At 47.2% G+C, this 57671-nt stretch carries 56 protein-coding genes (2 of these 56 only partly in view); 15 read left to right on the forward strand and 41 right to left on the reverse strand.

Annotated features, from left to right (window positions below):
- From ASG16_RS07005 to ASG16_RS07060, 12 genes are all read right to left on the reverse strand, one after another.
- Window positions 1-750 carry the 5' portion of a helix-turn-helix domain-containing protein gene (locus ASG16_RS07005; protein WP_056495422.1) on the reverse strand. Its footprint begins 564 nt before the window's first position, so only the first 750 of its 1314 coding nucleotides appear in the window; its start codon is at window positions 748-750; the stop codon falls past the left edge of the window.
- A gap of 20 nt (window positions 751-770) precedes the next feature.
- Entirely contained in the window at window positions 771-1775 is a 1005-nt protein-coding gene (locus ASG16_RS07010) for a dipeptidase (protein WP_056495419.1), read from the reverse strand.
- A 17-nt stretch (window positions 1776-1792) separates the two neighbouring features.
- The gene (locus tag ASG16_RS07015; RefSeq protein WP_056495416.1) at window positions 1793-2899 is read right to left on the reverse strand and encodes an aminopeptidase; all 1107 of its coding nucleotides are present in this window, start codon (window positions 2897-2899) and stop codon (window positions 1793-1795) included.
- A gap of 21 nt (window positions 2900-2920) precedes the next feature.
- Complete coding sequence (locus tag ASG16_RS07020) at window positions 2921-3883, reverse strand: ABC transporter ATP-binding protein (RefSeq protein ID WP_056495413.1); 963 nt, start codon at window positions 3881-3883, stop codon at window positions 2921-2923.
- Window positions 3880-4869, reverse strand: coding sequence for an ABC transporter ATP-binding protein (locus ASG16_RS07025; protein ID WP_056495411.1), 990 nt, complete (start codon window positions 4867-4869; stop codon window positions 3880-3882). The genes ASG16_RS07020 and ASG16_RS07025 overlap by 4 nt, the downstream gene beginning before the upstream one ends.
- A 37-nt stretch (window positions 4870-4906) precedes the next feature.
- Window positions 4907-5761, reverse strand: a complete 855-nt coding sequence (locus ASG16_RS07030; protein WP_056495408.1) for an ABC transporter permease — start codon at window positions 5759-5761, stop codon at window positions 4907-4909.
- A 1-nt stretch (window position 5762) separates the two neighbouring features.
- Window positions 5763-6698, reverse strand: a complete 936-nt coding sequence (gene nikB, locus ASG16_RS07035) for a nickel ABC transporter permease (protein ID WP_056495692.1) — start codon at window positions 6696-6698, stop codon at window positions 5763-5765.
- Between the two features lie 232 nt (window positions 6699-6930).
- The gene (locus tag ASG16_RS07040) at window positions 6931-8817 is read right to left on the reverse strand and encodes an alpha/beta fold hydrolase (RefSeq protein ID WP_056495405.1); all 1887 of its coding nucleotides are present in this window, start codon (window positions 8815-8817) and stop codon (window positions 6931-6933) included.
- A gap of 59 nt (window positions 8818-8876) precedes the next feature.
- Complete coding sequence (locus ASG16_RS07045; RefSeq protein ID WP_056495403.1) at window positions 8877-9449, reverse strand: TetR/AcrR family transcriptional regulator; 573 nt, start codon at window positions 9447-9449, stop codon at window positions 8877-8879.
- Window positions 9450-9711: 262 nt separating this feature from the next.
- Entirely contained in the window at window positions 9712-10557 is an 846-nt protein-coding gene (locus ASG16_RS07050; protein WP_056495399.1) for a DUF2785 domain-containing protein, read from the reverse strand.
- Window positions 10554-11288 carry an alpha/beta fold hydrolase gene (locus ASG16_RS07055; RefSeq protein WP_082517305.1) on the reverse strand — a complete coding sequence of 245 codons (735 nt, stop codon included), beginning with the start codon at window positions 11286-11288 and terminating at the stop codon, window positions 10554-10556. Before ASG16_RS07055 ends, ASG16_RS07050 begins: the two co-directional genes overlap by 4 nt.
- Window positions 11269-12447 (reverse strand): DUF4272 domain-containing protein, encoded by a 1179-nt coding sequence (locus tag ASG16_RS07060; protein ID WP_056495396.1) that lies wholly within the window; start codon window positions 12445-12447, stop codon window positions 11269-11271. The genes ASG16_RS07055 and ASG16_RS07060 overlap by 20 nt, the downstream gene beginning before the upstream one ends.
- Before the next feature lie 145 nt (window positions 12448-12592).
- On the opposite strand from ASG16_RS07060, the gene ASG16_RS07065 reads away from it, so the two are divergent.
- Together ASG16_RS07065 and ASG16_RS07070 are read left to right on the forward strand one after the other, a co-directional pair.
- Entirely contained in the window at window positions 12593-13681 is a 1089-nt protein-coding gene (locus ASG16_RS07065; protein ID WP_056495393.1) for a suppressor of fused domain protein, read from the forward strand.
- 34 nt (window positions 13682-13715) lie between these two features.
- The gene (locus ASG16_RS07070; protein WP_056495390.1) at window positions 13716-14252 is read left to right on the forward strand and encodes a hypothetical protein; all 537 of its coding nucleotides are present in this window, start codon (window positions 13716-13718) and stop codon (window positions 14250-14252) included.
- A 129-nt stretch (window positions 14253-14381) separates the two neighbouring features.
- Here the strand turns inward: ASG16_RS07070 and ASG16_RS07075 are convergent, their stop codons facing one another.
- The 4 genes from ASG16_RS07075 to ASG16_RS07090 all read right to left on the reverse strand — a co-directional run bounded on the left by ASG16_RS07075 (window position 14382) and on the right by ASG16_RS07090 (window position 16216).
- A complete protein-coding gene (locus ASG16_RS07075) occupies window positions 14382-14672 on the reverse strand; it encodes a hypothetical protein (RefSeq protein ID WP_056495387.1) in 291 nt (96 codons plus the stop codon).
- Window positions 14669-14971 carry a DUF2089 family protein gene (locus ASG16_RS07080; RefSeq protein ID WP_056495384.1) on the reverse strand — a complete coding sequence of 101 codons (303 nt, stop codon included), beginning with the start codon at window positions 14969-14971 and terminating at the stop codon, window positions 14669-14671. Before ASG16_RS07080 ends, ASG16_RS07075 begins: the two co-directional genes overlap by 4 nt.
- A gap of 131 nt (window positions 14972-15102) precedes the next feature.
- Window positions 15103-15579: a DUF1579 family protein gene (locus ASG16_RS07085; RefSeq protein WP_056495381.1), complete on the reverse strand. Its 477-nt coding sequence runs from the start codon at window positions 15577-15579 to the stop codon at window positions 15103-15105.
- Between the two features lie 256 nt (window positions 15580-15835).
- Window positions 15836-16216: a winged helix-turn-helix transcriptional regulator gene (locus ASG16_RS07090; protein ID WP_056495379.1), complete on the reverse strand. Its 381-nt coding sequence runs from the start codon at window positions 16214-16216 to the stop codon at window positions 15836-15838.
- A gap of 141 nt (window positions 16217-16357) precedes the next feature.
- On the opposite strand from ASG16_RS07090, the gene ASG16_RS07095 reads away from it, so the two are divergent.
- Together ASG16_RS07095 and ASG16_RS07100 are read left to right on the forward strand one after the other, a co-directional pair.
- On the forward strand, window positions 16358-17020 hold the full coding sequence (locus ASG16_RS07095; RefSeq protein WP_056495376.1) for an NAD(P)H-dependent oxidoreductase: 663 nt from the start codon (window positions 16358-16360) through the stop codon (window positions 17018-17020).
- 194 nt (window positions 17021-17214) lie between these two features.
- The gene (locus ASG16_RS07100) at window positions 17215-17643 is read left to right on the forward strand and encodes a hypothetical protein (protein ID WP_056495373.1); all 429 of its coding nucleotides are present in this window, start codon (window positions 17215-17217) and stop codon (window positions 17641-17643) included.
- A gap of 98 nt (window positions 17644-17741) precedes the next feature.
- Here the strand turns inward: ASG16_RS07100 and ASG16_RS07105 are convergent, their stop codons facing one another.
- Window positions 17742-18938, reverse strand: coding sequence for a hypothetical protein (locus ASG16_RS07105; RefSeq protein ID WP_056495370.1), 1197 nt, complete (start codon window positions 18936-18938; stop codon window positions 17742-17744).
- Window positions 18939-19114: 176 nt separating this feature from the next.
- Here ASG16_RS07105 and ASG16_RS07110 point away from each other — a divergent pair, with 176 nt between their 5' ends.
- Both ASG16_RS07110 and ASG16_RS07115 read left to right on the forward strand, forming a co-directional pair.
- Window positions 19115-20428, forward strand: a complete 1314-nt coding sequence (locus ASG16_RS07110; protein WP_056495367.1) for an MBL fold metallo-hydrolase — start codon at window positions 19115-19117, stop codon at window positions 20426-20428.
- A 200-nt stretch (window positions 20429-20628) separates the two neighbouring features.
- Complete coding sequence (locus ASG16_RS07115) at window positions 20629-21276, forward strand: hypothetical protein (protein WP_056495364.1); 648 nt, start codon at window positions 20629-20631, stop codon at window positions 21274-21276.
- A gap of 55 nt (window positions 21277-21331) precedes the next feature.
- Here the strand turns inward: ASG16_RS07115 and ASG16_RS07120 are convergent, their stop codons facing one another.
- Entirely contained in the window at window positions 21332-22099 is a 768-nt protein-coding gene (locus ASG16_RS07120; RefSeq protein WP_056495361.1) for a tetratricopeptide repeat protein, read from the reverse strand.
- A gap of 176 nt (window positions 22100-22275) precedes the next feature.
- Between ASG16_RS07120 and ASG16_RS07125 the strand changes: the two genes are divergently transcribed.
- The gene (locus ASG16_RS07125; RefSeq protein WP_056495358.1) at window positions 22276-23133 is read left to right on the forward strand and encodes an SDR family NAD(P)-dependent oxidoreductase; all 858 of its coding nucleotides are present in this window, start codon (window positions 22276-22278) and stop codon (window positions 23131-23133) included.
- Between the two features lie 39 nt (window positions 23134-23172).
- Here the strand turns inward: ASG16_RS07125 and ASG16_RS07130 are convergent, their stop codons facing one another.
- A complete protein-coding gene (locus tag ASG16_RS07130) occupies window positions 23173-23682 on the reverse strand; it encodes a DUF2165 family protein (RefSeq protein WP_056495356.1) in 510 nt (169 codons plus the stop codon).
- A 267-nt stretch (window positions 23683-23949) separates the two neighbouring features.
- Here ASG16_RS07130 and pdxR point away from each other — a divergent pair, with 267 nt between their 5' ends.
- Window positions 23950-25413: a MocR-like pyridoxine biosynthesis transcription factor PdxR gene (pdxR, locus tag ASG16_RS07135; protein ID WP_056495353.1), complete on the forward strand. Its 1464-nt coding sequence runs from the start codon at window positions 23950-23952 to the stop codon at window positions 25411-25413.
- A gap of 308 nt (window positions 25414-25721) precedes the next feature.
- Here the strand turns inward: pdxR and ASG16_RS07145 are convergent, their stop codons facing one another.
- The 7 genes from ASG16_RS07145 to cyoA all read right to left on the reverse strand — a co-directional run bounded on the left by ASG16_RS07145 (window position 25722) and on the right by cyoA (window position 31734).
- Entirely contained in the window at window positions 25722-26678 is a 957-nt protein-coding gene (locus tag ASG16_RS07145; protein ID WP_056495347.1) for a carbon-nitrogen hydrolase family protein, read from the reverse strand.
- Window positions 26679-26749: 71 nt separating this feature from the next.
- Window positions 26750-27322 carry an SCO family protein gene (locus tag ASG16_RS07150; RefSeq protein ID WP_056495344.1) on the reverse strand — a complete coding sequence of 191 codons (573 nt, stop codon included), beginning with the start codon at window positions 27320-27322 and terminating at the stop codon, window positions 26750-26752.
- Window positions 27323-27337: 15 nt separating this feature from the next.
- Complete coding sequence (locus tag ASG16_RS07155) at window positions 27338-27664, reverse strand: c-type cytochrome (protein ID WP_056495341.1); 327 nt, start codon at window positions 27662-27664, stop codon at window positions 27338-27340.
- Window positions 27665-27889: 225 nt separating this feature from the next.
- The gene (gene cyoD / locus ASG16_RS07165; RefSeq protein WP_007723955.1) at window positions 27890-28222 is read right to left on the reverse strand and encodes a cytochrome o ubiquinol oxidase subunit IV; all 333 of its coding nucleotides are present in this window, start codon (window positions 28220-28222) and stop codon (window positions 27890-27892) included.
- Window positions 28223-28819 carry a cytochrome o ubiquinol oxidase subunit III gene (gene cyoC, locus ASG16_RS07170; protein ID WP_056495338.1) on the reverse strand — a complete coding sequence of 199 codons (597 nt, stop codon included), beginning with the start codon at window positions 28817-28819 and terminating at the stop codon, window positions 28223-28225.
- On the reverse strand, window positions 28819-30792 hold the full coding sequence (locus ASG16_RS07175; protein ID WP_056495335.1) for a cbb3-type cytochrome c oxidase subunit I: 1974 nt from the start codon (window positions 30790-30792) through the stop codon (window positions 28819-28821). Before ASG16_RS07175 ends, cyoC begins: the two co-directional genes overlap by 1 nt.
- A gap of 36 nt (window positions 30793-30828) precedes the next feature.
- The gene (gene cyoA / locus ASG16_RS07180) at window positions 30829-31734 is read right to left on the reverse strand and encodes a ubiquinol oxidase subunit II (protein ID WP_056495332.1); all 906 of its coding nucleotides are present in this window, start codon (window positions 31732-31734) and stop codon (window positions 30829-30831) included.
- A 356-nt stretch (window positions 31735-32090) separates the two neighbouring features.
- Here cyoA and ASG16_RS07185 point away from each other — a divergent pair, with 356 nt between their 5' ends.
- The 3 genes from ASG16_RS07185 to ASG16_RS07195 are packed head-to-tail and all read left to right on the forward strand — an operon-like array spanning window position 32091 to window position 35743.
- Window positions 32091-33515 carry a spore germination protein gene (locus tag ASG16_RS07185; RefSeq protein WP_241970711.1) on the forward strand — a complete coding sequence of 475 codons (1425 nt, stop codon included), beginning with the start codon at window positions 32091-32093 and terminating at the stop codon, window positions 33513-33515.
- Window positions 33516-33517: 2 nt separating this feature from the next.
- On the forward strand, window positions 33518-34645 hold the full coding sequence (locus ASG16_RS07190; protein WP_056495327.1) for a Ger(x)C family spore germination protein: 1128 nt from the start codon (window positions 33518-33520) through the stop codon (window positions 34643-34645).
- 3 nt (window positions 34646-34648) lie between these two features.
- Window positions 34649-35743 carry a GerAB/ArcD/ProY family transporter gene (locus tag ASG16_RS07195; RefSeq protein ID WP_241970712.1) on the forward strand — a complete coding sequence of 365 codons (1095 nt, stop codon included), beginning with the start codon at window positions 34649-34651 and terminating at the stop codon, window positions 35741-35743.
- A gap of 48 nt (window positions 35744-35791) precedes the next feature.
- On the opposite strand, the gene ASG16_RS07200 is transcribed toward ASG16_RS07195, so the two are convergent.
- Window positions 35792-37249, reverse strand: a complete 1458-nt coding sequence (locus ASG16_RS07200) for an aminotransferase class I/II-fold pyridoxal phosphate-dependent enzyme (RefSeq protein WP_056495687.1) — start codon at window positions 37247-37249, stop codon at window positions 35792-35794.
- 229 nt (window positions 37250-37478) lie between these two features.
- Between ASG16_RS07200 and hisC the strand changes: the two genes are divergently transcribed.
- Both hisC and ASG16_RS07210 read left to right on the forward strand, forming a co-directional pair.
- Window positions 37479-38594 carry a histidinol-phosphate transaminase gene (gene hisC, locus ASG16_RS07205; protein ID WP_056495322.1) on the forward strand — a complete coding sequence of 372 codons (1116 nt, stop codon included), beginning with the start codon at window positions 37479-37481 and terminating at the stop codon, window positions 38592-38594.
- A 190-nt stretch (window positions 38595-38784) separates the two neighbouring features.
- Window positions 38785-40080, forward strand: a complete 1296-nt coding sequence (locus ASG16_RS07210; RefSeq protein ID WP_056495319.1) for an MFS transporter — start codon at window positions 38785-38787, stop codon at window positions 40078-40080.
- Between the two features lie 75 nt (window positions 40081-40155).
- On the opposite strand, the gene ASG16_RS07215 is transcribed toward ASG16_RS07210, so the two are convergent.
- Window positions 40156-40338, reverse strand: a complete 183-nt coding sequence (locus ASG16_RS07215) for a hypothetical protein (protein ID WP_007723975.1) — start codon at window positions 40336-40338, stop codon at window positions 40156-40158.
- Window positions 40339-40350: 12 nt separating this feature from the next.
- On the reverse strand, window positions 40351-41181 hold the full coding sequence (locus tag ASG16_RS07220; RefSeq protein WP_015893411.1) for a hypothetical protein: 831 nt from the start codon (window positions 41179-41181) through the stop codon (window positions 40351-40353).
- 504 nt (window positions 41182-41685) lie between these two features.
- On the opposite strand from ASG16_RS07220, the gene ASG16_RS07230 reads away from it, so the two are divergent.
- A complete protein-coding gene (locus ASG16_RS07230) occupies window positions 41686-42609 on the forward strand; it encodes a hypothetical protein (RefSeq protein ID WP_056495316.1) in 924 nt (307 codons plus the stop codon).
- A gap of 42 nt (window positions 42610-42651) precedes the next feature.
- On the opposite strand, the gene ASG16_RS07235 is transcribed toward ASG16_RS07230, so the two are convergent.
- Entirely contained in the window at window positions 42652-43737 is a 1086-nt protein-coding gene (locus ASG16_RS07235) for a DUF5050 domain-containing protein (protein ID WP_056495314.1), read from the reverse strand.
- Window positions 43738-43942: 205 nt separating this feature from the next.
- Between ASG16_RS07235 and ASG16_RS30835 the strand changes: the two genes are divergently transcribed.
- Entirely contained in the window at window positions 43943-44803 is an 861-nt protein-coding gene (locus ASG16_RS30835; protein WP_056495311.1) for an alpha-helical endospore appendage domain-containing protein, read from the forward strand.
- A 42-nt stretch (window positions 44804-44845) separates the two neighbouring features.
- On the opposite strand, the gene ASG16_RS07245 is transcribed toward ASG16_RS30835, so the two are convergent.
- The 11 genes from ASG16_RS07245 to ASG16_RS07295 form a co-directional block, all read right to left on the reverse strand.
- The gene (locus ASG16_RS07245) at window positions 44846-45820 is read right to left on the reverse strand and encodes an ABC transporter ATP-binding protein (protein WP_047069647.1); all 975 of its coding nucleotides are present in this window, start codon (window positions 45818-45820) and stop codon (window positions 44846-44848) included.
- A complete protein-coding gene (locus ASG16_RS07250; protein ID WP_056495307.1) occupies window positions 45817-46863 on the reverse strand; it encodes an ABC transporter ATP-binding protein in 1047 nt (348 codons plus the stop codon). The genes ASG16_RS07245 and ASG16_RS07250 overlap by 4 nt, the downstream gene beginning before the upstream one ends.
- The gene (locus ASG16_RS07255; RefSeq protein WP_056495304.1) at window positions 46839-47819 is read right to left on the reverse strand and encodes an ABC transporter permease; all 981 of its coding nucleotides are present in this window, start codon (window positions 47817-47819) and stop codon (window positions 46839-46841) included. The genes ASG16_RS07250 and ASG16_RS07255 overlap by 25 nt, the downstream gene beginning before the upstream one ends.
- The gene (locus ASG16_RS07260; protein ID WP_056495301.1) at window positions 47816-48787 is read right to left on the reverse strand and encodes an ABC transporter permease; all 972 of its coding nucleotides are present in this window, start codon (window positions 48785-48787) and stop codon (window positions 47816-47818) included. The genes ASG16_RS07255 and ASG16_RS07260 overlap by 4 nt, the downstream gene beginning before the upstream one ends.
- Window positions 48788-48873: 86 nt before the next feature.
- The gene (locus tag ASG16_RS07265) at window positions 48874-50613 is read right to left on the reverse strand and encodes a peptide-binding protein (RefSeq protein ID WP_056495298.1); all 1740 of its coding nucleotides are present in this window, start codon (window positions 50611-50613) and stop codon (window positions 48874-48876) included.
- Between the two features lie 206 nt (window positions 50614-50819).
- A complete protein-coding gene (gene ltaE, locus ASG16_RS07270; RefSeq protein ID WP_056495295.1) occupies window positions 50820-51875 on the reverse strand; it encodes a low-specificity L-threonine aldolase in 1056 nt (351 codons plus the stop codon).
- The gene (locus tag ASG16_RS07275) at window positions 51872-53128 is read right to left on the reverse strand and encodes an ATP-grasp domain-containing protein (protein ID WP_056495292.1); all 1257 of its coding nucleotides are present in this window, start codon (window positions 53126-53128) and stop codon (window positions 51872-51874) included. Before ASG16_RS07275 ends, ltaE begins: the two co-directional genes overlap by 4 nt.
- Entirely contained in the window at window positions 53103-54155 is a 1053-nt protein-coding gene (locus ASG16_RS07280) for a PLP-dependent cysteine synthase family protein (RefSeq protein WP_056495289.1), read from the reverse strand. The genes ASG16_RS07275 and ASG16_RS07280 overlap by 26 nt, the downstream gene beginning before the upstream one ends.
- Window positions 54145-55671 (reverse strand): argininosuccinate lyase, encoded by a 1527-nt coding sequence (locus ASG16_RS07285; protein WP_056495286.1) that lies wholly within the window; start codon window positions 55669-55671, stop codon window positions 54145-54147. The genes ASG16_RS07280 and ASG16_RS07285 overlap by 11 nt, the downstream gene beginning before the upstream one ends.
- A 51-nt stretch (window positions 55672-55722) precedes the next feature.
- A complete protein-coding gene (locus ASG16_RS07290) occupies window positions 55723-56994 on the reverse strand; it encodes an MFS transporter (RefSeq protein ID WP_056495282.1) in 1272 nt (423 codons plus the stop codon).
- A gap of 91 nt (window positions 56995-57085) precedes the next feature.
- A protein-coding gene (locus ASG16_RS07295; protein ID WP_056495279.1) for a GHMP family kinase ATP-binding protein crosses the window boundary here: on the reverse strand, window positions 57086-57671 show its 3' portion. It continues 314 nt past the right edge of the window; the window shows 586 of its 900 coding nt (coding positions 315-900); the start codon falls outside the window, past its right edge; the stop codon is at window positions 57086-57088.

The following is a 57671-nucleotide window of genomic DNA, read 5'->3' on the forward strand; positions in this document are numbered from 1 at the left end:
AGTCTCTTTGACGAGCTCCAGCAGCTCTTGCAGCAAAATAATCGTCGCATCCTGCCATTGTGTCTCTACTGGCGGACCATCATTTTGCTGGATCGCTACAATTCCCACAGCGATCTGCGAGTTTTTGCTAATTTTCAATTGACCATAAGCAACGGCTTGATTGACAGCATCGCGAATATTCTTATCGGGACTGACAAGCGATACGGAAGGAATGTTCATCTCACGCAATCGTCTGTATACATAGTCAACGCCAGTCAGAGCAAAATGGCTCTTTTTCTGTTCCCAGCGCTCCTTGTGGAACTGGATAATCTCCTCTACGTCAAATCTCGTCCCGCCTTCTTCAATAATCTCACTGTAGTCTTTTACATACCAAGGCGTAGAAGTAATGCCCAATTCTTCAGCCACCTTCTCAATATACGCCGCTTTTGGCAAATCTATCGAGATGCGGTCCAGTCCTCCCGGTACGTTCAGCAAGGTATGAAACAAAGAGAGGGAAATGGTATATTCATCGATCGGGATGTACACAGCAGGCAGCTTCTTTTGCTCTACCTTTTCCTTGGCAAAAAAATAAGGAAGTGGGCCAGCAAAAAGCAGCACGTCGCAGTCATGGATTTGATCAAGCAACGCAGCGCTCTCTTTGGGGTTTTGGTATGTATACGAAGTCAGTTGAATGTAATCGATGGATTGGGTATGTTTCAAGATCCTTGGCAAAAATTCTTCCGAAGAGATTACTGCTATCGTAATGGTCAATGTTCCACTCCCTCATCTCTCTATGATTTCCACACGTCCTTGAACACGCGGATGAAGTTTTTGCCCAAAATACGCTCAATCGCTTCATCCTTGTACCCTCTTTTGGCAAGGGCACGCACAAGCTCTGGAACCTTGGTATGTCCTTTTACGACATCAAAATCTTTGCGTCCTGCTTGGATAAACACATTGGGAGAATCATATTTCATGAATGGCTCGATGATGTCCAGACCCAGTCCGACGTGTTCAACTCCAACCAGCTTCACGATGTGATCGACGTGGTTGATCAAGTGCTCGATATCAGCCTGGTCGTCTGTGTCCGCTACGAACAGATTGACGCCATTGATGCCGATTACGCCGTTGGTGAATGCGATCGCCCTGATTTGTTCATCCGTCAGATTGCGCATGGAGCCCGCTAATGTCCGACAGTTGGAATGGGACGCGATGATGGGCTTACGTGCTACCTCGATTAAATCCCAGAAGCCTTCGTCATTCAGATGGCTGACATCAATGATGATGCCCATTGCTTCTGCCTCTTCGACGACGCGGATGCCGAACTCGGTGAGCCCGCCCTTGCGCCCTTCCCGTACTGGACTAAAATGACTGCCATCTCCAACGAAGTTCCGCCTGCTCCACACGAGACCCAAAAGGCGCACGCCCAGCTCATAAAAAACACGGAGCATACTCAGATCATTATATAACGGTTCCGCACCTTCCAGAGAGAGCACAAAACCAATTTTCCCCATTCGCTTCGCAGTCTCGATGTCGCTCACACTTTTGCAAACCATGATTTTATCAGGTGATTCATCTACCTCTGCGTGCAACGCGCTGATTTGTTGCAGTGCTTTTCTCAAGCCCATCTCCGGCAGGAATTTGTTGTCGATATAAATCGCTGCGACAATCGTCTGCACCCCGCCCGCCACAAAATCAGGTAAGTAATCCGATTCTATTACGTTTCTCCTGCCCTGCTCGCGTTGAATAGCGACATCCAGCAAAAGGTCAAAATGTCCATCGATCATGTGTGTCATACCTCATGCTCCCCCTGTTATTTCAGGTTTTCCGGGTTAAGTGGTGCAAGCTCCGGTAAAAGAAAGCGTCCGTCTCTGCGAATCAAGTGGTCATCGAACCAAATCTCACCGCCACCGTACTCCGGGCGTTGAATCATGACCATGTCCCAATGGATGTTCGACTTGTTACCATTGGATGCCTCGTCATAGCATCGTCCTGGGGTAAAGTGGAAGCTGCCATCGATTTTTTCATCAAATAAAATATCCTGCATAGGCTCCCGAATGAACGGGTGGACCCCCAAAGCAAATTCCCCAATGTACCGGGCACCTTCATCCGTATCCAAAATGTTGTTCAAGCGCTCCGTGTCATTGGCTGTAGCGTTAACGATCTTCCCGTCCACAAACTCCAGCCGTACCTTTTCAAAGGTAAAGCCTTGGTAAGGCGAGGGCGTGTTAAACGATAGGACACCGTTCACCGAATCGCGAACAGGGGCCGTAAATACTTCACCGTCTGGTATGTTGTAGTGCCCCGGACACGGAATCGCTGGAATGCCTTTGATGGAGAAGGTCAGCTCTGTGCCAGGTCCCGTGATTTTCACGCGGTCAGTTCGCTCCATCAGCTCCTTGAGCGGCTGCATGGCTTTTGCCATTTTGGCATAATCCATCGTGCAGACATCGAAGTAAAACTGTTCGAACGCTTCTGTACTCTTATTTGCCAACTGCGCTATGGAAGGCGTCGGATAACGGAGATAGACCCATTTCTTTTTGAGACGCACGATACTTACTTCTTTGAAAAAGGATGTAGCCAGCTTCATCTGCTCATCAGGGACATCAGACACTTCATTAATGTTCAGCCCACCCTCGATGATGATGCACGCTTGCATTTTTTCCATTCGCTCTTTGTCCATCTCTGCCTCTAAACGGAATTGCTCCTCTGTTCCCGCTAGTAATAGCTGACGGCTTATCGAGGATTCACGCAGGTTCACAAAGGAATGTCCACCTGCTCGCGAAACTGCTTTGACAAGCTCCTTTATCAGGGCGGCGTCCACCTCCATCGCATCAATCAGCACGTTATCTCCTGGTTGCACATTCGTAGAGTAATTCACCAGAACATTCGCCAGCTTCGTAAGACGTGGGTCCAACATCTATCTATCACTCCTGCTCCTTTATTTTTCATAGAGATGACAGGCAACCAGTCTGCCATCTGTTTCTGTAAATGGAGGGGCTTCTGTCTTGCAAACGTCCATGCACGCCCAACAGCGCGGGTGAAACTTGCAGCCCTGCGGCGGATTGGATGGAGACGGCAGATCACCTGTTAACATGATCCGTTCTTTTTTCTCGTCAGGATCCGTGATGGGAATGGCGGAGAGAAGCGACTGTGTGTAGGGATGCATCGGCCGTTGAAACAGCTCTTCTTTTTTCGCCAGCTCAACCACTTCTCCCAAGTACATCACCGCTACCCGATCGGCGATATGCTCGACGACACTCAAGTCATGCGAGATAAAAAGATACGTGAGCGAAAACTGCTCCTGCAAATCCTGAAGCAAATTGAGAATTTGCGATTGGATCGATACATCCAGAGCGGACACAGGCTCGTCAGCTATGATGAGCTTTGGCCTGAGCATCAAGGCGCGAGCGATCCCGATTCTTTGCCTTTGTCCTCCGGAAAACTCATGTGCGTATCGCGACAAATGACTTTTGTTCAAACCGACGATCTCTAGCGTCTCTTCGACCATGGCTGCTCGCTCGCGCTTTGGGATACCATGGGCAATCAATGGCTCTGACAAAATGTGCTGGATCGTCAGCTTTGGATTGAGGGTATCAAATGGATTTTGAAACACCATTTGCATATCACGCCGCAGCTTCTGCATGTCTGCCTTCTGTACGCTGCGGATATTTTGACCCTCGAACACGATCTCGCCGTCTGTCGGCTCGATCAAGCGCAAAATACATCTGCCCAGTGTCGACTTGCCACAGCCTGACTCTCCCACGATTCCCAACGTTTCACCTGCGTTGACAGTCACGTTCACTCCATGAACGGCATGCACGTAACTCGGCTGCTGGAACCACCCCTTGCGGACAAGGAACTTCTTATTCAGGTTCTTCACTTGCAAAAGAGGTGTCTTCATCCATTCACCGCCGTGCTTTCCCTGTTCTCTTGATACAGCCAACAACGGCACTCCGACTGTTGATCCACATCCAGCAACGGGGGATTTTGTTCCAAACAGACAGGCATCACCTTCTCGCATCGCGGAGCAAAGCGGCATCCCTTCGGATAATGATCGGGAGTCGGCACACTTCCCGCGATACTGTGCAATCTCTTCTGGCCTTTCGCATTATGTGGCGTCGATTTGATCAAGCCCATGGTGTACGGATGCTTGGGGCTGCGCAGCAGCGTGCGAACATCAGCCGCTTCAATGACCTGCCCGGCATACATCACCAGTACCCGGTCACATGTCTCGGCGACGACGCCCAAATCATGCGTGATCATGATGAGCGACATGCCCAGCTCTCTTTGGATTTTTTTCATGACATCCAATATTTGCGCCTGGATCGTTACGTCTAGTGCAGTCGTCGGTTCGTCCGCTATCAGCAGCTTTGGATGACAAGCAATCGCCATCGCGATCATCACGCGCTGTCGCATCCCCCCTGACAGACGATGCGGGTACTCGTGATAGATTTCATTGGCACGTGAAATGCCTACCTGCGTCAACAGCTCGAGCACTCTTTGTCTCGATTGGACTCGGTTCATGCCCTCGTGCTTTTCCAGCCCTTCGCTCAATTGCTTGCCGATGGTCAGTACGGGATTCAGCGAAGTCATCGGCTCCTGAAAGATCATGGCGATCTCTTTTCCTCTGATCTTCTGCATCTCTTTTTCGCTATAGCGCAAGAGATCGGCTCCGTTCAGTTGAATACGGCCTGCAATGCTTCCGTTTTTACCGAGCAAGCGCATCATGGATAGAGAGGCAACGCTTTTTCCACACCCTGATTCTCCAACGATCCCGACTGATTCACCTTTTTTGACCTGCAAGCAAAGATTGTCCACCACCTTGAAAGCCCTTTCATTTTTTGAAAACGTGGTAGTCAATCCTGTCACTTCCAACACGTTTGTCACGTTACTCACTCCTTTTTTGGGAACGGAAGCTCGTAAACTATGATTTGGGATCAAAGATATCTCGCAATGCATCCCCGAGCAGATACACCGTAAAGACGACTGCCGTAATCGCAAGACCGGGAAAAGTAGCGAGCCACCAAGCTTCTCGCAAGTAATTTTTCCCTTCATTCAGCATCGTTCCCCACTCCGGTGTAGGAGGCTGGGCACCCAAACCGATAAAACCCAATGCCGAGGTTCCCAAAATGGCACTCCCTATGAACATAGTCGTATAGACGATCAGCACGTTCGAGATGTTCGGAATGAACTGGCGCGTAATGATCCACCAATTCGAGCTGCCGATGGAGCGGCTTGCTTCCACATAGCCGGATTGCTTGATCGAGAGTGCCGCACCACGGATCAGAATCGAAAAGGCCGGAATCGATGATATTCCGATTGCAATCATCGCATTTTCCTGACTCGGTCCGAGCACAGCTACAATGGCTAGAGCCAGCACAATGCCGGGCAACGCCAGCATGATGTCCATGATTCTCATAATCAGATTATCAACAATTCCTCCGAGGTAAGCACAAGTCACACCAATCAGCGTTCCTGCTACAAACGTCATGACAGACGCCAGCACAGCTACGGTCAGCGTCACTCTTGTTCCGTACAGCAACCGGGATAAAATATCGCGGCCAATCGCATCTGTCCCTAGCCAGAAGTCTTTCGACGGTCCTTGCATAAATGCTTCGTAGTACGTTTTCGTTGGATCATGCGGAGCGATCCACGGCCCGATGATTCCCAGCAAAACAATGCAGAGCATCATCAGGAAGCTGTATTTCGCTTTCTTTTGCTGCATGATCTTCTCCCATAATTCGAAACGAGGCATAGACCATTGCTTACTCCAGAACACGTTACGCCCCCTCCTTCGCGGCGTAGTCAATGCGCGGATCGAGAACCGCGTACAGGACATCAATCAAAATGACAACGAGGACATACACAGCCCCTATAAACAGCGTCGTTCCTTGAATCATCGGAAAATCCCGCGAGCTAATCGCTTGAATCGCCAAAGTCCCCACTCCTGGCCAGCCAAAAACCTGCTCGACAATCACAGCCCCGCCGAGCAATCCAGCCAGTTCCAGGCCAATGACAGCCACAATCGGAATCATCACATTGCGAAACGCGTGCCGCAGCAGCACAATTCGTTCATTCATCCCTTTCGCGCGTGCTGTTCGGATATAGTCATTGGACAAAACCTCCACCATGCCAGCACGAGTGAGTCGGCTGAGTGCGGTCGCCGTCAATATCCCCAAGGTAAACGCTGGAAGAACCATGTCTTTTAGTCCAGTCCCTCCCGCAATCGGAAACCAGCCCAGATGGACGGAGAACACAAGGATGACGAGTAAGCCCAACCAAAAGCCGGGTATGGACATCCCAAAGGTGGAAAAGGTCATGATCGCTCCGTCGATGGGTGTATCCTTGTATTTCGCCGCCAGGACACCCAGCCCGATACCGATCACAACTGCCACCACGAGGCTGGCTACTGCCATTTTTGCTGTCGCGGGAAAACGATCGGCAATTTCTGTGCTGACAGGCCGGCCCGTTTTCAGGGAAGTGCCGAGATCCCCTTTCAAAACACCAGAAGCATAGTCGAGATACTGGACGACCAAAGGTTTGTTCAAGCCCAGCTCTCCGCGAAGCGACTCGATTTGTTCGACAGTCGCCCGCTGCCCCAGCATGATCCGCACAGGGTCACCGGGGATGAGATGAATAAGCAGAAACGTAAAAATGGAGAGTCCAAACAGGACAAGGATGCCCGACAGTAGGCGCTTCACTATATATTGCTTCATGATGTCTTCACCCAGATGTGAGAAACGGTATGAACTTGCTTCTTCTTGTTGTCTTCCGGCACTTTGCTCTCCTCCCTTTTCCTTCACTAACGACACTTGTCGTTATAGTGTCGTTATTAGTTAAAAATAGTCTATTCCAAATTTACAGAAAGTTCAACTCGTTTTTTCTTACTTCATTCAAAAAGAGCATGGTCCTTTTCTACCATGCCCCTTCTGAAGAATCGTTCCGTCCTCATTCCTTGCCGTGCCTCATCTGTAGCAATACGTTTGCCGTTAGCTGTGGATGGCTGAGCGGAAAATGATGCGCGACGGAGAGCCTTTCGATCTCTACATTTGCTTCCCTGAATGCATCCTCTGTTCCTTTTGTCAGTTGATACGTTTTATCCTGTGTCCCCCATACGATCTGGACTGGAAAAGGGAGAGGCTGTGTCGCTACCGCCATTTGCCGGAATTCATTCATCAAATAGCGCAGAACGTCTGTATGCGTCTTGCTGATGCGCGGGGATTTCAGGAGCTTACCTGCCCTGTCTACATAGCCTTTTGGCATTTCCTCCGTGGACTGAAATACTCCTTGCTCAAGCATTGCTTTTTCCAATTTGGCTGACGTTACCTGCTTTTGCAAAAAAAGCTGAAGGAGGGCTGGACTCTTCCCCAATCCCGCCTGCAGCCGAGAATACTTCGGGGCATGCAGGGGTGGCTGCAAAAGGTATAGCTTCTCGATTTTTTCCGGTACTCGCTTTGCTGCCTCCCATGCCAAAAACCCGCCAAATGAATGTCCTGCAAGATGAACCGGAGATGGCATCTGTCGCAATGCCTCGGCCACTGCCTCGATAAAGCCCTCGATCGGTTTTTCGTGATGGTGATAGGGCGATCTGCCAAATCCGGGCAAATCCAGTAACCATACTTCCTGTTCACCCAACTGTTCAGCGAGCGGGAGTAAATCTCTCATCTCACTGAAAAGCCCGTGCACGAGCAGCCACGGAGTACCCGAGCCTTCTTTCTTGTACGCGGCCATGCCTGCGATTTGCTCTCGGTGAAAGTGAGGAGGTACTTTCTGATCCTTGACCGACAAACGGTAGTCGAGATCGGCAATCACACTGGGAAGATACGCCGCTACGTCGTATGCATCGATGCTTTTTTTCGCTTTCATTTGCTGAAAGGGAGCGAGGGGGAAGTCTTTCTTTACGAGAAAATCCATCGAATTGGCAGGTACCCCGAGCAAGCGGCTGCCGCCGTTATGGAGAATTTTTTTCAAGACCGATACCGGGAAAGGAATGGTTGGTGGCTTCATCCGTAATTCTTTAGCCATCAACGAAATCAGCTCTGAAAAAGCTGGCGTGGCACTCCGCTCATTTAAGGCGTAATACGTTCGATGCTCGATGTGATTTGTCTCTACAATCCCCACAATGACCTGGGCAAAATCGTCGACGGAAAGCAAGGGCAGCCACCACTCCTTACCACCGGGAAGAACAGGGATCTTACCACGCCGCATGGAGCTGATCACGAGCCCCAATCCATCTGTTTGTTCTGTGTTCCCGGTGCTTCGCGGGCCTATGATCGTACACGGATTTACCACGACCAGCGGCATTCCTTTTTGATACGCCTCTTGTCTGAGGTATAGATCTGCCAGAAACTTGTATTTCTCGTAGCCCCCTGCCTCTCGATAAAAATCGGTTGGCGCAAAAACATCTGTCGCCAGCTTTCCACTCTCATCGTCAAACGGACTCATGTAGCCAACGATATGAATCAGCTTTTGTAGACGCTGTTGTTTATGCAATTCGTTCGCTAGTGCTGCAAGGTGACTTGCTCCTTGTAAAATCAATTCCCTCCCCACCGTTTCATCCATCGAAATATCCATCGGGGCACCTGCATGGATGATGATAGTTGCGCGCAATACCTGCTCGTAATCGCTCGCTGATAATCCCAAGCCCTCCTTTCGCAAATCACCCCGCACGGCATTGCAATTGGACCTCTCTGTTGGTGTCATCTGCATCAGCAATTCATCCCACTTCTCGGGCGAACGAACCAGCGCCAGCACGGTATGACCAGCTCGTGCCAGCTGTTTTGTTACTTCCTTACCGATAAATCCAGTCGCACCGGTTACAAAAACGACAGCCATTGTTTCTGCCTCCTTTATATTTATAGTACTAATCAGTACTAATTCACTCCAAAAAAATCCTACACTTGAATCAAGTGTAGAAGTGTCTGACCTGCGCCTACGAGTACCTGTGCATGACCCTGCGATTCAGCCATGAGCATCGCTCCTTCCACAATGGTCACGAGCAAGACTGCCGTTTGCTGAATCGAGATATTTTCCTTGAATTCTCCACGGGCGATTCCCTCCACGAGCAGCTTTTCCGCTAGGTTCTGCCATTCGATCAGGAACTCGTTGATTCGCGCTTTGACCTCTGGTATTTGTGCCGACAGCAAGGAAAGGATCGGACAGCCTCCTACACAGGAGCGGCCCTCCAGTTCTTCTGCGATGGTGGTAAAAATCAGACCTACCCGTGCGGAAACAGACAGGTCTGTCCGTTGCAAGATGGCTTCCAGTGCTCCTCTCAGGACGTTGATTCTGTAGCCGAGTACAGCTACGACGAGCTCCTCCTTGCTTTTGAAGTGGTAGTAAATGTTGGACTTGGAGACTTTGCTCTGTGCTACGACGTCATCCATGCTGGTATTCATGAGTCCTTTTTGCAAAAACAAATTGGATGCAGTGGCGATGACATGGTCACGGTTTGAGGTTCGTGTCATGATTAGTACTATATAGTACTAATAGGTGATTGTCAATCAGTGGAGGAGAAGAAAAAGCGCAGTCCTCTTCGACTCTGACACTCCAGCAAGGGAGATTGACTGTTCGTCTCCACTTCAAAAAGGGGAGGCGTTGTCAAGGTCTGCGAGCCCTGCGCTTTTTCTTCTTGCCAGCTTTGTTGATTCAATCGCTACCTTTTAATTTAAAACCTCGTATAAAAAAGAAAAGGTTGATGCCGTCTAATACGGTATCAACCTTCAACCTTTAATTGATCGCAAACCTGTTACATTTCGTTACCGCAGCAAGCATGGCAATCACCAGCTCATTTTCACGGCTATCTCGTGCCCTTCTGAAATAGAGACAGCGCAAAAAGTTCTTGCTGTTCACCCGAGCGATAACTTGAGTACGACTTTTTGGCAGCTCGGCACAGCTTGCTAGACTATTGATCCAGTCAATGAGTTCCTGTTCTGGAAGCAAGTCTTTCTCCATCATCGTATCTACGATGCTCGCGAGACGTTCGTCCTCTTCGTCATTGAAAATGTGCTTTCCGTTATGTAGCACGCCCTGGATCGCTTGAAGAACGTCTCGCTGTACGGCTTCATCGCTCTCTGGGCACTGCACCAGTTCTACGAATACGTCTGCACCGTGCGCAGTACTGTGAGCCCAGCCTCCCTCGGACAAATAGCCGCGTAAATCCTTTTCCTCTTGAAAATAGCGGAGCATGGCATTTTTGACGTGCTGGAAATCGGCAAGCTCCAAAAATGGCTTCTGCCTGTGTCGGCGTAAAATCAAAGCAGTCGGCAATGAAGAGAATGTCCTCGTAAATACGGATGGGTCACCAGCGTTGCCAATCTGATAGAACAAATGCGTATCGTCGGTCAGTTCTCGCAGGAGGCTGCGCAATTGCGCCTCCGTCAGCTTGTCCTCGTCGAGAATCCAATAATAAAATGCCGGGTAGATGAGATTATCCCGCAATTCCGGATCAGGGTCCCCGATGTATTGTAGCAATAGTCCGACGAAATCCTCCAGTTGTTCCCCTTCACGAATCAGGTATTGTTCCTGCTCTAATCTTTGCAGGTCCAGTATAAGCTTGGTTCTTGTATCACTCATGTCTTCATCTCCCTTAACATAAACAAAATTTCCTCAATCACCATTTCCGGTTCATCATGATGAATATAATGCCCGCTACGACCGGCAATTCTTTGCTTGCTTGATGTGGATGTAGATAGCCGCATGAAGTCGGCTTGCAGACGTTGTTCGATTGCTAGGATTTCCTCGTTCGGCCACTCCTCGTCCCACACGTCCGGCAAGCCTCTCGTGATAATTGATATAGGGATGTCACTTTGCCGATAAGAATCAACGATCTCTTGATAGCTCCGTATCTTATCGATCTTCTCGCTGTTTCGCATCGGATTCTCGTAATATTCCCGATTGGCTGCGATCAGGTTGTCAGGCAAAACCTTTTCATAGGCGAGCTCCTTATATTCAGGAGCAGCGTCAACCAAAACCAGCCCCGAAACAAGCTGCGGATATAGACTAGCAAACAGTCTAGCGACCAAACCACCAAAAGAATGTCCGACCAATACACATGGTGGTTCCACCTCAACCTCCTGTAGCAAATCGTATAGCTCCTCGGCCAAATCGCGACAAGTCCGCGGGACGACCGCAGCGACTGCACTCGTGCCGATCCCCGCCCGATCATAGGATAAAGTAGACGCTTCCTGCGAAATGCGGTCTTGAACGATCTTCCATGTCTCACCGCTATCGCCCATTCCTGCTAGGAAGATCACACAAGGTGTCCCACTTTTTCGTGAATACAGCCTATGTATCCGTCGAGACATGATCCCAATCATCCTCCATGTAACGAACCAGCCAATTCAATGCTCTGTGTCTTTCAACGACTACTTCATCATTCAAACCGCCCGCAACCGTGCGATTGTTAATCCGCGCATCCACGCATGCCCAGTCATAACGGTAGATTAGATCTGCTTGGTCGAGAATCTCTTGTTTGCTTCTCACAACCGCATTGCTGTAGAAGGTGTCATAGTCACCTGCACTTCTGAGAGCGTCAATCGCGGTGTTTACATCACAAATGCCATCCGGGAAATGGAGCTCTTCCACATAGCCGAGTGCCCACAGCAGTACCCAGTAGCATTCGTACATCCAAACCATCTGAATCATATCGGTTCGGTCTGGCTGTGGATCATTCAAGAAGTCTCTCTCTTTTTCCGTAAAGAATTCAGCAGCGCCAAACTGCTCAATAATTCCCTCAATGAACTCCCGCTCTTCCTTGATTTGTCCGTTTTCAGCGATCCCTCCGGCATATACCGCAATCAAGCATAGGGCAATCGCTCGCTGAACCATCTCGTCCTTGCTCCTGATGACAGCATCCTCGTCCCCTACGATGACAGGAAGATGCGGGATGTACGGAATGCCCTGCTCCTGCAATAGCTTGATGCTCCGCTCCTTGCGCGCTTCTCCTGACTGGGAGGGCTGAATATGTCCATCGATCAGGTCTACGCTGACGGTCACCAGAAAATCGTCCACTTCGGACTCTCCTGCCGTGTTGAGAATCAGCCTTCCTTGTTTATCGAGCATGTCACCGGTAGGAAGAAAGACGATCCCGTGTACTTCTTCGGCAATCGCCATAATGGCCGCAAACGTCTTCTGGTCGAATTCCTTGCTCGCCACGATTCCTACCGCCACGTTGAGCGCTGTAATTTGGTATAACAGCTTTTGCTGAACTTTCTCGTGTACCGTTTCAATCTGTGCGAAGTAGCCGTACATCCCTTTTTTCATCTGGAGAAACGCTTCTTGGTCATCGTCCTCGCGCATAAGATTGAAGGTGATCTTGCTCTTGCTAAACCATTTTTTATCTGTCACGGTCACGGCCCGCTCGTCTGCGGATACCTCTACCAATTGATCACGAAAAGCCTCGACAATCGCAGCGACGACTTTCTCGCATTGTTGGATAGAGACATAGATGGTGCATTGATTCATCTGGCAAACTCCTTTGCTGGGCAAACATTTTCAAAGTGCCGAATTTTGTGATCAAAAGTCAATTATGGTATTCTTATCCTGTTTAATCAAGCACAAATCTTTATAGTTATCGGCGAATCTATCACGACGATTGAAGGTGAAACCTATGAAAAACATCCTATTAGAGGAGTTCTCTCCCATTTGTCCGATTCAAGCTTTTGTCGAAGAGGATGAGAATGGCGTCTTTTTTTATTTGTGGGATTATCCCGGTGAGGAGCATGCCAGCATTCGCTCTTGTTGGGTAAGAAATTACGGACCTGCACCGGACTTGATCGATTTCGCTGCCATGCAGGATGGTCAAACTCCCATGCTTCCTCGCGATTGCTGCGCTCATCCAGATGGAGCGGACAGGCTGGACCCGGAGCAGCTCTCGATCGTCTGGCTGGAGGAAGGCGATGCAGCGGCGCTTTTGTATGAGGATGAGGTGCTGTGTGTGATTCCTGGCTGGGCTGGCCCTTCCCCGGACGGCTCGCACTATCCTTCGTATGCGCGAGATTGCACCGGAGAATCTGATTTATGCTTTCCGCTGGGAACACCAGAGTCGAACGCCATGTTTGCCCGTATCGAGGCTGCCCAGCATTTTTGGGCGAGCTGGGATGGCAACCCTTGGCCTGACATCCAGCAGCAGTTCATGGACGCGATTACCTCGACTCTTGGCCCAATTAAACAGTATTACGGCATCGACGGCGGTCACTGGCCCCCGAAAGCATTGGTGACCATCGAAAAAGGAGACATTACCTATGCGATGACCCTCGGCGTATCCATTTTGCGTCAGCCAAAAGTCGAGCAGTATACAGAAGAGCCAGAGCAATTACGCCGATTCGAGCTGGCCTTTGCCTGCGAAACCAAATGGCTCGCCCAAAACGAACAGCAATTGCTGGGCTACATCAGCGGCCAAACGTCTCTGCCGTGGTCATATATGACCTTCCTCGCACAAGGTCACACCATTCCGTGCCAGGAAATCAGTCAGATCAACAGCCGCTTCTCCTCCATGCTGCTTGCAAAACCTGAGGATGCACCGAGCCTTCCACTTCCGCTCATGGCGGAAGATCCTGTGAATTTGTTATGGATGATTCCGATTACTGCGGAGGAACAGCAGTATGCGGAAATGCATGGTTCTGAGCAATTGATTCAGCACTCTGCGGGAGAGGGTACGGATTGGATTTTTAACGGGGAATCAAAATTTACGAAATAAATATGACTGGAGTAAAAAAGCCGGGAGGTCGCCGATGAAAATTAGCTTCTTTCCAATCATGTTTATCCTTATTGCTTTCACAATGACAGCCTGTTCTAACGAGAAAACCTTACAAACGAATCAACCCGAGATAGATAGGCTACAAGCTGAAATCACTCAATTGAAAAACAAAAACAAAGAACTCGAAGCCTCTTTAGTTGAGGAAAAACAAAAAAATGATATGAATACTAAAATCTACGAAATACGAGATATCGTTGATCTACAGGCAAGAGAGATTTTTCGAGCTATGATGAGGGATGATGCTGAAAAGGTTAAACAGTATATTTCCAAGCAAGCTGGTGTGGAAGGAAAGAATTTTGTTTATAAAGTGGAGAATGAAATCATAACCATGCCATTTGTTATGGAGGGAAGCACTTTTCGTCAGAGGTCTTTCGGTATATATAAAGATGGGCGATTTATTACAAATTATGAAGTATGGTTAAACGATGAGACTTACTCAGGAACACTAGAATTAGGCTTCATAGAGGAAAATAACGTATGGAAACTAAGTAGTATGCAAGGGGATAGATAAAACATAAAAGCCCTCAAAAACGAGGGCGTCAGGTTGAATATTCTTTCATACAGTGATTCCTAAACCTTCCTTGCCTGCAGTTGACGGTCCTCCTCTTCTGCAGGCTTTGGGCTTTAGACCTTAGACCCACTACAGGTCAAGCAGCTCCATTCTCTCCATCTCTTTCTTCCTCTTTGCCTTCATCGCTCTTCTGCCTTCCGACCAAGCCAATGATAGAATCGCGATCCCACCAATTGCTACCAAGATCAATGTCCATTCGCTGCCTTCTTTAAATAAACCAGTAACATAACCGTAGATCAGGTAGGCAAAAAAGAAGCCCGGGAAAATAGCTCCCCAATAAGCGTGATTCAGTCTGCCGAGTAAATTTTGCATCCCCACAATACCGATCCCAACTAAAAATTGAATCGTCCCCGTACTCATCTGCTTTCATCTCTTTCTTGTTTGTATTTTTCAATAATGAGCTTGGCTACATCCAGACTCATCCGTTCGTCAATGACCAGGTTTTTGATCATTTGCACGAACTCTACTTCCGCTTCCTTGCTATGTAATTCAATCTTTTTAATGATTCGGTCGAGCTTGGCCCTTACTGTTGGGTACGATACACCGTACTCATCAGCCATCCCCTTGAGAGAACCCGAACTGATAATAAACTTCCTGATAAATTCGAGGGTCTCCTTGTCCAGAGCTAGCACCCAAGATGGAATTTCGTCGCGTTCCATGAATCGCCTCGCCTCCTTACTTTAATTATATTAAGATAAACCTTAATTTTATTCAAGTATTTTTTAATAAAATGAAAATTAACCATAAAAAAGGAGCATCCTCAACTGATGCTCCTGATCGTGTCCCCATTCTACTCAATCTTCGTTAATCGAATATCCATCCAATGTGCCCAACGCTCATCATTGCCCAGCAATTCCCAAGTACCAATGAGCGCGTTGCCATCAACACTAAACGTACCGGTAAAACGCTCGGTTGTCCCTGTGATCGTCCAATCTCTGCCCAATAAATTCGCATGGTAGGAAGCCACGCTTCCGTAATTGTCATAAGCGTGCGTGAAGTACATTTGATTAGTCGCATCATAGCCGATGATCTCAATGGTCTTGACTTCTTTATCCCCCATCATGCCATCTACATGGTGAATGAGAAAATATCCCCCAGGCAGCCATTCGTAGGTATCGGTTGCTTTCAACTTTGCGGCTGGCCCAGCAGGACTTTCCATAATCAGTCCCTCCGTCACCCATTTCCCCACAAAAATGTTCAGACGTGTAAGAGCTGGATCAGGATCGGGTGCCTCTTGAGAAATAGGATTGACATGTTCATTCATCATTCGGAATACCTCCTCATCGGGCAGTGAATTACTGTTAATTCTAGAGCTTTCATGAATGACATGCTTCTTATGGATTGCTATTTCACTTCCCCCGAGCGAATAAAAACCCCGCCCCTCATGATGAGAAGCGGGATCACCTATGTTTTTTTGAACGTCTTTCCTGTTACTGCATCCAGCCTAAAGCCAGAAATCGTGTCCACCGTTTTTATGTTTGTTTTTGTCCTATGAAAAAAACCACCCTCTCAGGTGGCGGTTTTCATGACCCGTGAGCAGTAGATAGCGACTCTTCTGGTACCTCTGTTTGAAAATGTTCTCCCCATTCTCGCAAATACTCAATGACAGGTCCCAAGCCTTGCCCTAGCTCGGTCAGTTCGTACTCTACTTTTGGCGGAACGACCGGATACACTTTACGCTTTACGATTCCTGCTTCCTCCAACTCCCGCAATTGTTCTGCTAGCATTTTATGATTCACACCGATTATATTTTTCTTTAATTCTCCGTACCTTTTTTTCCCTTTGAGAAGCTGACAAATGATTGATACCTTCCATCGTCCCGCAAAAACTGAGACGGCAAGCTCGATCGGGCAAGGATATTCCTTGCCATTTAACAGGTACCTCATCGCTGGTTTCTTCTTCATCCCACTCACTTCCCTTTTCGTAAGTATTAACCGAAAAAGTGCGTACTTACTTTTCTTTAGTGTATTTGGTATGCTCAGTTTTGTAAATCGCCCATTTTCTATCAATGGTTTCATAAACTTATTCGAAAGTAGGATGACATTATGCGTAAAGATCAAATCATAGAAGCTTATCAATTCAGACATGCTTGCAAAGAGTTTGATGCGGATAAAAAAATTACGAATGAAGACTTTGACTTTATTATGGAGACTGCTCGCCTGTCGCCGAGCTCCTTTGGTTTTGAGCCATGGAACTTCCTCGTGCTGCAAGATCCGACTCTTAGAGAAAAGCTGTTACCCGTTACATGGGGTGCGCAAAAACAACTGCCGACCGCAAGTCATTTCGTCATCGTACTGGCGCGGACCAAACAAGAAATGGCCGCTGATTCCGATTATATCCAGCGTATGATGAAAGATACGCAGGAGCTGCCAGAAAACGTCGTACAACAAAAAGGCGCTGCCTACGATCACTTCCTGAAAAACGATTTCGCCCTGTTTGATGACGAGCGAGTCATGTTCGAATGGGCATCCAGACAGACCTACATCGCACTTGGCAATATGATGACGTCTGCTGCGATGATCGGCATTGATTCCTGCCCCATTGAAGGCTTTGCAAAAGAAAAGGTCGAGGATATCCTAGCAGCGGAGGGCCTCCTCGACAGAGAGCGCTTCGGCGTCGCTTGCATGGTCGCATTTGGCTACCGTAAAAATGAGCCCCGTGCGAAAACGAGACAAGCGAAGGAAGAGGTTATTCGTTATATCGGGTAAAGCTAATGATTAGTTACACATAAAAAGCATTCGAATTCCGAATGCTTTTTGTCGTTTTATATAAATTTCAGTGAGTCTTCCTTAAACAATAAATGTGAAAAATCGGTGAACAAAACTAGCATATATTTACAATTATCCAAAAAATTGATATGTTTTATTTGTCCCATATTTTTACATACCCAGGAGGAATTTACATGAAAAAGTTTGCTACTACTGGTCTACTTGCCCTAACACTCGTACTAAGTACATCTGCATCCGCATTTGCTGCCGTTTACCCTGACAATGAGCCTAACAACCGAAGAGATGACGCAAATATTTTTCATGTAGCTGATGGAAATCAAATCAACGGGAAGCTGGATAGAGATAACGGAGACCAACAAGATTATTTCAAGTTTACGCCTACCGTAGATCAGAAAGTCCGTTTTCAAATAGCCTACTCGAAAGCTAATAAGCAAGAATTCAAACTAATATTGGGTTCAAACGAGACTACTTTAACGAAAGACTATTTCGATGTAAATTTAGTTGCTGGAAGAGAATACACTTTTAAAGTTGAAGGACACTCTTATGATTTGGACAACAACAACTTCAACTATTCCGTATATACTTACGTGTTGCCAAACTAATAAACATTAAAAGGTCGCCAGCAATGGCGACCTTTTTGCATATGAAACATGAAAACAGCCATCGTACAAAACGATAGCTGTCAGCTTGCTCCTATTTCTTATTCCGCATACTGAAAGCCTACGATACGACCAGCTTCATCCACGGAAATAGTAATCCCCTTGCCATTGGCTGGTCGGAATGTCACATCTGCTGTCACAAAGCCATAATCATAGTCTTCAAAAGTGGCACCGCCACCGCCCTGCTCGACTTTTGCCTCTACTTTATACTGGCTTGCTTGATCGCCCACCAGTTGTTTCAGGAAAGCGGCTGCTTTCTCTTTTGCCACCTTCTCGGGAGGGAGCTTTTTCGATACCCAATCTGGATTTTGGATCATTACTTTGCTCAATTCGTTTGTACGGGTATCCATGATAACGAAAGCTTCTGCTCGAGGAGTCGGACTGTAGACCCGTTTTTGTGCTTCAAACATTTTCAGGAGTTGCCAGTTCCCTTCGACGCCGTAATCATCATAATCGGAAAACTGTGCAGTGTCCGGGAAGAGCTTCGTCACCTCGGCTACTACCTTTTCCACCTCAGGGGAAAACTTGCTCTGCTCCACACCCGCTGGAATGCTTACTTCGAACGTTTTCTCATCAAAAACGGGTTGGAAATCCACCTTGTCTACCGTGTACGAAAATGCTTGTGCTTGATTATGGGTGAAGGTGCGCTTGAGCAACAGCCCTGTCTCTTTGTCGATCCACAGGTCATCTTGGTAATGGTGGAGCTTGCCATCGATTTTCGCCTCTTCTTTTTTGACGACGTGATACACGGCTCGATTCAACAGTTGTGCTTCCTTCACAGTGATCGCCACCTTCGAATCTGGCAACGCCACTTTCAAGCGCTGTAGCTCTCGCTTCGTCTTGTTGATTTCACTATCGTATGTGCCAATCGTTGCAGAGTGGACAAATCCTCTGCCGCCTTCTTGATACGCCGCCACCTGTCCTGCCTTCCCTATGGCATGCTGAACCCTTTTCCCGTCTGAAATTTCCTCTCTCCATTCTCCTTTGATCGTGTTATCCCATGTTTTTGCCTTTTGGGTCTGGGTGCCCTGCTTCGCTTTCGATGTGTGCGTCGATTCGATGTACATAGAAACGGGTTGTTTTTTGTCCATTTCTTTGACGAGCTGATCAAAAGTGATCGCTTGCGCTTTATTTGCAGCGACTGCCATGTTGGTTTGTGCTTGTGCGATCCCGAATGGGGATACCGCTGAGAGAAGGAGTGCTGCCATGCTCACGGTAACAAGTGCTTGCTTTTTCATGTCGGTTCATCCTTTCGACTCGTTGATTGCTGTTCACTTGTTACGATCCTCGTCATACACAGCTTGTGACACAAATCCCTGAAAAAATATATTTTTCAAATTCCTGTCACGTTTTTCTCCCCGGCAGGATCATCCCTTTTAGCAAATCGCTAGTAAACATAGGGAGAACAACTCACATGAAATTTCAAATGGTCAACCATGCTTCGTTTCTATGGGAACACGATTCCATCAAATTAATGACAGATCCTTGGCTTACGGGAACTGCCTTTGATAACGGCTGGGGCTTGTTAGCCAAGACCCGCTTCACTTCTGAGGATTTTGCCGAGATTACGCATATATGGTTTTCTCATGAGCATCCCGATCATTTTCATCCACAGAGTTTGCGAACCATACCCGAGGAGTATCGCAAGCGAATCACGATCCTCTACCAGCAATCAGCCGATCAAAAAGTGGTCGAATGGTGCCGCGCCTTTGGTTTTCAGCAAGTCATTGAGCTTTCCCCGGACAAATGGTACTCCTTGTCCGACGATGTCTCTGTCTTGTGTCGGCCGTTTCCAGTCGGTGATTCGTGGCTGTGCATCAAGACAGCCGACATGACGATCCTGAACCTGAACGATTGCGAGGTCAGCACCACACAGGAAGCCAAGGATATCCTAAACCGCGTCGGTGACATCGACCTATTATGGACGCAATTCTCATATGCAGGCTGGGCGGGGAACAAGGAAGACTTCCAACTCCGCAAAAATAGAGCCATGGAAAAGCTCGCCCGAGTGAGAAAACAGGTGGAAGTCCTTCAACCTCTCTACGTAATTCCCTTCGCCAGCTTCGCCTGGTTTTGTCACGACGAAAACTATTACATGAATGATGCAATCAATAAAGTAGACAGTGTATACCGTCTCCTGCAAGAAACGGATGCCGAACCAATTATTTTGTATCCCGGCGATACGTGGACGCCACATGAAGCTCATGATCCCGAGAAGGCGCTCGCCCTCTACGCACGAGATTATGAGAAGATGGCTTCCTCTCCTACTCTTCTTCCTTCGGTCAAAATCGAACCGGACAAGCTCTTCGAGGCTGGCTTGGACTTCAAGGAACAGATTCGCAAAAATAATCATTCGCTGTTTCTCTCTATCGTTAGGCCCGTCACCTTTTATTTGTCAGACTATCAAAAGACATTCCGCTTTTCTCTGTCAGATGGGTTGATCGAATCTCCATGCGATCCACTCGATTGTGACGTGGAGCTGTCATCTGAGGCCCTGCATTATTGCTTCACCCATTTGTGGGGATGGAGTACGCTGCGCATCAATGGCAGACTGCAAGCTCCGAAAGGTCGAAATGCACGTTTCAAGCGCTTTGTCATGCTCGGGCATGTTGCACAACTGAACAATTTCGGTATTTTTATGGGATGGAACCGAGCATTTGTCCGTTTTGCGATAAATTATTTGGGAGAGAAGATTCGCAACCGCTATATTACGACAAACAATATCTGAAAATAGGTAAATACACCCATTTTTTCATAGTTTTATTGGGTGTATTTTGTCCTAGTTCTCTTGAGTATGTAAGAGAGTAGCTTTTTGTTAGAATATTCACAATTAACCTCTTATATTTCCAGTATTATACACTCCATGATAGAATCGGAAAGGAAATTCCGCAGTTTTCCAATTATGTATAAAAAGGTGGATCTATTCAGATGAAAAAACTAGTATCCGTAGCTTTGCTCCTCTCCATGTTGGCTGTCAGTGCTTGTTCGAACAAACCAGCTGATACAAAGCCAGCTGAGCAAAATGCAGCACAAACCACAGAAGCTGCTAAACCAACTGAAGCTCCAAAAACAGATGCTGCTACACCAGCGCCAACCGCAACAACAAGCGACAAGCTGGAAGCGAAAAAGGTTCTGAACGACAAAGTGGAAATCTTGATTCCAAAAGGCTTTACTGTCATGTCCGAAGAAATGGCAAAAGCAAAATACCCGATGGACAATCGTCCTTCCTTGATTTATACCGATGAAAAAGGTTCCATTAACATTGCGTTTAGTCATACAGAAACACCTATTCAGGATAGCCTTCTCAAAGACATGAAGGACCCGATGAAGCAAGCGTTCTCCAACATGTACCAAGATGCAACCTGGTATCGCGATGAAGTAATCCAAATCAACGGGAAAAACGTTGGTGTGTTCGAATTGCTGACTCCTGCTGCTGATACGAAAATTTACAACCTCATTTTCTTTACAGAGCTGGACGGCAAAATGCTGATGACTACTTTCAATTGCACCGAGGCACAAATGGAAGAGTGGAAGCCGCTCGCGCAAGAAATTTTGATGTCTTATAAAGTGCAATAAGGAAACAACGATTCCCCCTCATAAAGAGTAAAAGCACCCGCCCATGGGTGCTTTTTTAGCTTTTTCTTTTTGCTGCATCCAACTCTTTCTTCCAACGAAGCAAAGTCTCCCGAGAAGGATACGGATTGGGGAACTGCAATGCTTGCTCGATGGATTGAAAAGCTTGGGCATGCATCCCTGCTTTTCTTTGCGCGTCCCCCAGGTAGTACCAATACCTCGCCGAATCGCTCTCTTCAAGGACAGACTCATAGTAGGCTACCATCTTCTGAAAATAATAGGGATAGACATCGTCTGCGATTACCAGATTTCCTGCATCCCACCTATACACCTCTACTTGAAACGCTTTTCCACTATCGTGTAGCCACAGCGCAAGCTCAGCGTTGCCATCCATTCCATTAACCCCCGGCATGTCTTCCACCTCAACCCTGCTTGCTCGTGTCTCCTGATGGAGCATGTGCATAAATCCATTCGCCGACCACTGCAAAATATCTATGTTCGACCATGCCCCGCCTATTTGCCACCCAATCAATAAGCTATTCATTTGAGGATCGACAATGGGAGCAGCCAATAATTCGGAAACCGTATAGCCTTGTCCTTTGAAATTGCCGATTGGATGCCAACGATTCTCATCCTGTTTGGCGATCATGACGTACATTTGACCTTGGTTACGATAAACACAGGCTATTTCCTGATGATTATCCCCATCGAGATCAGCGACGATAACGGCTGGTTGATCGTGCGGCTTTGGCATGACCACTAGTTCTGCCGTAGGAGGTATCAAGCTCTTTATGACGCTACAATACTGCGTTCCGATCCGCTTCATATTGGTCTCACCCGTCTTTCCAGTCTCACCAAAATATATGCTACTTTTTTCACCACATGCTCGCAGTATCCCAGATTACACTCGATCACAAATAAAAATAGACTTTTTGATGAATTGTCTATTATAATCAAAACAATAATTCTCCGTGTCTGATTTTCGTTTGAAGGAGGTATGTCATGAAGCAGTTTGAAAACAAAGTAGCGGTCATTACCGGAGCGGCCAGCGGTATCGGTCGCGCATTGGCAACCCGCTGTGTTGAGGAGCAGATGAAGGTTGTTCTTGCCGATGTAGAAGTAGCGGCGCTCCAACGCGTAGAGCAGGAGTTACAGGCGGCAGGGGCAACTGTCCTCGCCGTTGTAACGGACGTAAGCAAGGAAAAAGATATCCAGATGCTTGCACAGAAAACGCTAGACTCGTTCGGTGCTGTCCATCTATTGTTCAACAATGCAGGGGTTGGCGGAGGCTCGACAATCTGGCAAAGTACCCTTGCTGATTGGCAATGGGTCATGAATGTGAACTTGTGGGGGGCCATTCACGCTACACAAATTTTCGTACCCATGATGTTAAAACAAGGGACTGAATGCCACATCGTGAACACCGCCTCTCTCGCTGGCCTTGAGTCCGGACCAGGGAATAGCATTTATCGGGTAAGCAAGCATGCGTTAGTCAGTCTGTCGGAAACCCTCTACCACGAATTGAAAATGATCCAATCCAAAATCGGTGTTTCCGTTTTATGCCCCGGCTTTGTTCAAACCCAAATATGTGATGCCCATCGCAATCGTCCAGCCGAGTACAGCAAACCAGGAGATATCGTGGAGCCCTCACCGATGACCACTGCCATCGACCAGTTCATTCGTTCAGGTGTCGAGCAAGGAATTTCTCCGAAAGAAGTAGCTGATCACACCTTCCTGGCGATCAAGAGCAATCGCTTTTACATTCTGCCAGATCCCTCGTATAAAGAAGCTGTGCGTCAGCGAATGGAAGATATTTTGAACCAGCATAACCCGACGTTCGTGATTCCCTCGCATATTTAACAAAAAAGCCACGCTCTCAAAGGAACGTGGCTCTCGTTTTTACATATCTGTTAACTCTCGATCTCGTAAAGAAACCAAAATCACGAATCCAATCATCACCTCTGTAATGTTAAACGCGACCTGCTGACCATTCCATACTTGTGATTGCCACATGGCGAACCACTCTGCGCCCACAATGGCAAATCCGAAAAACCAGATGTAAAAAGCAACCATGTATGCGATGTATGCGAATGTTTTCGAGTTATTGAACGTTTTTGCCTCCTTCTTTACATTACGCAGCATATTTCCTACCGCGATCCAACCAAAAAGTGAAAACAGCCCTTCCGCAATGATGATTCCGATATAAGCTATGGTGTGAGCAGTAGGATCAGTAATCGCTCGCCACATAAGTGCGTTACCCTCAAACGTGGTATCCATGGACAGAACATGTTGAACAAATTGATAATTGGAATGGTAGTCCATAAGATTCCCTAAGAAAATGGACGTCCCAAATGCTGCGGATAGTGCTACAACCAAAACCTTCAAATATCGTAACGTCAAATTACTCAATAATGATCACGCCTCTTTCCCCATATACTGTCATTACTCATTCTTGATCGGATTGACACACCCTTTCTCTTTGTAAGAAAAATCCATCTGTTTTTATCACGAGTATTCATCACCACTAGATGGAAACATAATCATACTTATTCGGAAGTGGGACCATCCAATTCATGATTTTTTTATCCATCCATGTTCAACAGTTTGGAACGGTTTTGTCACATGAATTTTTCTTAACAATGTTATGATGAAATGGACTCCCCCATATAACAAACAATGAATATGTGCAAGGTTGTGATTATCATTTGGAAGCCTGATCGGTCGAGCAGTCAAACTCTATACCACCAAATAGCCGATGAGATTGAACGCAGAATTTCATATGGAGAGTTCCCCCCTGGGAGCCTGCTCCCTTCTGAGAGAAAACTGGCAGAGCAATTAGGAGTAAACCGAAGCACTGTTATTTTAGCGTACGAGGAACTTCGGGCATTAGGCATCATCGAGAGCAGAACAGGAAGCGGTACTCGTGTGAGTAAAAATAAATGGGAGGCAACTCCAAAGCATACACCCAACTGGCATCGATATGTAGAAGGTGGTCAATTCCTCCCGAATTTGTCTTATCTGCGTCGGATTAGAGAGGCCTTGCAAAAAGACAGCAGCCTCATCGATTTTGCGAGTGGAGAATTGTCTTCCCAGCTCTCACCAGGTACGGAAATCAGTACCCTGATGAAGGAAAACCCCTTTACCGAATATTTGGGATACGACAATCCACAAGGCTTTACACCATTGCGTGAAGAGCTGGTCTCGTATTTGTCGCGATACCGAAATGTGCAGACGACGGACTCTTCCATTCTGATCACGTCGGGCTCTCAACAATCTTTGTATTTGATCACCCAATGTTTGCTTGCACCCGGCGATGCGGTTGCCATCGAAGATCCCTCTTATTGTTACTCATTGCCTATGTTTCAATCTGCTGGACTTCGCCTGTTCCGCCTTCCCGTCAGCCATAACGGAATTGATCCAGAAGATATTCGCGCCTTGTATAAAAAACATCGGATCAAGATGATCTTTATCAATCCTACTTTTCAAAACCCTACAGGAATTTGTCTTGATCCCACTCGGCGCGCACAACTGTTGGATGTAGCAAGCGAACTCGGGCTGCCGATTGTAGAGGACGATCCTTTCAGTCTGACTTCCTACGACGGCAAGCCTCCACTGCCACTCAAATCATTGGATCAACTTGGCTCCGTCGTCTACATTGGTTCCTTTTCCAAAATTGCTGCATCCGGTTTACGAGTCGGTTGGATGGTGGCGCCTCATTCCGTTGTCGAACGTTTGGCAGATGCCCGCCAGCAGATGGATTTTGGCCTGAGCGTGGTGCCACAAAAAATCGCGGCCCAGTTTTTGCATTCCGATAACTTCCTGCCGCATTTAGAGCGATTACGTATGCATTTACAGTACAGAAGAGATTTGCTCGTGGAGGCACTGCAAAAAGAGTTGCCCAATGAGCTTTCGTTCACCATTCCCCAAGGCGGATTACACTTGTGGTGTAAAATTAACCCAGATGTGAACGACAACCAATTATTTGAAGAAGCCCTTCGCAGAGGCGTCGTTTTTGTGCCTGGCAGTGTGTATGGTTCAGACTCCGGCTACATTCGCTTTACCTTTGCACGACCGAAAGAAGAGGAAATTACGCTTGGTGTCGCTAAGTTTGCGGCTGCTTTGAAGGGAGTTTTGACTTAAAGATGGTGGTCCGCCAACGATTGTGGCCGGGAGAAGCCCTGCCACATGTTTTCCAGTCGCCTGTATCCTCTCTACGTTCGGACGGTCTCCTTACAAACATGTGACAGGACTTTCGTACAGCTTTTGTTTCTTTCAAGCTATTAGAGCGTTTTTGCAGGTCAGGACAAGAAGCTTTGATTCAACTTTTTTACTACTTGAATTCACCTGTAAGTATTTTCTAAAGCTTCTTCTCCCCATCAAAGCAACTACAAAATAGACCTCCACCGCTTTTATCAAGCAATGGAGGTCTTCTGTATTTACAAACGGACTTACTTCATCCACTTCACATTCTCTTTTTTCTCTTCATTCACCAACAACGTAAAAACATCCGGTCGCGAGTAATGTCCAACGACATCAAAATCGAATTGGCTATAGGCGATATCGCGAATGTCCAGATCAGCGTAGAGAATCTCCTCCCGACCAAAAACAGGCTCGACGATATAGTCACCCAATGGCCCCACAATCGCACTTCCACCTCTGCTCATCTCGTCTGGCGAAGAAGCCAGATCGTCGTAGCAGGCCAAATCAGTTGGATACATATCTTTTGTTACGTACTGATTGCTCGATAAGACGAAGCATCTGCCTTCCAATGCGATATGGCGGATCGTAGCTTGCCATGCATCCCTCGCGTCTGCTGTTGGTGCGATGTAGATTTGAACGCCTTTTGCATACATTGCTGCTCGTGCTAACGGCATATAATTCTCCCAACAAATCAGAGCCCCGATCTTGCCATATGGAGTATCGAATACCGGCAAAGTACTTCCGTCCCCTTCGCCCCAAATCAACCGTTCGGATGCAGTCGGCTTCAGCTTGCGATGCACGCCGAGCAACTCACCATCTGGTCCAAAAAATAGGACGGAACAATATAGGGTGCCACCGCTATTTTCACTGTCTCTCTCGATCACACCAATGACGAGATACACGCCCGCCTTGCGGGCTGCCTCCCCGAGCTTGTCTGTCTCTTCACTCGGGACGACAATCGAATTGTCCCAATAACGAAACCAGTCTTTACGCCCCTCAGGGGAACGACTGCCTACTTTTGTCCCAAAAGTAAGGCCTCTCGGATACGCAGGGATAAAAGCTTCGGGGAAAACAACGATTTTCGCTCCCTTTTCTCCTGCTTCCAGTGTCAATGAAACCGCCTTTTCCGTACTTGCCTCAAGGTCCATGATGACAGAAGCAGCTTGAACAACAGCAACTCGAACGTTTTGTTGCGGATTAGACATATTGACCTCCCCCTGCTCTCCTAGAGAAATTCGCTTGTTCTCCTACTATTCGGTGTATCCAGGGGTCTCCCCTACTGCTTCAACAATTTAATATCCTCGATAATTTGATTGTAAGGCACGTCCGTCATTCCTTCATAACGGTTAACCACTGTTCCCTTTTGATCGACCAAGTATAAAAACGTGTCGTGGATGATTTGATCGGAATTAGGGTCTTTTTCTATTGGAGTCTTGAATGACTTGAGAATAAACGTTTTGACCTCATCAAATCCATAGCCAGTCAATGCATGCCAATTGGAGAAGTCAGCATTGAATTTACCCAGATATGACTTCAATGCCTCTGGCGTATCTCTTTCTGGATCAACCGAGAAGGAAACAAACTCCACATCAACGCCAGCTTCTTTTGCTTTTTTCTGCAATTCAGCCATGTTTGCTGTCATCGTAGGACAAACGGTTCCACAATACGTAAAGACAAAGTTAGCAACCCACACCTTATTTTCCAGGTCTTTCGATGAAAAAGGCTTCCCTTCCTGGTCCGTATAAGCAAATTCATTAACCGGATAGTTGTAATCATATCTTGCTGGACCACACGCAGTTACCAAAACCATCAGGATACTGAGCATGATCAACCAAGCTGTTTTTTTCATTGTACCGCCCCTCTCCTATTTCTTTTTCTCAGAGAGCCACTTCGCTAACTGGCCGATTTCTTCGGCGCTGAGCACTTTTTCATAACCAGGCATGCCATTTGCGCCGACCGTAATTATTTCAACGAGGTTTTCCTCTGTCATTTTCGAGCCAACTTGCTGCAAGCCTGGACCCACCCTACCGGATAAATCGTTACCGTGGCAGCTCATGCAATTATTTTTGTATAGCTTCATCGCACTTTTCTCTGCATCTGCAACTTCTGTTTGCTCTTCTGTTGCGCCATTGCTGCATGCAGTTGCAACCAAGAACATGGAACCAATCATGAGATACTTAATGGCTTTCACAGAAACCCCCTACCTTTCAGACGGGAATAACGGTACCTTACAAAAAGGGACGGCCTACCAGAAGGAGAGGAAGCCAACCTACTAACGCATTGACTTTATAAAATAGCACCAGCTCTCCCGCAAGACCGAGAACCAGGACGTACAGCAGTACGCCCCCAGGTTTCAGTCGGTCCGCAAGCAAGTGGCCGATCTTTCGTACAGGTCATTTTTTGATCAAGCTGCTCATTATAGTGCGACCATGTTGTACATCATGATCCAGATGGAGCCGATCACGATGAGGAATACGATAAACAACCCGAGTAAAAGCGACATCAAGTTGTAACGTGGTTTATCCTCTTCTTTCAGATGCATGAAGAAGAATAACTGGACAATAAACTGGAACAGAGCCGCTACCAAATAGATGATGAGTCTCTTATCGCTATCCAACCAACCGTTCTCTAGGGCCAGAATAGGAATGATGGTGAGCACAAGCGACAAGACGAAACCGATCACATACGATTTCAGGGAACCATGACCGCCGTGTTGTTCTGTCGTGCCATGCACAGATTGCTTGCTCAATTAATTCACCCCCATCACATACACGATGGTGAAGACGAAAATCCAAACAACATCAAGGAAATGCCAGAACAAGCTGATGATGTTTACTTTTCGTTTCGTTACAGGTGTAATGCCGTGCTTCGCAATTTGCATGATGACGATGATCATCCACCCAATACCAAGCGATACGTGCAAGCCATGCGTTCCTACCAATGTGTAAAAGGCAGTCAGGAATGCACTCGTGCTAATCGTAGCCCCTTCGCCTACCAGATGTATGAACTCATTGATTTCCAGGAACAGGAAGGATGCTCCTAAAAATATGGTAACTCCCAGCCAGTTCATCAGAGCAAGACGATTCCCCTTATTCATAGCGAGAATCGCAAGACCGCTCGTGAAGCTACTGGTCAGCAAAATAAACGTACTCGCGTAAATACCATTCATCTGAAAAAGCTCTTTTGGACCTGGACCACCATCCGTGCTACCTTGCAGTACGATATAAGTTGCAAACAAGGTAGCAAACAAGATGACATCCGTCATGAGGTAGATCCAAAAGGCAAATGTGCGCAATTCCTCTTGGTCTGGATGATGATCATGGTGTCCAGCATTCACATTAGCCATTACGTAATCACCCTCCCTGCTTCTGCCTCTGTACGTTTAATCTCTTCCACCGTGACATAATAGTCCGTGTCGTAGTTAAACGAGTGAACAACCATACACGCAATTACACCGATAAATCCTGGTACAGCCATCCATAGCCAGTCAAAAATCAAACCGAATCCGACAAAGAACCAGAACATGGACATCACGATTGGAATACCGGAGTTTTTCGGCATATGAATCGGTTCCAGCTCAACTTTCGCTGGCTTCTCCAAGCCTTGCTCGATGCGCAGCTTTCTTTCATGCCAATCATCTTGAGACGTTACCTGCGGCATTACGGCAAAGTTATAAAACGGAGCTGGAGAAGGAATCGACCACTCCAGTGTACGAGCATTCCATGGGTCTCCTGTTGTATCTCTCTTCATGTGCTTGATACTGTGTGCAATGTCCCAAATTTGGACAAGGAATGCAGCTCCCATGATTACAGCACCAATCGTAGATACCAGGTTCATTTCGAACCAGCCCTTGTCCCAGCCGTACGTGTAAAGACGACGTGTCATACCCATTAAGCCCAATGCGTATTGCGGCATGAAGCACAGGTAGAACCCAATGTTCCACAGCCAGAAAGCCCAACGCCCAATACGCTCATTCAGCTTGAAGCCAAAAATCTTCGGCCACCAGTAATACAAGCCTGCGAAGAATCCAAACACGACACCCGCAATGATCACTTGGTGGAAGTGTGCAACGAGGAAGTAGCTGTTGTGATACTGGAAGTCAGCAGGTGCTACGGACAGAAGGACACCCGTCATCCCACCGATGACGAAGTTCGGGATAATCCCAACCGTCCACAGCATCGGTGTTTCGAACGTAATTTTTCCTCGGAACATCGTAAACAGCCAGTTAAACACTTTCACACCCGTCGGAATCGCAATCAACATCGTCGTAACCGCAAAGAAGGCATTGACGTCCGCACCGGAGCCCATTGTGAAGAAATGATGCGCCCATACGAGGAACGAGAGAACGCTAATAATGATCATGGCGAATACCATGGATTTGTAACCAAACAGCTTTTTGCGTGAGAACGTCGCAACGATCTCGGAGAAAATCCCGAACGCTGGCAAAACGATAATGTAAACTTCCGGGTGACCCCACATCCAAATCAGGTTAATGTACATCATCGGATTACCGCCGCCATCCAAGGTGAAGAAGTGTCCACCCAAATAGCGGTCGATAAACAGCAGTGCCAATGTAACCGTCAAGATTGGGAATGCGAAAACAATCGCGATACAACTAGACAAAACCGACCAGGAAAACATCGGCATTTTCATCAAAGTCATACCAGGAGCACGCACTTTCAAGATCGTCACAATAAAGTTAATCCCGGTCATCAAACTACCAATACCTGAGATCTGAATCCCCCAAATGTAGAAATCCTGACCTGGTCCCGGGTTAAAGGCTAGCTCCGAATACGGCGGGTAAGCCAGCCAGCCTGCATCCGGCGAACCCCCAATGACGAAGGACAGGTTAAACAGCATCGCCCCTGAGAAAAACAGCCAGAAGCTGAGCGCATTCAGAAACGGAAAAGCTACGTCACGTGCTCCGAGTTGCAACGGCACGATGACATTGAACAAACCAAACATAAGCGGCATCGCCATAAACAGAATCATAATGACGCCATGCGTCGTAAAAATCTGATTGTAGTGATCCCCACTCAAAAACTGCATCTCAGGCATAACGAGCTGCGCCCGCATCAGGAGAGCATCTACCCCTCCTCGAAACAGCATGAGAACGGAAGCGAGAATGTACATGATACCGATCTTCTTGTGATCGACAGTTGTCAGCCATTCGCGCCAGAGCCATCCCCATTTTTTAAAGTAAGTCAGCACCGATACGATTGCGATGATACTGAGTACAATGCTGACGTCCGCACCGTAAATAAGTGGATCGCCTGTTACGAAAAATTCAGAGGCGAATTCTTTCACACTCTCCCACATCGTTGTCTCTCTCCTCCCTCTTTCAAATTCAACCGACTATTCTTTCACCCGCGCTGGCGGCTGCACTCTCGTAGATAAGCCGTGATTGTGTGAAGCAGCATACTTGGTCACCGTCATCTCGTACAATCCTTCAGGGAAAGCGGAGAAATAGCGCACATCCGATGTTCCTTGTTTGGTCAGCTCTTTGTAACCATCCAGCGTTAGCGCAGGGGATGTATTTTTCACCTGATTCACCCATTGATCAAAGTCTTCTTGGGAAGTCGCATTCGCTGTAAAGAACATCTTCGCAAATTCTTTTCCGGTAAAGTTCGCACCAGATCCCATGTACTCACCCTGCTCATCTGCTTGCAGGTAGAGCGTCATAGACATACCGGACATGGCATAAATCTGACCGCCAAGCTGTGGAATCCAGAATGAATTCATCGGGGCGTCAGATGTCACTTCGAAGCGTACTGGCGTATCCTCTGGGAATTGCACGTAGTTCACAGTGGCAATGCCTTGCTCAGGATATTGGAACAGCCACTTCCAATCCAAATTCGTCACTTGAATCGTGATCGGTTTCTTCTCGGATTCCAACGGCTTGGATGGCTCCAACGAATACGTGTACCGAACTGTCACGATCCCAATCAACGTAATAATGATGATGGGAATCCCCCACCAAATGATTTCCAGTTTCGTACTGTGTTCCCAATTAGGCGTGTACTTCGCCTTTCTTCCTTTTCTGTCACGGTATCGCCATACAATGACAAAAGTAAGAATTAGTACAGGAACAATCACAATTAACGTTAAAAGCGTGGATAAAATCATTAAGTCCTTTTGCTGTTCACCAATGGGTCCTTTCGGATCGAGCACGATATAGTTATCAGCGCAACCGGTCGTCAAGAACAGCAGGATGAACATGAACAAAAATGACATACAGCGTACTGTCTTGGACGTCTTCATGTCCTTGTCCTCATCTCCTATCACCATGCACGGGGTACTATTGAAACAAGTCTTACTCTAAAGCCGGACCATTGGAGTGTCACCAGCCAATGACAAAGTGGATCAACCAGCCATGTTCAATTTTTCGCAGCATTTTGGACACTTTTTAGACATAAAAAAGCCCTTCTCATGCAAGAAGGTCCTTATCTAGTCGAATGGAATTGGAAATCGATGGGTACGCTAAGATCACTTCCATCTCATTGCTGATTAGGTGAAGCTACGTGATCAAAAAGTTTCGGAGAAAGCTATCCATCCACCAAATCAAACAGAACCAGGAACCACAAGAAACTCCCCTACAGGAGGATCTTCAAACAAATGTGACCACCATTCGGAGTCATTTTGGGTTCACGAGTGATCTAGCCGTCCGAACCATTTGGCTTGGGACAAATCAATCACAACAAGCATCTTTGCTGTTCCTAAAAGGTATGACGAATCAAGACGTAATGGATCGGGATATTATTAGACCCTTGATGAACACCGTTGGCGATCTCAACGAGGGCATGATTGATCATATAATGAATGCTGTTCTGCCTGTCTCGATGGCGTGGAAGGAAAACACACTTGAAAAAGTACTCGAGCAGCTTGCACGCGGGTATATCGTGCTTTTTATTCATAACCAAGCACAATGCATTATTATCGGAGCCAAATCAATCGGACAAAGAAGCGTGGAAGAGCCTTCTAAAGAAGCAGTCATTCGTGGGCCACGCGAAGGCTTTATTGAAACGATTGACACAAATCTCTCACTCATTCGCAAGAGATATCACAATCCCAATCTCCAAATTGAAACCTACTGGATTGGTACACAATCGAACACAAGAGTATGTCTCGCCTACGTCCGAGGAATTGTGAAGGAAGAATTGGTCGATGAGGTGAGAAAACGCCTATCTGTCATAAAAATGGATGCCATCTTGGACTCCGGCTATATCGAGCAATGGATCGAAGACGAACCGTTTTCTATTTTCCCAACCATCTTCAACAGTGAGAAACCGGACATCCTGGTAGCCAAGATTTTGGAGGGGCGTGTCGCTATTTTGGTGGACGGCAGTCCAGTGGCCCTCATGGTACCGGCCACGTTTCAAGAGTTTTTTCAAAACCCGGAGGATTATTATTCCCGCCCTTTCTACGCCAGCTTTTTGCGCTTGCTTCGCTATGCAGCATTTTTTGTCTCAGCATTTCTCCCGTCTCTTTATATATCTTTCGAAAATTTTCACAAGGATTTGGTTCCCCCGACGTTGTTGTTCAGTTTTATCAATGCCAGAGAAGGGGTTCCGTTCCCTTTACCTATCGAGCTGCTTCTTATGGCGATCGTGTATGAATGGCTGCGTGAGGCTGGGGTCCGCATGCCTCGCCCTATCGGACAAGCTGTCAGCATCGTAGGAGCTTTAGTTATTGGTGAGGCCGCCGTTAGTGCGGGATTAGTTGGGGCGCCGACCGTTATTGTCATTGCCGCGTCAGCCATCACTTCGTTTATTTTCCCTGCCATTTCTGATGTGGTAGTCATTCTGCGATTTGTCTCCATATTTGCCGCCTCGGTGCTTGGATTGTACGGCAATTTTCTTGTCTTTTATCTGGTTACTATCTATTTGTGCGATCTCCGCTCGTTTGGGATGCCTTATCTTGCTCCTTTAGCTCCTTTGAAACTGCAAGATTGGAAGGACTTCTTTATTCGCCTTCCACTTTGGTTTATCAAACAAAGCTCTGGTGCTTCCCCTTTCCCACTGAAGAAGCCAAAGGGAGAATGATCATGAAGACGCTAACCGCTGTGATAGGCTTGCTGACTGTCATCTTAGGGGGATGCTGGAATAACATCGAGCTCACTAAGACAAGATTTGTCACGGCAGTAGGAATCGACTTGAACGAGGAAGGCCGCTATGTCCTTACTGTGAACGTCATGAAGCCAAGCAGTGGAAAAACGGATGCAGGAGGCACTGCGGAAAAAAGCGCGATTATCCAATCGACAGGCTATACCATGTTAGATGCAGCCCGAAATATGATCGAGTACTCGGGGTACAAGCTTAGCTATCATCAAATGCAATACGTAGCGATTGGCACTGACGCAGCAAAAAAGGATATCATCGGTCCCCTTGATTTATTTTTTCGCGATCAGGAATTATCCGGGCGTCACTGGGTCATTTATGTCGAAGGAAAAGCAGAATCTCTCCTGCATTCAAAAGGAAATACGAACGACATCCAGCCGCTGCAAATCAACGAAAAAATGATAGCCAATCGATCCATTGGCAAATATCCACCCGTACGTTCACTTGACCTTATGCGCATGATGGCGAGTAAAGAGAAAGTAGGCTATCTGCCGATCAGTCATCCCATCCAATCGAAAAAAGAAAGCCGTGAAGCTGGAGCTGTCATTATCAAAGGCGGAAAAGCGATCGCTTCGATCAATGAGACCCAGGTGCGCGGATTACTGTGGACAACGGGGAAAATAAAAAGCACGATTGTCATCGTTCCACTCAAGAAGCAGGGACAATACGCATCGATCGAGATAGTGGATTCCAAAACTAAAATCCGTCCCGTTCTCGAAAATAATCAGTTATACATCCAAGTGACTGTCCATCTACACGGATATATCGGAAGTCTCAATCATCCCGTTCCAATAGACACCGAGACGTATAAATGGTTGCAGACAAAAATCAATTATGTCATTAGAGATGAAATCCATGAGGCTGTAGCAGTAGCAAAGAAAAACAAAGCCGATATTTTTGGCTTTCATGAATATGTGCATCGGGCGTATCCACAAGTGTGGAAAACCTGGGAAGAACAATGGCCCGCTCGCTTTTCAGAACTAGACGTAAAAGTGAACGTTCAGAGCAAGCTCCTCTTAAATGGACTTCTGGCAGAGCAACTTGGCGAAAAATAAGGAGTGGGATGGTTGGACGTCTGCACGATTTCAAGATTTCAGTGGGTCTCAATCCAAGCATTAAGTCTCCCCATAATGGGACACGTCTTCTTAATCGAACCACTGATTCATACCGCTGGCAGAGACGGCTGGATATCTGCTTTGATCAGCATCCCCTCAGGCATTGTATTCGTCCTGCTGTTGAGCATTCTGCGAAGGAAGCTTCAAAGCACCTCGTTGCTGACAGGAACTGAAGAAAAAGCCGGTAGAGCAACAGCCGTCATTTTATGTGTAATCTTACTCGCCTATTTTCTGTTTGCTTCCGCTACGACGATGCGCGGTCTGGAAGAGTTCGTCAAAATAACCTTTTTGCCGGAGACGCCTCTCTGGGCTATCGGAACGAGCTTCATGCTTCTCATTTGGTTCAGCCTGCAAAGAAACATCGAATCCATCGCTAGAATAGCCGTTATCTTTTTTTTGATGACGATGATAACAGGACCGCTAGTTGGACTGACACTCATGCAAGAAAAGGATTATGCCCGTATTTTGCCGATCCTCGACCATGGGTGGGGACCTGCTCTGGAGGGCTCGCTTTACTATGTTGCATTGTGGGGGGAATTAATCTTAGTCCTCCTGCTTCAGACAAAATGGGTCGGAGTGCGTCATGACTTCAATGGCTTCTCCTTTCTTATTTTATTTAATGTCTTTTTGGGCGCATCGATGCTGATGAGTGCTATTGCTGTATTTGGGCTGCCCCTCTCGGAAAAATTGGACTGGCCCGTGCAAAATACAGTCAGACAAATAAAAATGGGCTTTATAAGCCGCGGAGACATTTATGGCTTATATACGATGACAGCAGGCTGTTTCATCCGGGTAGCGGTATTTTTATATGCCATCTGTGAATGTCTTGCCTTTCTTCTTTCCACCACTTATAAAAAACTGAGCGTACCTGTCTGTTTGGTTACACTTTTCATGTCTTTACTCGTGTTTTCCAATCATCAACAACTCTTGCAGGCCAATCACTCCTATTACAAGTATGGATACGTGCTCCTGTTGCTGCCGATTTTTTTGCTAATACTCTTCCGGATCAAAGGGGGAAAAACGCTAGAGAACCCTTGAGTAACAAAAGAAAAAGGCCACCCCAAGGCGGCCTTTCCTCTTATTTGGTTATTCCTTGATAACACGTATGGTTTGAAGCGTAGGGTCTTCAAAGCCTTGTACTGGTAAACCTGCCTCGATGTTTTTCTTCGTATAGATGAGGTTCTCTTCCGAAATGATCTCACCCGGGATAAAGATCGGAATACCTGGTGGATATACCATGACAAACTCCGCGATGATTCTTCCCACTGATTGTTCGACAGGAATCATCTCTGTCGGTGCGTAAAATGCATCACGCGGGGTGACAGCGAGCACCGGTATTTTTGGAAGCTGCATCTTCGGGCGGCTTTTTCTGTTTCCTTGATCCTCGGACCCGGCAGCCAGCTCCTCCAAGGCATAGACAAGAATTTGCAAATCTTCTTTCGTATCACTTGGTGTGATAATACAAACGATGTTATACAGGTCAGATAGCTCTACCTCAATGTTATAGCGGTCACGGAGCCATTTTTCAGCTTCATACCCCGTAATGCCGAGGTCTTTTACCGAGATGACCAGCTTGGTCGGATCATGTGCAAACGCTCCATTTGTCCCGATAATTTCTCTCCCAATGCAGTACAAATGATTAATTTTATTGATTTGTGCTCGTGCTTCGTTTGCTAGCAGAATCGTTTGATCCAATAGCGTTTTCCCGGATGTAACCAACCGTTTTCTCGCCACATCGAGCGAAGCAAGCAGTAAATAGGAGGTGGATGTCGTCGTGAGCATGCTATAGATAGCTTGTACACGCTGAATCGAAACGAGATTTCCCTGAATGTTCAACAACGAACTCTGCGTCAGAGAGCCTCCTAATTTATGCATACTGCTTGCTGCCATATCTGCACCAGCTTGCATCGCCGATAAGGGAAGCTTGGGATGGAAGTGAACATGTGAGCCGTGTGCTTCATCTACGAGTACAGGCACTCCTCTGGCATGCGCAATTTGAACGATACTCTTCAAGTCACCAGCAATTCCGAAATAGGTTGGATTAATGACTAGAACTGCCTTTGCATCGGGATGCTGTTCCAATGCTTTTTCCACAGCTTGCGGTGTAATTCCATGTGAGATCCCGAAAACAGGGTCTATTTCTGGATGTAAAAAAACAGGAGTCGCGCCCGATAAAACAATTCCGCTCATGATAGATTTGTGTACATTCCGTGGCACGATGATCTTGTCGCCGGGATTACATACCGCCATAATCATGGTCATAATGACTCCGCTCGTACCTTGAACAGAAAATATGGTGTGATCAGCGCCAAAGGCTTCAGCAGCCAATTCCTGCGCTTGTTTGATAATTCCTTTTGGTTGATGCAAATCGTCTAATGGTTCAATGTTAATCAAATCGATGGAAAGTGCATTTTTTCCCATGAACCATCGAAATTCAGGATCCATCCCTTTCCCTTTCTTATGACCTGGTATATGGAATTGGATTGGATTCTTCTGGGCATGCTTTCTCAGCCCGTTAAAGAGCGGCGTTTGCCCTTGAATCAACATTTTTCCCACCTCACTAACCTTCCTTGTTGTTTGAATGAGTGATGTTTCTGGGCTGATTATAAAATATGCGGCTCCTTCCTTCATGATCCAATCTTGACTTTTATGAACCATCCAATTTGTGTCCTTCCTCATAATTGGTCTGTTTCATCTTTCGCGAATTGGCTGGTTACACTGCTGGAGATTTCCCTTACAGTGTTGCTACCATGAAGTTTTGGAGGCCATATAGATGAAACAACTGCCCACGACACAATCGCGAAAAACATTAGAAAAGATACAATCCTATCAACCTGGAATGCCGATTTGGGAAATTAAAAAAATGTACGGACTCTCTCAGATCATTAAATTAGCCTCAAATGAAAATCCACTCGGCCCATCCCCAAAAATCATTCGCGCCATTCTCGGTGCGCTACCGGAGCTGCATCGTTACCCGGATGCCAATACAACGACGCTGAAGGAGCACTTGGCTGATCATCTTGAGTTAAGTCCGGAGCATTTAATCGTCACGAATGGTGGTGATGAACTGATCAAGCTCATTTCCGAAACCTATTTGGAGCCTGAGGACGAAATCGTCGTGCCTTCTCCTACCTTTGGTGAATATGAATTCGGCGCACATCTCATGGGAGCTGTCATCAAAACGGTTCCGCTTGAGGCTGATTATGCATTCAATATTTCTGCTATTTTGGCAGCCATCACGAATCGAACAAAGCTTGTCTACCTTTGTTCCCCAAACAACCCGACAGGCACCTATTTGACTCGTCAGGACTTGACGGTATTGCTAGACCACTTGCCAGATGGGGTGCTTGTGGTGCTCGACGCAGCATACAGTCACTATGCAACGGCTGACGATTACACTACGGGAATTGATTTTGTCTGCCAGGGATACCCTGTTCTCGTTTTGCAAACCTTCTCAAAAATTTACGCGCTTGCCGGTATTCGCGTCGGATTTGGTGTCGCTCATCCATCGGTGATCCAAAAAATCTTGAAAGTAAAAGAGCCGTTTAATGTCAATTCATTGGCACAAACAGCCGCCATTACCGCCCTTTCTGACGTGGAGCATTTTGAAAAATCCCTCACGGAAAACACCAAAGGCCGCAAGCAGTTATATGATGCATTCAATGAAATGAATATCCCTTATACGGTGAGTATGTCTAATTTTATCTTGGCAAAATTGGGGCCAAATGCAGGCAAGATTTATCAAGAGCTGCTGGAAAGAGGAATTATTTTGCGGTACGGTGACACTTGGGGGTTACCGGAGCATATTCGAATCAGTGTAGGTACGCTGGAAGAAAATCAAATCCTCATACAAAACCTCCATGAGCTATTGCTTAACGTAGGAAAATGAACGAAAAGCACCGGATAGAAAATGTCCGGTGTTTTTGCTTTTGCAAAGTGTTTCTTAAGCAGGATTCTCCTTGTGTTTACCCGTCGCCAATACTATACTGAATGCAAATTCCCCAATCATTTCCACACGAAGGGATGACTGAAATTTCATAACTTCACGAAAGCTTTCTCTCCATAGAAAGGTGGATCAGATGTCACTCAAACCTGAAGCTTTACAAAGCTACATCGACTTCCCAGATAAACAGCAAAGACTATACAAGCGAACGCTCTGGATTGTAGTCATCTCACAAATTTTTGGAGGCGCAGGACTTGCGGCAGGTGTCACCGTTGGGGCTCTCCTCGCTCAGGATATGCTCGGTTCGGAAAGTCTCGCGGGCATCCCTTCCGCATTGCTCACGCTTGGCTCTGCTGTCGCTGCATTGCTGGTAGGTCGACTCTCTCAACGCTTCGGACGCCGTTTGGGGCTCGCTAGCGGCTTCTTAGCCGGAGGTATTGGCGCAATTGGGGTGGTTATCGCAGCCGTCGCAAACAGTATTGTCCTTCTGTTTGCTTCCTTAATTCTGTATGGGGCTGGCACCGCTACTAACCTACAGGCCCGCTATGCAGGCACAGACTTGGCAAAGCCTAAACAACGCGCGACTGCCGTAAGTATTGCCATGGTCTCCACTACATTCGGAGCCGTTGCAGGACCAAACCTGGTGGAAGTCATGGGACGATTCGCTACATCCATCGGTGTCCCCGCACTGGCTGGTCCTTTCATCCTGGGGGCCGCAGCCTTTATCCTCGCTGGTCTCGTATTTTGGGTATTGCTTCGCCCGGACCCGTTCATCGTTTCGAAAGCAATCGCCGAAGCGAAACAGGTGGATCAGAGCTCCCCATCCTATCTGAATGAGAACCAGCTTGGAAGCAACAACCGGGGAATCATCGTGGGAGCCACCGTCATGATTTTGACGCAGATCGTCATGGTCGCTATTATGACGATGACACCTGTACATATGAAGCACCACGGACATGGTCTCTCCGAAGTAGGCATCGTCATCGGTTTTCATATCGGTGCGATGTACCTCCCCTCGCTCTTGACGGGTGTACTCGTTGACAAGATCGGTCGCTCTACAATGGCATATGCTTCAGGTGTCATACTACTTGCAGCCAGCATGACTGCTGCTTTTGCGCCAGCCGATTCGATGCCGCTACTCATCACCGCTCTTGTGCTGCTCGGACTGGGCTGGAATTTTGGATTAATTAGCGGCACAGCGCTCATCGTAGACGCAACGCAGCCCGCCACTCGTGCGAAAACACAGGGAACGGTTGATGTCTTGATTGCCTTGGCTGGTGCATCCGGTGGAGCCCTGTCTGGTATGGTCGTCGCCAATGCCAGCTACGCAACACTTTCCCTTGCCGGAGGCGTTTTATCGCTGTTGCTGGTCCCTGTCCTGATATGGTCCCGTAAAAAAAGTAAACACAGTGTAGAGATCTCCCAAAACTAAAGCCACCTGATGAGGGTGGCTTTTCTTCTACCCCAAGTACCCCGAAACAAAAAATAACACTGCCCACAGGCAGTGTCATTTTCCTCCAACCACTTTATTATCATGTCGCTCATTCGGACTATGCTCATCTACAATCTGTTTTAAGCTAGCGAAGCCAGGAGTAAATTTGCTGTTGGGAATCTTCTTCTTGGAAGAGAGATTTTTCGAGTAAACAGCAGTTTCGTTGCCTCTTTTCGCGAAGAACTCAGCTAATTTCATCGTATCCCACTCCTAACTAGCTCTCTTTAAGGTTTTGACCTTATTCACAAACTTGGTAACAAATCCTAATAATAACATATACGTAGTCAACCGCTCGAACTCCTGCATATTTTCGGGAGTAAATGTGTCATTCTTGTAAACGGCGACCGCAAATCCAAGCCTGAACTTACCAAAATTCTTCACAATTGCAAATTGTTCAATATCCGTGTTTTGAATACGTCCCTTTACTTGTTTATCGGCAATTCTGCAATCCTCTTGAAGCATGGAAGACAGTAATAGCGTACGTACTGTGTCAAAATCTTTCAACTCGGTTAAGTAAAACACTTCAAACTGCTTGTCATTATTCGTTGGTACGATCCAATAACAGCATAGCTCGTCCGGTTTCAATCCATAAATCGTCTTTACTTCCATTTCAAATGCCTTCATAAACGTGATCGCGTTCGCATTAATGATAGCTGTTGATTGACCGCTGCCATCCAAACTGTAAATGGCATTGGCCAATTCTTTCTCGCAATATTTTACTTCCATCTGGAACTCGATTTCGTTCCCTCTAATCTTGTTGCAGATGAACAAAACGATGAATACCATTCCTGCCAAAATGGCGGAATACAAGATAGACAAACCTAGAACAGAACCTAATGAAGCTAGTTTGTTTTCCTCATGTGGTGGTGCCAGGATAAACAGCCATTCTATCGGTTGAAACATCCACTTATGTATGACTGCTATCAAATCTGGCAGCAAACCTTTTAATAATTCAAATACGAGCCATGAGACCAGAACGAACAAGATGCCAAGAACAGAAAAAACAATCTTTACATGGCTCTGCACGAGATTCTTTAGCACCTGTAAACCTCTCCTTCTGGTAAAGTTTTACATTATTTTAACATTATATTTGGATTCTACAAATAGGAAAAAACTACCTACATTTAGGTAGTTTTTTAGGCGTCTCTATCGTAATCGTACTAACTTTTTGATTACCTATGTACTGTATCGTCTGCTGTATGATCTTGCTGTTCTCTTCGATTATCTTTAGTGGTTTAAATGAACTCAACAATTGCTTATTCCCCCTATCGGTATACTGGGTGTACTTCGTGACGAAACGCTCCCTTATTGGTCTGCCCATTTTTCACCTCTATCAAACACGAAATGCTCATCATGACCTTCATCCGTCTTGGTAATACCCCATACCTTATGCCGTTCTGATTTTGTTTAGACCCCTCTTCTAGGTGCTGCTTTTCCACTGTTAGTGACGGTTTTGTTACAAACAAGGTTGCTTCCATTGGCACAATTGACTTCCTCAATCCTTGCCATAATAAAGGATAATCCGAACGAAAAGGAGTTAGTCAGATGAATTCAGTGATAGCGAAGAACGAAACCATTCTTTCCTATATCATTGCCATAACGCTTATCTTGCTCATGGTAGCCGCTTCCGTCATACTCGATGATCCCGAAGTGATTCTACCAGAAATAGCAGCGATGGCGATTGGCATATGGGTATACCGAGAACCGGGATGGATCAGACAGCCCTCTAAAATTTTTGTGGCTCCGTCAATTACGGCTGCAATCGGATTTGCGATAAATCAAGTAGATTTGCCATATCTTGGAAAAGTCAGTATTACACTCGTGCTCATGATGCTTTTTTTACGAATCATCCAATCGAATTTTGGACCATCCCTTGCCACTGGCTTATTACCTCTGGTCACGAATGCCGTTGAATGGTCTTTTATGATCTCCGTCGTCATTTTTTCCTTTCTCATCATGCTCGGCGTTCTCGCCTTCAAATGGAATGACGGCCTGGAGAAGAAAGTGAAGATACCGTATCAGTATATGCTCGTGTTCTTGATTTTGATATTCGTGTGGATTGGTTTATGTTGGATGGCTGGTTACCCACAGTTAGCAGTTATTCCGCCCATACTCGTCGTTGTCTATGAATCTCTTCACAAGCCGATGTTCAACGGCAAGATGGCCTTCAAGCTCAGTCTGGTGTTAACCATATCGGCGACAGTCGGTACATTGCTCTACTTTGCGATTGATTCGTGGGTGATCGTCACGCTGCTAGACATGCTTTTGATGCTTGTTTTGTTACGCATCGTCGGCATGCGTGTCCCAGCCGCATACGCGTTTCCCCTGCTCCCCTTTGTCTTTCCAGTTGAAATGGTAGTCATGTTGCCCGTGGGTGCGCTCATCGCTTCTATTTTCATGTTTGGCTCCGTGCTTATGTACAAGAAGTGGGAGAGAAAAAGAAATCAGCTTCATGCCCCGAGGAATTAGCCCATAATAATAGAGCCACCCATCTTTGGGTGGCTCTTATCCTTACTTGGCCTTTGAGGTTACCTTTTCCACTTTGTTTTCGCCCAGTTTCACTTTGAATAGATCTTTTTTATCACGATCGGAAGCTTGATAGTCGTAAAAAAAGATGAAATCTCCTCCGATGTTTATCGCTTGACTGGAAATGCTGCCCAATGGATACAGTGGAGTTGTCTTGCCGTCCGTCATATTCATTCTGCCTACCGTATGTGCGTCCTTTATTTCTGAGATGTAGTATAGATGCTTCCCAGCAACAATGATCGGATTTTCTGCTGGAGGCAACCCTTTCTTGACGAGAGCGGTTTTCCCATCCTTTAGTCCGATTTTATAAACATCGACGACGCCTTTATCGTTTACCCATTTTGTGTAGTAAATGAAATCACCAGACAGACCGATAAGGGTCAGTTCTTTGTCTTTGCTTACGACCTTTTTCTGCGTTCCATTCCGCTTCATTTTGTATAGAAGACCACTCTTATCGGTGTAAAAAATCCAATCCTGATAGAAATAAACTTCCTCAAACTGATCAAGCAACTTCTTTTGATTTTTGCCGTTCGTGTCCATCCTGTACAAAGGACCGTAACCGTCTGCGTAGTAGATGATATCGCCTACTACATACAATTGGTGTACGTTATTGCGATCCCCTTCCGCAAGGCTTCCACTTTTGATAACTGTTTTCGAACTGCCGTCTGTCTTGATTTTCATGAGCTCCGTCACATCTTCATACGTATCATTGATATCGAAATGGGGCATCTCAAGCTGATAGATTTCTTTCCTAGGCTTATTGCGCGTATAGTAAATCCAGTCCCCTACCACATTCAGATTATCGGCCCAATCACTGCTCAACTGTTGAAGAGAGCTTCCATCCTTTTTGATTTTGTATAAGCCATCGTTGTTATAAAAAATCCACTCTCCTTGAACGGTGACAAAGCTTCGATTTGAATTGATATTGACAGGATCGCTGCCCATAACATTTATCACTGGCTTTTTCGTTGGCGCAGTCGCCATTGTTTGTTGATTGCCAAAACCAAAGACCACAACCAGACATACTGCCATCGCAATGGTGATCATCCATTTCCCTTTATGGTGCACCATGCATCCCTCCCGTTCATAGCCTATTATAGCCACAGCGGAGATATCCCCCATTCCTATACAATCCGGCAACACTGATTTATATGTATCAAAACGATTTCATTTTGTCCACCTTTATATGGATATTCAGGAAATTTATACACAAAACTACACAAACACATTTGAACAATGGGACGAGTTCTATTTATGATTTTCAGGAGGGATAACCGTGTCACAAGCAAATTTGCCGAATATTACTCCGACCATAACACTCACGCGTGACGACGCGATTAATTTATTATTGTCCTCTATTGCTATTGAAGAGCCAGGGTTAGGACATATCATTAACTCGGAGGGAGAAAAGCTTCAATTTATTCTGGGGACGCTTCCAGGGGTTACCGCCCCGCCAGCAACGATCAGCGATCTTTTAAATGTCAACCAGCGTGTACAAAATACGATAAAAACCATCAAGCAAAAGGAAATCATCTTGCAGAGTAAGCTTGACAGTATTTTAAGCACACCTATCTCAATCGGACCAACTGGAGCTACGGGTTCTACGGGTTCTACAGGGGCTACTGGTCCGACAGGTGGGACAACCGGGGCAACCGGAGCTACTGGGGCTGCCGGAGCTACTGGGGCTGCCGGAGCCACTGGATCTACAGGACCACAGCTTACCAATAGTGCGCATGTCTATAATTTGACTACGATTATAACAACCATTGCGAATCAGCCTGTTGCCCTCAGTAACAACGGTGTCATAACGGGAACCGATATTACCCACGTTGCGGGCTCACCTGATATTTTACTGGCAGGTGGCCATACTTACTTTGTCACTCATTCTGTCAATATGACGAACAACACACCTCCTGCCATGTTTCTCGCCCTGAATGGAGCTCCAGTTCCAGGTTCCGGATATACCATTGTTGCTGAAACACCCCTGGCCTCCACCTATTCCGCTATCATAACGACTCCTGTCGGGGCACCCAGTGTTCTTAACCTCGTGGCGGCAATCATCGGAACAGTCTTTTTTGCAGAACCGTTCCCTCCCCAAACAGCCAATGTCAGTATTACCGTCATCGAGTTATTTTGAGAATAGAAGAAGCCACCCATGATGGGCGGCTTCTTCTATTCTCTATGCTAAAGGGAAATGACACGCGACCTGACGATCCTGCCCTACCTCTATGAGCTCGGGAATCTCCTTGCTGCATCTCTCCTGAGCCATTGGACAACGAGGATGAAAACGGCAACCTGACGGCGGATTGGCCGGAGAAGGTACATCCCCTTGCAGGACGATCCGCTCTTGTCGCCGATGCGGAGTAGGCTTCGGAATCGCCGACAACAATGCCGCCGTATACGGATGCAGTGGCTGTGCAAACAAGTCATCCGTTCGTGCAATCTCCACCATTTTCCCCAAGTACATCACGCCTACCCGATCAGAAATGTGGCGTACTACATTCAGACCATGCGCGATAAATAGATAGGTCAGCCCCATCTCTTTTTGTAATTTCATCATCAGGTTCAAAACCTGTGACTGTACGGACACATCCAGTGCAGAAACAGCTTCATCCGCCACAATAAACCGTGGCGAGAGTGCAATCGACCGCGCAATACCGATCCGTTGCCGCTGTCCGCCAGAAAACTCATGCGGATACCGATTTCGTCTCGATGGATCGAGTCCCACCAGACTCATCAGCTCGACTACCCGCTCATCTATTTCCTTTGCAGATGCACGCAGATGAACCCGTAACGGCTCTCCAATAATATCGCTTACCAAAAATCGTGGATTCAACGAACCAAACGGGTCTTGAAAGATAATCTGCATATCCCGTCTCAGCTTCAAATTCTCTTGTCTATTCACCTGATGGATATTGGTTCCGTCAAACAGCACTTCTCCGCTCGTCGCCCTTTGCAAATTCAGCACGACACGCCCCAGCGTCGACTTCCCGCAGCCGGATTCTCCTACGAGCCCGAATGTCTCCCCTGGCCGAATTCCGAAAGATACATCATCTACGGCTTTTACATGACCGATGACACGGCTCAGCAAGCCAGCCTTAATCGGAAAATACTTTTTGATATGATTTGCTTCGATCAAATATTCCCGGTTCATTGGCGGTTCACCTCTGCTTTGCTTCCAGCGACTGAATTGGCACGCTGATTTATTCTGAATAGATTGCTGACATCTTCATTCAACCAGCAAGCCACTTGTTGTCCTGTAACAACCTCGCGCAAGATGGGTTCCTCTTTTCGGCATTTGTCGATGGCATGCGGACAACGCGGGTGAAAACGGCAGCCCGTCGGCAATTGGGTAATGCTCGGGATGGTGCCTTGGATCGTGTACAATTCTCCGCCGCGCTCCCCTTCAAATCCGGGGATGGACTGTAGCAAGCCAATCGTGTACGGGTGCCGGGGCTCGTCAAATATCCGTTCGACCGTTCCTTCCTCCACAATCGTTCCTGCATACATTACCGCAATACGATCCGCCATCTCTGCTGCTACCCCCATGTCATGGGTGATCAGCAAAATCGACATGCCCAGTTCCTTTTGCAGCCGTCTGAGCAAATCCAAAATTTGCGCCTGAACCGTAACATCTAGAGCAGTAGTTGGCTCGTCTGCTATCAGCATTTCCGGGTTGCAGGCCAAGGCCATCGCAATGACAACACGCTGGCACATCCCACCAGACATTTCGTGCGGGTACTGCTTCACTCGTACTTCTGGCGCCGGAATCCCAACTAGCCGAAGCATCTCGATCGCTTTTTTGAACGCATCCTGCTGACTCATATTTTGATGCAGCATCAAGCTCTCCGCAATTTGATCGCCTACCGTAAACACCGGATTGAGAGCCGACATCGGGTCTTGGAAGATCATCGCGATTTTGTTCCCGCGAATTTGCATCATTTCATCCAAGTCCTTTGCCGCCAGATCCTGACCGTGAAACATGACGTTCCCACTCTGAATAAATCCGCCCGCATAGTCAATCAATCGCATGACCGCAAGTGACGTCACACTTTTTCCACTACCGGATTCCCCTACCAAGCACACCGTCTGTCCTTTGCCAACGTTGATGCTCACTCGATCCGTGGCCTTGACCGTGCCGTCATCCGTAAAGAAGCAAGTGGTCAAATTTTTTATTTCGAGGATGTTGCGTTCCACTTGTTCAGCCTCCTTTTCGGGTTCTTCTTTTTCTTCCGTGGGTCGAATGCATCGCGAATGCCGTCTCCGACGAAGTTAACCGCAAGCACCACGAGTAAAATACAAAGACCAGGATAAAGTGCTTGCAAAGGATCGACCAGCATGAATTCCTGTGCCTTGCTCAGCATTAATCCCCAGCTTGTTTGAGGCGGTTGAATCCCCAAGCCTAAATAAGAGAGACCTGACTCTGACAGAATGGCCGAACCAACCATGAGAGTCGCGTACACAATGATCGGAGCCATTGCATTGCGTATCAGGTGACGCGTTATAATACCCCAGTGTGAAACGCCGATCGCTCTCGCTGCTTCCACATACTGCATTTCCCGTAGCTGCAAGAACTGTCCGCGCACCAGACGTGCCACACTTGTCCAGCTCGTCAGCGACAAAATCAGGATCATGTAGATAAATTCCGCTCCGAAGAGAGCCAGAACCAGGATGTTAAAGAACAGACTCGGAATGGAGTTCATCACGTCAACGAGACGCATGAAGCAGGTATCAATCCAGCCACCGAAATAACCAGAAATCGCTCCAATCAGCGTCCCGATGACGACCGCAGCAAAAGCAACGCTGAAGCCGACCAGCATAGACACCCGGCTGCTATGAATGAGGCGGGACAAGATATCACGACCGAGCTCGTCTGTTCCGAGCACATGCCCTTCTGTTCCAGGAGGCAGGTTGGTAATCATAAAATCAATCTTTGCCGGATCATGCGGTGCGACCCAATCGGCAAACACAGCAATTCCAATAAAAAACAGGAGTACGATTAAGCCACTAACGGCATACGGATTCCGCATAAATTTTTTGCCGGCGGTTGTCCAGAGTCCAGGGGGTTTTTGTCCAACGGGATTCGTCGGAAGCTGTCCTCCTGTCCGATTCGTTTCAACGACAGTGTCATCCTGAAGCTGTACTTGACTCATGCTGCCCTGCCTCCTTTACGTCCAAGCTGCACGCGTGGGTCAACCAGTGCGTAAATTAAATCGGCAAGCAGGTTTCCGATAATCACCATCAGTGAAATCAGCAACGTGATCGACATCAACACAGAATACTCACGCGCTACAGCCATTTCCACAAACAGACGCCCCATGCCTGGCCAGTTAAATACACTCTCAGTCAATGCTGCACCTGCTACCAGAGTCGGCAAATCCAATCCGATGATCGTCACAACAGGAATGAGTGCGTTCCGCAGGGCATGGCGGAAAATAACGCGTCTTTCCTTCATCCCTTTGGCACGTGCCGTCCGAATATAGTCCTGCTCCAAAACCTCAAGCATACTGGCACGCGTATATTTGACATAGGCTGCAATGTTCACCAGTGTTAACACCGTTACAGGTAGAATCAAGTGCAATATGAGGTCGCCTACTTGTCCCTCTTTCCCCATCGTGTACATGTCAGATAATGGGAGCAGATTCAGTTGCATCGCAAAATACTGCTGTAGCATAATCCCAAACCAGAAGGTCGGCATCGCAAATCCGAGATAGGCAACAATGGAGGCGATCTGGTCAGACAGACCGTATTGCTTTGTGCTGTTGTAGATTCCCCACGGGATGGCGATCAGCATGGAAAGCCCCCACGCTACAGACATGAGCACAAACGTATTCCAGACCGTCGGCCATAAAATATCACCAACCGGAACGTTATTTTTAAAGGTATGGCCCAAATCTCCCTGCAACAAATTTCCAACCCATTTCATGTATTGAATGTAGACTGGCTGATCCAACCCCATATTTTTCATCTGGATGAGTTGTGCTTCTGGAGACATTCCCGGTGAGAGCATGACTTTTAAGGGTCCTCCCGGTGCTGCATGCATCAGTCCGAACGAAACCACGGTGATCAAAAATAAGACAAGCACAGCTTGTAGTACGCGGCGTACCAAATATTCAGTCAATCCAGCATCCTCCTTTCGTTTGAAAGGGGAAGGGACATAAGGCTGCCCTTCCCCCCTTTCCTATTGCTAACCGCTACCAGCCGTGCTTATTTTTTGGTATCGTCGATCCACCAGTTCAAGAAGCCAAAGGTCTCCCCATATGGAATCATGGATACTGGTTTAAACTCATCCTTATATTTGACGCGAGAAGTCATGCCTCGTGGCGTTCCGTACTGATACATGAATACGTATGGCAGGTTCGTCGAGATTTCTTTTCCGACTTCTTTATAGATCGCTGCACGCTCCTCTTGTTTCACCGTGGATACAGCTTTTTCCCACAGCGCATCCAGCTTCGGATTGTCGTACCAGCCAGCGTTGTTGCCAGGCGGGAATGCCTTTTTCCCGAAAGTAGACATGCCATCCGGATCTGGGTCAGACAATTGCCAGCCGAGTAACAGAACCTGGAATTTACCAGGGTTGGCATACTGATCGACAAGAGCCGAGAAGTCTAATGCTTTTGGCTTCGCTTCAATTCCGATCTCTTTCAGGTTTTGCTGAATAACAACGGCTGCCTGCTCACGACGACTGTTCCCCGAGTTGAAAATGAATTCAAAGGAGAAACGATTGCCGTCTTTGGCAAGAATTCCATCTGCCCCGGCTACCCATCCGTCTTCTTTCAGTAGTTGTTTTGCTTTCTCTACACTATATTCGTAATGGACTGCCGCATCGCCCGGGTCTGCCCATGTACCTGGCAGGAACGGTGCATCCATAATTTTTCCGGTTCCTTTTAAGATATTGTCGATAATACCTTGACGATTGATTGCGTGGGCAATGGCCTGACGCGTTTTTTGACCTTCAAACAACCCGTAGTTGTTCGGGAAGTTCTTCTTGTCAAAGTTGAAGGCAAAGTATTCATAGCTAGGACCTGGCTCCGTCGAAATGTTGATCGTCCCTTTCGCCTTCACCGCTTCGAGCTGCGTGACAGGAATGGAATCTACCAAGTCAACGTCGCCTTTCATCAGAGCCTGTACTTGTGTGTTTTGATCCGCATAGATTTTGTACACAACCTTTTGAATATGCGGCTTCTTTTCACCCCAGTAATTTGGGTTAGCATCTAGCACATGGAATTCCTTTTGTTTCCACTCCGACCATTTGTACGGTCCGGAAGTAGGTGTCTTGGCTGGATCTTTTCCGTAAGAATGTGCTTGCAGTTCTTTAAACGGTACGTCTTTCAACACGTGAGCTGGTGCCAACTTTTGCATTAATCCAAAAGCAAACGGAGCGTACAATTGAGTCAATTTGATTTCTACGGTGTAATCATCCAGTTTTTTCATCTCTTTAACTTTGTCGTATTTCGTAATTTCTGGTGATCCAGTCTCAGGAGTTTTGATGGCATTAATGGTAAAAATCAGGTCGTCAGCCGTGATTGGCGTTCCATCGGACCATTTCGCATTATTCTTCATCTTGATTGTATAGGTGAGGCCATCCTCGCTTATTTTCGGCAACTCGGCTGCAAGGGACCAAGGGTAAACTGCTAAATCAAATGACGGGTTCCGATTGTACAAATAAGCCTGAGTGTACTCCATAACGTCACCGGATGCTGTGTCGTTTCCAAAAATCGGATTGATCGTGACGATGTCAGACGTGGTAGAATGAGTGAACGTTCCACCGTCTATTGGCTTCTCATCATCCGTACTGGTCGCCTGAGGAGCCACCTGCTCCACCGGTTTTTGTGTTGGTGCTGGTGTTCCTGGCGAAGCATTGTTCCCGCTTGAGCAACCGACCAACAGCGCGCCGGTTAACGAGAGCAACGCCAACGGCTTCAACCAACCTTTCCCTTTTTTCAAATCATTTCCCCCTCTTTCATGTGTTTTCAAGCCTTTTCCATAACGGGAAATACATCCCAAGACTTGTCTTATTAATATTAAATAATTTTCTGTTATTTGAAAATATTTTCCCTTTAAAAGATTTAAAAAAATCTGATGATTTTATATTCTTTTATAAACCTTAATAACTCCCCCTTCTAATAAAGGGAGAGCGAACATGTCTAGCCCTACACAGTTTGGAACTGCAACAGCTCACGTACAATGCTTAGCGCCTTATCGATATCCGCTGTCTCAATACCGGAATGAGTCACCGCTCGAATTCTGCCGTGACCGAGCTCGGCTACGCGCAGCCCATGTGCTTGCGCTGCTTCTACGAAGGTCTGCCACGTATGGACTGGGTGTTCAATCCGGAAGAATACAATATTGGTTTCTACATCCTCCACATGAGTCACGATTCCTGGAATCTCCGCCAGACCATGTGCCAAGCGAAGGGCGTTTGCGTGATCGACTGCCAATCGATCTGTCATCTGCTGCAAGGCAACCAGGCCTGGTGCTGCAATAACCCCTGCCTGGCGCATACCGCCACCCAGCATTTTGCGAAGACGATACACTTTCTGAATAAAGTCTTCTGTTCCCACAACAAGGGAACCAATCGGTGCTGACAACCCTTTCGACAGACATATTTGCACGGAGTCGGCATAACGCGCAATCTCAGCCACATCCACATTAAGAGCAACTGCCGCGTTGAACAAGCGTGCACCGTCCATATGAACGGGCACAGCCTTTTCGTTTGCAAATGCGCGAACCTCTTCCAAGTAAGACAGCGGTAGGACACGTCCTCCCATCCGGTTATGCGGGTTTTCCAGGCAGATCAAGGAAGGCAATGCGAATTGTGGATCTTCAGGCTCCAACGGAAATACCCGCTCCATATCAGCGATGTCCAACCTTCCATCTGGCTGCGTTGGAATCGGTTCGTACATAATGCCGCCGCACACAGCCGCGCCACCTGCTTCATAGATATAAATGTCGGTCTCATTGCCTACAATGACTTTGGAACCGCGCGGACAATGCGCCATTAAGGATGCCAGATTAGCCATCGTTCCACTCGGCATGAGAATGGCTGCCTCTTTGCCCAGCTTTCGGGCTGCTTCTTGCTCCAATTGGCGAACCGTAGGATCTTCCCCATACACATCGTCACCGAGTACCGCCTCTTGAATGGCATCCATCATCTGACTGGTCGGCAAAGTGAATGTATCGCTTCTCAATTCGATCACCGGTTTCATACCCCACTCTCCAAATTCTGACCTACTTGTACTTTCAGGCTGTCTTTCACCTGCTGGATCAGCTCAGCCGTCTCGCTGTAATGCTTGCCTTCCACGATGACATAGCCGAGACGATGCGAGAAGTTTTGCGGAGGCCAGACGCTTTGACCGATTTTTGCATGAACGGCCACTTCAGCTATCCCTGGCAGGTTGCAAACGGTATCCATTCCATGCATCCCGCTAAAGGTTCCCTGATTATCCGAGACGAGAAAATGAATGCCTGCATAGCGTTGCTCTTCGATGGTTTGAGACAATTCTGGCACAAGTCCTGCCGCACACCGAATCTGTTGCAAAAGCAGATCAATCCCTGTTGAACGGCGAACCAACTCTGGAATCATTCCACCGGCAAGCCTAGCGTTGACTTCGATGACAACACAACCTGCTGATGTCCACTTCACTTCCGTATGGGCAGCACCGAATTGGTAGTTCACCGCCGCTAATGCCCTTTCCACTGTTCGCTCGATCTCCTGTTTCTCTTTTGTCGACAGCGGTGCAGGGAAAATATGCCCTGCTTCCACGAAAAATGGATATCCCGTTAACCGTTTCTGGGTAATGCCGATGACAAAGCATTGCCCTTGCCAAGAGAACGTCTCCACGCTAAATTCAGGGCCCTCGACATACTGCTCCAGAAGAACTGTTCGAGCTGTTTCCTGGCCGCGCGCATTGTACTTGATCGCAAGGATTTCCGCTGCCATATGCTCCACTTCCTCCCAGCTAAAGCACAGCCTTACGTTATTCGACCCGCTATCGTCAGCGGGCTTCACCACGCAGGGCAGAGAAATGGAAGACCGCGCTTCCATCAATGCCTCCATAGAGCCTATTGCCACAAATTCAGGCTGAGTCACTTGATGACCCTGAAGCTTCTCTCGGAAAACGGCTTTATTGCGGCAGGCCTCAATCGCCTCCAGCGAATTGCCTGTCCAACCGAATTTCCGGGCCAGCTTGGCTACCGATTCGAGATAATAGTCGCTTGTTGACATGATTCCGGCTATCTCTCTGCCTTCCTTAATCACTTGTGCTACACTGTCAGTCAGCTCTGCTTGGGAATTCGTATCTGTCACGACTACGTGACATTCCAACTCATTCAAACCATGGTAACGTTCAGGCTTCTCTGTGAAAAATACGGGCGTAAACCCCAATTCGCGCGCCTTTTTAATCGCGAGCATACCTGTCCCCGTCGTATTTGCTTCAACGAACAGAAAGTGTTTGTTCATTCGGATACATCCCCATCAATTTGGAATAGGACCAGCTTGTCACGACTGTTTTTGGTTCCACACATTGCGGCGTGTCTCGCAGGTTCGTTTGCATCAGTCCCTTGCTCTCCCGGTAGGAGTGGCTATAGATCGTATCGACATAACGATCCCCTCGATCCGGCAATATAGCCACGATATTGCATTCACTCCCGACTTGGCTCGCTAACCAGTTGGCTACGGCGTACACGGAACCTGAGCTGTTGCCAGCAAAAATATGCTCATTACGGGCCAAGCGTAGCGTAGCCGCAAATGCCTCAGCATCGTTCAGCCAATGCACTTCATCGATCATGGAAAAATCTACATTCTTAGCGACCAAACTGTTTCCCAAGCCACCTTGTAGACGTGTCGGCTGATCGGGCTGTCCGAATATCACACTCCCCGCTGCATCAACCGCCACGACTCGTAGCTCCTTAAAATGACGCTTCAGTTCTCTGGCTGTCCCGGACAGGGAGCCTCCGCTGCCAACTGCACCAACAAGCACATCAATTCGTTCAAGGTCTTGCATCAACTCGGATGCCAGCGCAGCATATGCACGCGGATTCTCCGGATTATCGTATTGTCGAGGCCAAAACGCTCCTGGATACTCCCTCATTAATTCTTGGAGTCGTTCCAGTCTGGCGCTTTGCCACCCTTGTTTCCCCATCTGCGAAACCACGTGAACATGACAGCCAAGCGAGGTCAACTTGGCATAGGTAATCGGGTCAATTCTCGGATCAGTCACGATGTGTACATCATGCCCCAACTGACGCCCAACCAAGGCCAAGCCGCAAGCCAACGTTCCTGACGAGCTCTCGATAATCGGCATGCCCTCCTGAAGTTCTCCCGACTGTATCGCTGCCAAGACCGATTGCCTGGCTACACGATCCTTCATACCAAACGGATTCATTAACTCGAGCTTTGCAAATACGGAGCCCACTGCCTTTTCATCAAGTCTCAGCTTGACCAAAGGGGTATCCCCGATCGTATCTGTCAACTGTTCATACCGCATCTACGCCCACATCCTTCCCTTGCTTGCCAGAAAGCAACCTCTTCATTACCCTCCCCCGCCTTTCTTCGATCGCCTGCAATTGCCCTTGTCGATCCTGCCACTCCCGTTGCAGCTTCTCTGCATGCTCCCTCTGTGCTGTCAGCATCTGCTGTACTTCCTCCGGGTTCGTGGAGCCCGTTGATTTCTTTGCGTACAAGCCGCCCTGCACATCGAAGGAAGCAGCGAGGAGTGCAGCCGTATCCGGCACTTGAAAGCCTGCTTCCGCGCAAGCTTCATAGAGTAACCGTGGATCTCCCGGCTCCGGCGATACACCGTGTTCCAGCGCGCGAACGATGTATCTGCCTGCGATTACCTGTGCTGTGCGATACGGAATCTCATGCTCCAACGTCAGCAAATTCGCAAGAGTAAATCCTCCGAAAAAGTCCCGTTTACATATATGGAGCAAACGTTCCTCATTGAATTGCAAATGATCGATCACCGCTTTTAACAGGCGCAGCAACGTTTTGGTTTGTTGAAACAACGTCAGAAGATGAGTGCCTGCCTCTTTGGACGTCTCTACCAAATTCGTGAAAGCTGTATTGCGCTGACCTAGCACCATATCCATATAAAATCCAGTTAGATGCGCACTCTTTCCCCGAATACGCTCCAGGATTGGGAAATTTCTTTTCTGTGGCATGGCAGAAGATATTCCAGATAGCTCATCCGGCAATTGGAGGAAGTTCATTTCGCTGCTGCCCCATTGAATCAAATCCGTTGTAAATCGGGAGACCAATACTGAGAAGGTGGACAGCTCTCCTGCCATTCTCAAAACCCATTCCCGAGACGCAACCGCCGACAACGCACTCATTCGAGGCTGTCGGAACCCAAGCAACTTGGACAACCGTTGACGGTCCCACGGCAGTTCTACCCCAGCCATGGCCCCTGCCCCAAGCGGGCATTGATTCATGTCGTCATAGATTTGTATCCATCGATTCATGGCTTGCAAGAATTCACTGTTAATAGAGGAAAGATAGAATCCAGGGGTAATTAATTGTGCGGATTGGTAGTGTGTATATCCTGGCATGGGGACAGAACGATATTGATTAGCGAGTGTATGCATTGATTGAATAAGCTGTCCCAATTCTCCCATCGTCTCCAGCCACTGTGCACGACCAAACATCACCTGGGCGCACGCTTGGACATCATTTCGACTGCGATCCATATGCCAGCACGGTACCGGTCTCGGGAGCAAGCCTTCAATATAACGCTCGAGGGCAAAAGAGATATCAGACATGTTCTGTCCGGGGTCAGGAGCGATTGTTTCTGGTGTAGCGCCCTGAAGTGCTTTGGCGATAGGCAAAGCGTCTTGTCGTGTAATCAAGCCCATTCTGACATATTCCAACAGCATAGCGAATTCAATCTGAATATACCCAGGCAACAAATGATCGACTTCATATTTGAACTGTGGTTCCAATACTTCATCATGCAAAAGGCGGCTTGGTGTCGAAGCAATTCTGCCCGTTAATTTTACACTCATGCAAAAATACACCTCGCTTCCGACTGAGTAACGATCCAACCAGGAGTTGCCCTAAAGAGAGATACCTCCTGATTTCTGTTCCGCATAATCGTAGTGATGTTCTTTTTTCATTCTCAAGTGTGGATTCATCCACATGAGAACCACAATAAGAAGTCCCGCTGCTCCAATGATTCCAAATATCGTAAAGATGGAAACAAGACCAGTAGTCAGACCTACCAGGAAGACGGAGACTGGCATGGCGCACATAACCATTACATTGATCAAGCTCGATGCTCTTCCCAAGACTTCTTTGGGCACCATCAAGGTGATCAACGTACTCATTTTGATATTGACGAATGCCGAGCCTATCCCGTTCACGAATACACATATGACTTGCCAAACAAGTGGAATGCCGAACGCAAACATTCCGATTCCGATACTGAACAGACTAATGCCGCAGCAAATGTAAATAATCGCATCATATCGATTCAAATAATTAATACATAGGGACCCAAGTAAAATCCCGATAAAAAAGCTGATCTCGAGCATGGCCAATTCGGTAACATTGGTAACGACCAGTGGCAGCAAAATTGCTTCTGGAGCTGTCAAAAAATTGAGGATGGTAAAATAAATCATGCAGTTTCGCAAAAAATCATGCTTCGTAATCGCATGGATTCCATCCTTCAAATCCGTCATGATCATCTTGGTTGTAAACTCACTGACAGTAGATAGGACAAGCTCTCTCTCGTTAATCCATAAAATAATCAGTGCCCCTAACAAATAGGTGACGACATTCAAAATAAAAGCATATTCCATTCCAAACGCGATCAACCCCGCCGCCAATGCCGGAGCCGCCAAACTGACAATCGTTTGAATCATCTGCGATAAACTTTGGGCTTGCGTCATATGTTGTTCGGGAACCAGCGTTCGTATCGCCACCGTGAGTGCTGGCCTAAAGAAGGCACTGACTGTGGTCAGCAAAACGGCAATGATGATCAGTACAGCAGGATGCAGCCTGTTAAACAAAAACAACAGGACGATGCATAAAATGAGCGCAGCTCTCAATAAATGGGAAACAACCATGATCCTCTTTTTATTTCCTCGATCAACAAAAACGCCCGCGAACAATCCGAATACGATCAATGGAATGGTCTCCGCTGCCAATAAAACCGACATTAACAAAGGACTTTCCGTCAAAACCTTCATTAGCCAAATAAGCGCTAATCGATACACTCCATCTCCCATATTCGAGACAAATTGCGAAAAGATTAAATAGCGATAACTTTTCAAGCTCAGCAATGCCCGAAAAGATACCTTTTCATTAACGCTTACTGGCTGTTCCATCTCGATCATCCACTCCCAATACGAACGGAATCATTTTTTGGGGGAAGATGACTTCCGTGCATGCCAGAAGCCATCTCTTGGATCTGCTCCTCTACGTGTGGTATACATGCACTTCTGTATTCAATTCACTTAACCATCTATACCCCAGTTCCAGCTTTTGATAAAAGTCAGGTTCTTCTTTCAACAATAAAATACCGAGGCTGGTCCCACTGTGTGCAACAACCGTACCTAACCCTCCAATTTTGTCGTTGATCTCCATGACTTCCGGCAATAGTTTCTTGGGCAGAATTTTTTGATTCAAGATCGCACTTCTGGACGACACGGCGCCTATTGTGTGGACATCTCTTTCTCTGATCGCTTTCGTGATTTTTTGCAGCAAGAGACTGTATTCCATCTTTTCCTCATTGGTAAACGGTTTTGATTGCTTGTTAAACTCAACCGTATCAATTGTTCCCCCCTCATCAATGCTTACAATACACAAAGGCGGGAGCTCCCCAAGATATTCTCGGAGTTTGACCTCCTTATGGTAGTAAGCAACAGCTCCTTCATACATCACGCCGTCAGTCGGCTCTATCGTCGATAAAAACAACTCTAGTAAAGCAGGCTCCATTTTTATATGAAAACAATTTTCTACTGCTCGGGAGGCAGCCACCAAATCTGCTGATGAACTTGCCATG

The sequence above is a fragment of the Brevibacillus sp. Leaf182 genome, assembly GCF_001423865.2.
Taxonomy (GTDB): domain Bacteria; phylum Bacillota; class Bacilli; order Brevibacillales; family Brevibacillaceae; genus Brevibacillus; species Brevibacillus brevis_C.

Coding starts and splice junctions, on each gene's coding strand:
- ASG16_RS07120 (WP_056495361.1), bottom strand. CDS start 22,099: ATGAAGCGGATCGGAACGCAGTATTGTAGCGTCATAAAGAGCTTGATA.
- ASG16_RS07090 (WP_056495379.1), bottom strand. CDS start 16,216: ATGAAGAAGAAACCAGCGATGAGGTACCTGTTAAATGGCAAGGAATAT.
- ASG16_RS07010 (WP_056495419.1), bottom strand. CDS start 1,775: ATGACACACATGATCGATGGACATTTTGACCTTTTGCTGGATGTCGCT.
- ASG16_RS07125 (WP_056495358.1), top strand. CDS start 22,276: ATGAAGCAGTTTGAAAACAAAGTAGCGGTCATTACCGGAGCGGCCAGC.
- ASG16_RS07020 (WP_056495413.1), bottom strand. CDS start 3,883: ATGAAGACACCTCTTTTGCAAGTGAAGAACCTGAATAAGAAGTTCCTT.
- ASG16_RS07070 (WP_056495390.1), top strand. CDS start 13,716: ATGAAAATTAGCTTCTTTCCAATCATGTTTATCCTTATTGCTTTCACA.
- ASG16_RS07085 (WP_056495381.1), bottom strand. CDS start 15,579: ATGATGAATGAACATGTCAATCCTATTTCTCAAGAGGCACCCGATCCT.
- ASG16_RS07150 (WP_056495344.1), bottom strand. CDS start 27,322: ATGAAAAAAACAGCTTGGTTGATCATGCTCAGTATCCTGATGGTTTTG.
- ASG16_RS07060 (WP_056495396.1), bottom strand. CDS start 12,447: ATGAATCAATGCACCATCTATGTCTCTATCCAACAATGCGAGAAAGTC.
- ASG16_RS07115 (WP_056495364.1), top strand. CDS start 20,629: ATGAAAAAACTAGTATCCGTAGCTTTGCTCCTCTCCATGTTGGCTGTC.
- ASG16_RS07110 (WP_056495367.1), top strand. CDS start 19,115: ATGAAATTTCAAATGGTCAACCATGCTTCGTTTCTATGGGAACACGAT.
- ASG16_RS07145 (WP_056495347.1), bottom strand. CDS start 26,678: ATGTCTAATCCGCAACAAAACGTTCGAGTTGCTGTTGTTCAAGCTGCT.
- ASG16_RS07040 (WP_056495405.1), bottom strand. CDS start 8,817: ATGGCTGTCGTTTTTGTAACCGGTGCGACTGGATTTATCGGTAAGGAA.
- ASG16_RS07280 (WP_056495289.1), bottom strand. CDS start 54,155: ATGCGGTATGAACAGTTGACAGATACGATCGGGGATACCCCTTTGGTC.
- ASG16_RS07100 (WP_056495373.1), top strand. CDS start 17,215: ATGAAAAAGTTTGCTACTACTGGTCTACTTGCCCTAACACTCGTACTA.
- ASG16_RS07275 (WP_056495292.1), bottom strand. CDS start 53,128: ATGAACAAACACTTTCTGTTCGTTGAAGCAAATACGACGGGGACAGGT.
- ASG16_RS07065 (WP_056495393.1), top strand. CDS start 12,593: ATGAAAAACATCCTATTAGAGGAGTTCTCTCCCATTTGTCCGATTCAA.
- ASG16_RS07105 (WP_056495370.1), bottom strand. CDS start 18,938: ATGAAAAAGCAAGCACTTGTTACCGTGAGCATGGCAGCACTCCTTCTC.
- ASG16_RS07095 (WP_056495376.1), top strand. CDS start 16,358: ATGCGTAAAGATCAAATCATAGAAGCTTATCAATTCAGACATGCTTGC.
- cyoC (WP_056495338.1), bottom strand. CDS start 28,819: ATGGCTAATGTGAATGCTGGACACCATGATCATCATCCAGACCAAGAG.
- ltaE (WP_056495295.1), bottom strand. CDS start 51,875: ATGAAACCGGTGATCGAATTGAGAAGCGATACATTCACTTTGCCGACC.
- ASG16_RS07245 (WP_047069647.1), bottom strand. CDS start 45,820: ATGAACCGGGAATATTTGATCGAAGCAAATCATATCAAAAAGTATTTT.
- ASG16_RS07075 (WP_056495387.1), bottom strand. CDS start 14,672: ATGAGTACGGGGACGATTCAATTTTTAGTTGGGATCGGTATTGTGGGG.
- cyoA (WP_056495332.1), bottom strand. CDS start 31,734: ATGAAGACGTCCAAGACAGTACGCTGTATGTCATTTTTGTTCATGTTC.
- ASG16_RS07045 (WP_056495403.1), bottom strand. CDS start 9,449: ATGACACGAACCTCAAACCGTGACCATGTCATCGCCACTGCATCCAAT.
- ASG16_RS07190 (WP_056495327.1), top strand. CDS start 33,518: ATGAAGACGCTAACCGCTGTGATAGGCTTGCTGACTGTCATCTTAGGG.
- ASG16_RS07285 (WP_056495286.1), bottom strand. CDS start 55,671: ATGAGTGTAAAATTAACGGGCAGAATTGCTTCGACACCAAGCCGCCTT.
- ASG16_RS07050 (WP_056495399.1), bottom strand. CDS start 10,557: ATGAGTGATACAAGAACCAAGCTTATACTGGACCTGCAAAGATTAGAG.
- hisC (WP_056495322.1), top strand. CDS start 37,479: ATGAAACAACTGCCCACGACACAATCGCGAAAAACATTAGAAAAGATA.
- ASG16_RS07210 (WP_056495319.1), top strand. CDS start 38,785: ATGTCACTCAAACCTGAAGCTTTACAAAGCTACATCGACTTCCCAGAT.
- nikB (WP_056495692.1), bottom strand. CDS start 6,698: ATGAAGCAATATATAGTGAAGCGCCTACTGTCGGGCATCCTTGTCCTG.
- ASG16_RS07080 (WP_056495384.1), bottom strand. CDS start 14,971: ATGGAACGCGACGAAATTCCATCTTGGGTGCTAGCTCTGGACAAGGAG.
- ASG16_RS07255 (WP_056495304.1), bottom strand. CDS start 47,819: ATGAGTCAAGTACAGCTTCAGGATGACACTGTCGTTGAAACGAATCGG.
- ASG16_RS07235 (WP_056495314.1), bottom strand. CDS start 43,737: ATGGTGCACCATAAAGGGAAATGGATGATCACCATTGCGATGGCAGTA.
- ASG16_RS07175 (WP_056495335.1), bottom strand. CDS start 30,792: ATGTGGGAGAGTGTGAAAGAATTCGCCTCTGAATTTTTCGTAACAGGC.
- ASG16_RS07215 (WP_007723975.1), bottom strand. CDS start 40,338: ATGAAATTAGCTGAGTTCTTCGCGAAAAGAGGCAACGAAACTGCTGTT.
- ASG16_RS07230 (WP_056495316.1), top strand. CDS start 41,686: ATGAATTCAGTGATAGCGAAGAACGAAACCATTCTTTCCTATATCATT.
- ASG16_RS07015 (WP_056495416.1), bottom strand. CDS start 2,899: ATGTTGGACCCACGTCTTACGAAGCTGGCGAATGTTCTGGTGAATTAC.
- ASG16_RS07290 (WP_056495282.1), bottom strand. CDS start 56,994: ATGGAACAGCCAGTAAGCGTTAATGAAAAGGTATCTTTTCGGGCATTG.
- ASG16_RS07055 (WP_082517305.1), bottom strand. CDS start 11,288: ATGTCTCGACGGATACATAGGCTGTATTCACGAAAAAGTGGGACACCT.
- pdxR (WP_056495353.1), top strand. CDS start 23,950: ATGAATATGTGCAAGGTTGTGATTATCATTTGGAAGCCTGATCGGTCG.